49 protein-coding genes and 1 pseudogene (1 of these 50 running past the window's edge) are annotated in these 57,671 nt (G+C 62.8%); 21 read left to right on the top strand and 29 right to left on the bottom strand.

Annotated features, from left to right (window positions below; translation table 11 throughout):
- Positions 1-333: the 3' portion of a (deoxy)nucleoside triphosphate pyrophosphohydrolase gene (locus X268_RS00255; RefSeq protein WP_128923072.1), read on the top strand. The gene continues 78 nt to the left of window position 1, outside the view; 333 of the gene's 411 nt are visible here — the last part of the coding sequence; its start codon lies off the left edge, out of view; it ends in the stop codon at positions 331-333.
- 118 nt (positions 334-451) lie between these two features.
- On the opposite strand, the gene X268_RS00250 is transcribed toward X268_RS00255, so the two are convergent.
- On the bottom strand, positions 452-1,300 hold the full coding sequence (locus X268_RS00250) for a methyltransferase domain-containing protein (protein WP_128929098.1): 849 nt from the start codon (positions 1,298-1,300) through the stop codon (positions 452-454).
- Between the two features lie 101 nt (positions 1,301-1,401).
- Here X268_RS00250 and X268_RS00245 point away from each other — a divergent pair, with 101 nt between their 5' ends.
- From X268_RS00245 to X268_RS00230, 4 genes are read left to right on the top strand one after another with little or no spacing between them, the layout of a single operon-like run.
- Positions 1,402-2,199, top strand: coding sequence for a ComF family protein (locus X268_RS00245; protein WP_128923071.1), 798 nt, complete (start codon positions 1,402-1,404; stop codon positions 2,197-2,199).
- Positions 2,200-2,246: 47 nt separating this feature from the next.
- Positions 2,247-2,522: a glutaredoxin 3 gene (grxC, locus tag X268_RS00240; RefSeq protein WP_128929097.1), complete on the top strand. Its 276-nt coding sequence runs from the start codon at positions 2,247-2,249 to the stop codon at positions 2,520-2,522.
- Positions 2,519-3,397, top strand: a complete 879-nt coding sequence (locus X268_RS00235; protein WP_128923070.1) for a carbon-nitrogen hydrolase family protein — start codon at positions 2,519-2,521, stop codon at positions 3,395-3,397. Before grxC ends, X268_RS00235 begins: the two co-directional genes overlap by 4 nt.
- Positions 3,394-3,876: a DUF1178 family protein gene (locus X268_RS00230; protein ID WP_128923069.1), complete on the top strand. Its 483-nt coding sequence runs from the start codon at positions 3,394-3,396 to the stop codon at positions 3,874-3,876. Before X268_RS00235 ends, X268_RS00230 begins: the two co-directional genes overlap by 4 nt.
- 113 nt (positions 3,877-3,989) lie before the next feature.
- Here X268_RS00230 and X268_RS00225 read toward each other — a convergent pair whose 3' ends face one another.
- The 3 genes from X268_RS00225 to X268_RS00215 all read right to left on the bottom strand — a co-directional run bounded on the left by X268_RS00225 (position 3,990) and on the right by X268_RS00215 (position 6,293).
- On the bottom strand, positions 3,990-4,889 hold the full coding sequence (locus X268_RS00225) for an EamA family transporter (RefSeq protein WP_128923068.1): 900 nt from the start codon (positions 4,887-4,889) through the stop codon (positions 3,990-3,992).
- Between the two features lie 148 nt (positions 4,890-5,037).
- Positions 5,038-5,811: a bifunctional 2-polyprenyl-6-hydroxyphenol methylase/3-demethylubiquinol 3-O-methyltransferase UbiG gene (gene ubiG / locus X268_RS00220; protein WP_164937445.1), complete on the bottom strand. Its 774-nt coding sequence runs from the start codon at positions 5,809-5,811 to the stop codon at positions 5,038-5,040.
- 14 nt (positions 5,812-5,825) lie between these two features.
- The gene (locus X268_RS00215; protein ID WP_128923067.1) at positions 5,826-6,293 is read right to left on the bottom strand and encodes a PH domain-containing protein; all 468 of its coding nucleotides are present in this window, start codon (positions 6,291-6,293) and stop codon (positions 5,826-5,828) included.
- A gap of 149 nt (positions 6,294-6,442) precedes the next feature.
- Here X268_RS00215 and X268_RS00210 point away from each other — a divergent pair, with 149 nt between their 5' ends.
- The 5 genes from X268_RS00210 to X268_RS00190 all read left to right on the top strand — a co-directional run bounded on the left by X268_RS00210 (position 6,443) and on the right by X268_RS00190 (position 13,498).
- Positions 6,443-7,699: an aspartate kinase gene (locus X268_RS00210; RefSeq protein WP_128923066.1), complete on the top strand. Its 1,257-nt coding sequence runs from the start codon at positions 6,443-6,445 to the stop codon at positions 7,697-7,699.
- Between the two features lie 286 nt (positions 7,700-7,985).
- Positions 7,986-10,253: a phosphoenolpyruvate--protein phosphotransferase gene (gene ptsP / locus X268_RS00205; protein WP_128923065.1), complete on the top strand. Its 2,268-nt coding sequence runs from the start codon at positions 7,986-7,988 to the stop codon at positions 10,251-10,253.
- Positions 10,254-10,313: 60 nt separating this feature from the next.
- Positions 10,314-11,399: a peptide chain release factor 1 gene (gene prfA, locus X268_RS00200; protein ID WP_128923064.1), complete on the top strand. Its 1,086-nt coding sequence runs from the start codon at positions 10,314-10,316 to the stop codon at positions 11,397-11,399.
- Positions 11,396-12,286, top strand: coding sequence for a peptide chain release factor N(5)-glutamine methyltransferase (gene prmC / locus X268_RS00195; protein WP_128923063.1), 891 nt, complete (start codon positions 11,396-11,398; stop codon positions 12,284-12,286). The genes prfA and prmC overlap by 4 nt, the downstream gene beginning before the upstream one ends.
- 462 nt (positions 12,287-12,748) lie before the next feature.
- Complete coding sequence (locus X268_RS00190; RefSeq protein ID WP_128923062.1) at positions 12,749-13,498, top strand: DUF4167 domain-containing protein; 750 nt, start codon at positions 12,749-12,751, stop codon at positions 13,496-13,498.
- 109 nt (positions 13,499-13,607) lie between these two features.
- Here the strand turns inward: X268_RS00190 and X268_RS00185 are convergent, their stop codons facing one another.
- Positions 13,608-14,354, bottom strand: coding sequence for a class I SAM-dependent methyltransferase (locus tag X268_RS00185; RefSeq protein WP_128923061.1), 747 nt, complete (start codon positions 14,352-14,354; stop codon positions 13,608-13,610).
- 108 nt (positions 14,355-14,462) lie between these two features.
- On the opposite strand from X268_RS00185, the gene gloB reads away from it, so the two are divergent.
- Together gloB and X268_RS00175 are read left to right on the top strand one after the other, a co-directional pair.
- The gene (gene gloB / locus X268_RS00180; RefSeq protein WP_128923060.1) at positions 14,463-15,230 is read left to right on the top strand and encodes a hydroxyacylglutathione hydrolase; all 768 of its coding nucleotides are present in this window, start codon (positions 14,463-14,465) and stop codon (positions 15,228-15,230) included.
- Between the two features lie 23 nt (positions 15,231-15,253).
- Positions 15,254-15,676 (top strand): cupin domain-containing protein, encoded by a 423-nt coding sequence (locus tag X268_RS00175; RefSeq protein ID WP_128923059.1) that lies wholly within the window; start codon positions 15,254-15,256, stop codon positions 15,674-15,676.
- 19 nt (positions 15,677-15,695) lie between these two features.
- Here X268_RS00175 and yddG read toward each other — a convergent pair whose 3' ends face one another.
- The 3 genes from yddG to X268_RS00160 all read right to left on the bottom strand — a co-directional run bounded on the left by yddG (position 15,696) and on the right by X268_RS00160 (position 18,826).
- Positions 15,696-16,565 (bottom strand): aromatic amino acid exporter YddG, encoded by an 870-nt coding sequence (yddG, locus tag X268_RS00170; RefSeq protein WP_128923058.1) that lies wholly within the window; start codon positions 16,563-16,565, stop codon positions 15,696-15,698.
- Between the two features lie 115 nt (positions 16,566-16,680).
- Entirely contained in the window at positions 16,681-17,406 is a 726-nt protein-coding gene (gene phbB / locus X268_RS00165) for an acetoacetyl-CoA reductase (protein WP_128923057.1), read from the bottom strand.
- A 241-nt stretch (positions 17,407-17,647) separates the two neighbouring features.
- The gene (locus tag X268_RS00160; protein ID WP_128923056.1) at positions 17,648-18,826 is read right to left on the bottom strand and encodes an acetyl-CoA C-acetyltransferase; all 1,179 of its coding nucleotides are present in this window, start codon (positions 18,824-18,826) and stop codon (positions 17,648-17,650) included.
- 316 nt (positions 18,827-19,142) lie between these two features.
- Between X268_RS00160 and phaR the strand changes: the two genes are divergently transcribed.
- Both phaR and X268_RS00150 read left to right on the top strand, forming a co-directional pair.
- Positions 19,143-19,733 (top strand): polyhydroxyalkanoate synthesis repressor PhaR, encoded by a 591-nt coding sequence (gene phaR, locus X268_RS00155; RefSeq protein ID WP_128923055.1) that lies wholly within the window; start codon positions 19,143-19,145, stop codon positions 19,731-19,733.
- Between the two features lie 35 nt (positions 19,734-19,768).
- Positions 19,769-20,386, top strand: a complete 618-nt coding sequence (locus tag X268_RS00150; RefSeq protein ID WP_128923054.1) for a class I SAM-dependent methyltransferase — start codon at positions 19,769-19,771, stop codon at positions 20,384-20,386.
- Between the two features lie 143 nt (positions 20,387-20,529).
- Here the strand turns inward: X268_RS00150 and X268_RS00145 are convergent, their stop codons facing one another.
- Positions 20,530-21,417, bottom strand: coding sequence for a branched-chain amino acid aminotransferase (locus tag X268_RS00145; RefSeq protein ID WP_128923053.1), 888 nt, complete (start codon positions 21,415-21,417; stop codon positions 20,530-20,532).
- Between the two features lie 142 nt (positions 21,418-21,559).
- Here X268_RS00145 and X268_RS00140 point away from each other — a divergent pair, with 142 nt between their 5' ends.
- Positions 21,560-22,495 carry an alpha/beta hydrolase gene (locus tag X268_RS00140; RefSeq protein ID WP_128923052.1) on the top strand — a complete coding sequence of 312 codons (936 nt, stop codon included), beginning with the start codon at positions 21,560-21,562 and terminating at the stop codon, positions 22,493-22,495.
- 6 nt (positions 22,496-22,501) lie between these two features.
- On the opposite strand, the gene X268_RS00135 is transcribed toward X268_RS00140, so the two are convergent.
- Positions 22,502-22,747, bottom strand: coding sequence for a hypothetical protein (locus X268_RS00135; RefSeq protein ID WP_128923051.1), 246 nt, complete (start codon positions 22,745-22,747; stop codon positions 22,502-22,504).
- A 212-nt stretch (positions 22,748-22,959) separates the two neighbouring features.
- Between X268_RS00135 and X268_RS00130 the strand changes: the two genes are divergently transcribed.
- A complete protein-coding gene (locus X268_RS00130) occupies positions 22,960-23,838 on the top strand; it encodes a hypothetical protein (RefSeq protein ID WP_128929095.1) in 879 nt (292 codons plus the stop codon).
- 98 nt (positions 23,839-23,936) lie between these two features.
- On the opposite strand, the gene X268_RS00125 is transcribed toward X268_RS00130, so the two are convergent.
- The 3 genes from X268_RS00125 to X268_RS00115 form a co-directional block, all read right to left on the bottom strand.
- Positions 23,937-24,497 (bottom strand): carboxymuconolactone decarboxylase family protein, encoded by a 561-nt coding sequence (locus X268_RS00125; RefSeq protein WP_128923050.1) that lies wholly within the window; start codon positions 24,495-24,497, stop codon positions 23,937-23,939.
- A gap of 106 nt (positions 24,498-24,603) precedes the next feature.
- On the bottom strand, positions 24,604-25,767 hold the full coding sequence (locus X268_RS00120; RefSeq protein WP_164938078.1) for a PLP-dependent cysteine synthase family protein: 1,164 nt from the start codon (positions 25,765-25,767) through the stop codon (positions 24,604-24,606).
- A 66-nt stretch (positions 25,768-25,833) separates the two neighbouring features.
- A complete protein-coding gene (locus X268_RS00115; RefSeq protein ID WP_128923049.1) occupies positions 25,834-26,298 on the bottom strand; it encodes an Lrp/AsnC family transcriptional regulator in 465 nt (154 codons plus the stop codon).
- 158 nt (positions 26,299-26,456) lie between these two features.
- Here X268_RS00115 and X268_RS00110 point away from each other — a divergent pair, with 158 nt between their 5' ends.
- Complete coding sequence (locus tag X268_RS00110; RefSeq protein WP_128923048.1) at positions 26,457-27,473, top strand: 1-aminocyclopropane-1-carboxylate deaminase; 1,017 nt, start codon at positions 26,457-26,459, stop codon at positions 27,471-27,473.
- Positions 27,474-27,579: 106 nt separating this feature from the next.
- On the opposite strand, the gene recQ is transcribed toward X268_RS00110, so the two are convergent.
- From recQ to X268_RS00080, 6 genes are all read right to left on the bottom strand, one after another.
- On the bottom strand, positions 27,580-29,445 hold the full coding sequence (gene recQ, locus X268_RS00105; protein ID WP_128923047.1) for a DNA helicase RecQ: 1,866 nt from the start codon (positions 29,443-29,445) through the stop codon (positions 27,580-27,582).
- A gap of 202 nt (positions 29,446-29,647) precedes the next feature.
- Entirely contained in the window at positions 29,648-30,391 is a 744-nt protein-coding gene (locus tag X268_RS00100; protein WP_128929093.1) for a polysaccharide deacetylase family protein, read from the bottom strand.
- A 64-nt stretch (positions 30,392-30,455) separates the two neighbouring features.
- The gene (gene metA, locus X268_RS00095) at positions 30,456-31,496 is read right to left on the bottom strand and encodes a homoserine O-succinyltransferase MetA (RefSeq protein ID WP_128923046.1); all 1,041 of its coding nucleotides are present in this window, start codon (positions 31,494-31,496) and stop codon (positions 30,456-30,458) included.
- 12 nt (positions 31,497-31,508) lie between these two features.
- On the bottom strand, positions 31,509-32,810 hold the full coding sequence (locus tag X268_RS00090; RefSeq protein WP_128923045.1) for an O-acetylhomoserine aminocarboxypropyltransferase/cysteine synthase family protein: 1,302 nt from the start codon (positions 32,808-32,810) through the stop codon (positions 31,509-31,511).
- A gap of 288 nt (positions 32,811-33,098) precedes the next feature.
- Entirely contained in the window at positions 33,099-34,661 is a 1,563-nt protein-coding gene (locus X268_RS00085) for an amidase family protein (RefSeq protein WP_128923044.1), read from the bottom strand.
- Positions 34,662-34,790: 129 nt separating this feature from the next.
- Positions 34,791-35,972 carry an MFS transporter gene (locus X268_RS00080; RefSeq protein WP_164937444.1) on the bottom strand — a complete coding sequence of 394 codons (1,182 nt, stop codon included), beginning with the start codon at positions 35,970-35,972 and terminating at the stop codon, positions 34,791-34,793.
- A gap of 98 nt (positions 35,973-36,070) precedes the next feature.
- On the opposite strand from X268_RS00080, the gene X268_RS00075 reads away from it, so the two are divergent.
- The 3 genes from X268_RS00075 (at position 36,071) to X268_RS00065 (ending at position 38,548) form a co-directional block, all read left to right on the top strand.
- Positions 36,071-37,024 carry a LysR family transcriptional regulator gene (locus X268_RS00075; RefSeq protein WP_128923042.1) on the top strand — a complete coding sequence of 318 codons (954 nt, stop codon included), beginning with the start codon at positions 36,071-36,073 and terminating at the stop codon, positions 37,022-37,024.
- Between the two features lie 329 nt (positions 37,025-37,353).
- Positions 37,354-37,926 (top strand): M48 family metalloprotease, encoded by a 573-nt coding sequence (locus X268_RS00070; protein WP_128923041.1) that lies wholly within the window; start codon positions 37,354-37,356, stop codon positions 37,924-37,926.
- A 1-nt stretch (position 37,927) separates the two neighbouring features.
- Positions 37,928-38,548, top strand: coding sequence for a hypothetical protein (locus X268_RS00065; RefSeq protein ID WP_128923040.1), 621 nt, complete (start codon positions 37,928-37,930; stop codon positions 38,546-38,548).
- On the opposite strand, the gene X268_RS00060 is transcribed toward X268_RS00065, so the two are convergent.
- The 9 genes and pseudogenes from X268_RS00060 to X268_RS00015 form a co-directional block, all read right to left on the bottom strand.
- Positions 38,545-41,796: an AAA family ATPase gene (locus X268_RS00060; RefSeq protein ID WP_128923039.1), complete on the bottom strand. Its 3,252-nt coding sequence runs from the start codon at positions 41,794-41,796 to the stop codon at positions 38,545-38,547. The two genes, X268_RS00065 and X268_RS00060, sit on opposite strands and share 4 nt — an antisense overlap.
- A 911-nt stretch (positions 41,797-42,707) precedes the next feature.
- A complete protein-coding gene (locus tag X268_RS40810; RefSeq protein ID WP_245478005.1) occupies positions 42,708-42,836 on the bottom strand; it encodes an H-NS histone family protein in 129 nt (42 codons plus the stop codon).
- Between the two features lie 176 nt (positions 42,837-43,012).
- Complete coding sequence (locus X268_RS00050) at positions 43,013-46,399, bottom strand: VCBS domain-containing protein (protein ID WP_128923037.1); 3,387 nt, start codon at positions 46,397-46,399, stop codon at positions 43,013-43,015.
- A gap of 14 nt (positions 46,400-46,413) precedes the next feature.
- The gene (locus X268_RS00045) at positions 46,414-47,664 is read right to left on the bottom strand and encodes a VCBS domain-containing protein (RefSeq protein WP_208764409.1); all 1,251 of its coding nucleotides are present in this window, start codon (positions 47,662-47,664) and stop codon (positions 46,414-46,416) included.
- Positions 47,661-47,957, bottom strand: a complete 297-nt coding sequence (locus tag X268_RS00040) for a VCBS domain-containing protein (protein ID WP_164937443.1) — start codon at positions 47,955-47,957, stop codon at positions 47,661-47,663. Before X268_RS00040 ends, X268_RS00045 begins: the two co-directional genes overlap by 4 nt.
- Before the next feature lie 14 nt (positions 47,958-47,971).
- Entirely contained in the window at positions 47,972-50,725 is a 2,754-nt protein-coding gene (locus X268_RS00035; protein WP_430648247.1) for a VCBS domain-containing protein, read from the bottom strand.
- A 586-nt stretch (positions 50,726-51,311) separates the two neighbouring features.
- Complete coding sequence (locus X268_RS00030) at positions 51,312-52,139, bottom strand: ABC transporter substrate-binding protein (protein ID WP_164937442.1); 828 nt, start codon at positions 52,137-52,139, stop codon at positions 51,312-51,314.
- 1,038 nt (positions 52,140-53,177) lie between these two features.
- A pseudogene (locus tag X268_RS40805) lies at positions 53,178-53,345 on the bottom strand (helix-turn-helix domain-containing protein); the annotation flags it as partial.
- A gap of 616 nt (positions 53,346-53,961) precedes the next feature.
- Positions 53,962-54,759, bottom strand: a complete 798-nt coding sequence (locus X268_RS00015; protein ID WP_128923031.1) for a helix-turn-helix transcriptional regulator — start codon at positions 54,757-54,759, stop codon at positions 53,962-53,964.
- A 625-nt stretch (positions 54,760-55,384) separates the two neighbouring features.
- Between X268_RS00015 and X268_RS40800 the strand changes: the two genes are divergently transcribed.
- Positions 55,385-55,651 (top strand): helix-turn-helix domain-containing protein, encoded by a 267-nt coding sequence (locus tag X268_RS40800; RefSeq protein WP_128923030.1) that lies wholly within the window; start codon positions 55,385-55,387, stop codon positions 55,649-55,651.
- 300 nt (positions 55,652-55,951) lie between these two features.
- Here the strand turns inward: X268_RS40800 and X268_RS00005 are convergent, their stop codons facing one another.
- Positions 55,952-57,187 carry a hypothetical protein gene (locus X268_RS00005; protein WP_245477737.1) on the bottom strand — a complete coding sequence of 412 codons (1,236 nt, stop codon included), beginning with the start codon at positions 57,185-57,187 and terminating at the stop codon, positions 55,952-55,954.
- Positions 57,188-57,671: the final 484 nt, after the last annotated feature.

Below are 57,671 nucleotides of genomic sequence, written 5' to 3'. Positions count from 1 at the left end.
CCCGAGGGCAAGGCGCTGGCCGGTCTCTGGGAATTTCCCGGCGGCAAGCTGGAACCGGGCGAGCGGCCGGAGCAGAGCCTGATCCGCGAGCTTCATGAGGAGCTCGGCATCCCCGTTGCCGAGCCGTGTCTCGCCCCGCTGACCTTCGCAAGCTACGGCTATGAGAGCTTCCACCTGCTGATGCCGCTCTACATCTGCCGGCGCTGGGAAGGACAGGTGACGTCACGTGAAGGCCAGGCCCTGGCCTGGGTCCGCGCCAACAAGCTGCGCGACTATCCGATGCCGCCGGCGGATATTCCGCTGATCCCGCATTTGATTGATCTGCTGATGTGACGATGCCCTTGCATCGTCATTCCGGGGCGCGCGAGAGCGCGAACTATGAAGCGCAATTGCGCTCCTGAGAATCTCGAGATTCCGGGTTCGATGCTACGCATCGCCCCGGAATGACCAACTAACTCTTCCCCGCCTTCTTCACTGCCTCTGCCAGGCTCGCCTTGGCCGATCCCGGCTTGAGCGGCTGCTGCTGGCTCGCATGCGGGGCCCAGCCGGAGAGCCAGATGATGTCGAACGTCGCACGGATGCGGCCGTCGGCATCGGCGAAGCGGTCGGCATAGATCTCGGCCATGCGCAGCAGCGTCGCGCGGCGCGACGGCGTACGCCGCCGCTCGATCAGCACGTTGGCCGCACCCATGCGGCGGAGATCCTGCATCAAGGCGAACGCATTGCCATAGCGCACCACGACGCGGTCGACATCGGTCACCGGTAGCGCAAAGCCCGCCCGCTGCAACAGCGCGCCGATGTCGCGCAGGTCCGCGAACGGCGCCACGCGCGGCGACACGCCGCCCTCGCATTCGGCCTCCGCCGCGGCAAAGGCCTGCCTCAGCTCGGTCAGGCTGTCGCCGCCGATCATCGCGGCCAGCAGCAGCCCATCCGGCTTCAGCGCGCGCCGAACCTGCGCGAGCACGCCCGGCAAGTCGTTGACGAATTGCAGCGCCAGCGCCGAGACGACGAGATCGAGACTTTCCGGAGAAACAGGCAGCTTCTCCACGCCAGCCGCGTCGAGCGCAATGTGCTCGATGGAAGACAGCCGGGCGCGCAGCCCCGCCAGCCCCTCACCGGGCGTCCAAAGATCGACTGGCGCATGAAACTCCCGCATCACCGCCGCCAACCGGTCGGACATGTCCTCGGCGACCCGGTCAAGCAGGAAACTCGCGGCACCTTGCGCCTGCGCGCGACGCTGCCGCGCGTGCAGCAAGGCACGATCGAACAGGGCCGGAGGGATCTGCGGGGGCTGAGCCATGCCGCTGGTTACGCCGATCGCCACCGTTCTGGCAACGCTCTCGTGTCCGGGGCACGCGAGCGTGGCTTGAGCCAACAGAAGCGGAACGCTAGCCTCTCCGCATGGACGCCGACGCCACCCCACCCCGTTCCATCGCCGCACCACTGCGTGCTGCGTGGGCGGCCGGCCGCCACGTGCTGTCGCGCGCGGCGCGGCTCGCGCTCGACATCGCGCTGCCGACACTGTGCGTGTCCTGCCGCGAGCCGGTCGACGGCGAGGGCGTTTGCGCTTCGTGCTGGGCGCGGCTGTCGTTCATCGAGCGACCCTACTGCCCGCGGCTCGGCATTCCCTTTGTCTACGACCCCGGCCCCGACATGCTGTCGATGGAGGCGATCGCGAGCCCGCCGGCTTACATGCGGGCCCGCGCGGCGGTGCGCTATGACGACGTCGCGCGCACGCTGGTGCATGCACTGAAATACCAGGACCGCACCGATCTGGCGCCCGCCATGGGGCGCTGGATGGCACGGGCGGGCGGCGAATTGCTGGCCGGCGCCGACATGCTGGTGCCCGTTCCCCTGCACTGGCGGCGGGCCTGGCGCCGCCGCTACAACCAGTCCGGGGCGCTGGCGCGCGTGATCGAGCGGCAGAACGGCGTCGGGGTCCGGGGCGACGTTCTGCGGCGGGTGCGCGCGACCGAGCAGCAGATCGGCCTGTCGCGGGCCCAGCGCGCGAGCAATGTGCAGGGCGCGTTCCAGGTATCTCCCGACCGCCAGGCTGACGTCCAGGGGCGCCGCATTGTCCTGATCGACGACGTCCTGACCTCAGGTGCCACATTGGATGCCTGCGCGCGTGCCCTGCTTCGCGCCAAGGCAGCCCAGGTCGACGTGCTGGTGTTCGCCCGGGTTGTGGAGGTCAGGTAAAGTCCCATATAATTCAACGAATTCATGACATGAGAGCGCCAGACAAGATGACTGCTGCTGTCGAGATCTACACCAGGCCGGGCTGCGGCTATTGTTCCGCCGCCAAGTCGCTGCTGAGCCGCAAGAAGGCTGCCTTCACGGAATTCGATGTCGCCAAGAATTCGTCCTGGCGGGCCGAGATGTACGACCGCGCCGGCGAGGGCTCGACCTTCCCGCAGATCTGGATCGGCGGAACCCATGTCGGTGGCTGCGACGACCTCTACGCGCTCGACCGCGAGGGCAAGCTCGACGGCATGCTCGAAAGTGTGAAGGCGGTGTCATGAGCGAGAACCGCACGTTCACGGCCGCCATGGTGCAGATGCGCACCGGCCTGATGCCGGAGCCAAGCCTCGAACAGGCCACGACGCTGATCCGGCAGGCTGCGGCCAATGGCGCCGATTACGTGCAGACGCCCGAAGTCAGCAACATGATGCAGCTGAACCGCAAGGCGCTGTTCGAGCATCTGCAGAGGGAGGAGGACGACGCCTCGCTGAAGGCCTACCGCGCGCTGGCGGCGGAGCTGAAGATCCATCTCCATGTCGGCTCGCTGGCGCTGCGCTTCTCGCCGGAGAAGGCGGTCAACCGCTCCTTCCTGATCGGGCCCGAGGGCAACGTGCTCGCGAGCTACGATAAGATCCACATGTTCGACATCGAGCTGCCGGACGGCGAGAGCTATCGCGAATCCGCCAATTACCAGCCGGGCGAGACCGCGGTGATCTCCGATCTGCCCTGGGGCCGTGTGGGCTTGACGATCTGCTACGACGTGCGCTTTCCCGCGCTTTACCGCGCGCTGGCCGAAAGCGGCGCCTATTTCATCACCGTGCCCTCGGCCTTCACCCGCAAGACTGGTGAAGCGCATTGGCACGTGCTGCTGCGCGCCCGCGCGATCGAGACCGGCTGCTTCATTTTTGCCGCGGCGCAGGCGGGCCTGCACGAGAACAAGCGCGAGACCTATGGTCACTCGCTGATCATCGACCCCTGGGGCGAGATCCTGGCCGAGGGCGACGTCGAGCCCGGCATCGTCATGGCCAAGATCGATCCGGCCAAGGTCGAGACCGCGCGCCGCGCCATCCCCTCGCTCCAGCACGGCCGCCGCTTCGGCGTCTCCGATCCCAAGGCGGGACCGGACCATCTGCACCTCGTGCGGGGATCGGCATGATCCGCTACGCGCTTCACTGCGACCGGGACCACGATTTCGAAAGCTGGTTCCAGAGCTCGTCGGCCTATGAGTCGCAGGTCAAGCGCAAGCTCGTGACCTGCCCGATCTGCGGCTCGGCCAAGGTCGAGAAGGCGATCATGGCCCCGCGCATCGTCGGCAAGAAGGGCCGCGGGCCCGCGGCGCCGCCGCCCGAGCCCACTGCAGCGACCACGCCCGAGGCTGCACCATCAGGACCGACTTCGCTGCTGATGGCGCAGGAGCGCGAGCTGCGCGCCAAGCTGAAAGAGCTGCGCGATCACATCGTCAAGAACGCCGACAATGTCGGCGAGCGCTTCGCCAACGAAGCCCGCGCCATGCATTACGGCGACAAGGAGCATCGCCCGATCTACGGCGAGGCCTCGCCGGAAGAGGCCAAGTCGCTGATCGACGAAGGCATCGAGGTGTCGCCGCTGCCGACGCTGCCGGAAGACCGGAACTGAGGCGCTCTCCTCTTCGTCACGGCCGGGCTTGACCCGGCCATCCACGTCTCCTTTCCGACGGCACAAAGAACGTGGATGCCCGGGACAAGCCCGCATGACGGCGGTTGTAAGAATCAAACTCCCACCAGCACCGCAACGCCGATCACGATCAGCGCGATGCCAAGAATCTCGCGCGGCGCAATCGGCTGCTTGAACGAGTAGTACGCGACGCCTTGCGCGAACAGCACCTCGATCAACGCGAGGGTGCGGACATTGGCCGCCGCCGTCAGCGCGAACGCCAGGAACCAGAACTGCGAGGCGAACGCGCCGGTGAACCCCGCCAGCATCGACGGCCGCCATAGTCCGAGGATGCCGCGCAGCACGTCCGGCGCGCGCCAGAGCAGGTAGATCGTCAGCACCAGCGTCTGCACGAACAGGCCGAGCACCAGCGTGAACGACGAGGCCGTCACGAACGACACGTTCGGCACCGTGATGATCGCGCCGCGAAAACCGACCGCGGAGAGCGCGAAGGCCGCCGCGGCGACGAGGCCGGTGATGGTCGGCTTCAGCTCGGCGAAGCTCTTCTCGCCGCCGGGCCGCAGCGCGGTGATGACGACACCGACGGTCGCGATCACGATCGCCAGCACCTTGAGCCAGGTCAGGTGATCGCCGAGGAAGACGAAGCCGAAGATCGCGGTCTGGATCGCCTCGGTCTTGAGGTAGGCCGTCGTCACCACGAAGGAGCGATCGTTCATCGCGAGCAGCATCAGGCCGGTCGCGACGATCTGGCTGAGTGCCCCGAGCAGCAGCCACGGCCAGAACGCGGCCGGCGGCAGGCCGATATGATCGCCGGTCGCGACCAGCACCAGGCCGAGGAACAGCAGCGAGAACGGGAAGCCGAACAGGAAGCGGATATTGGTCGCGCCCCAGGTCCCCAGCGGCTTCGTCAACGACCGCTGCATCGCATTGCGCGCGACCTGGCCGAGCGCAGCGATGATCGTGAAGGGAATCCAGAGGCTGGTGACGGTGAGCATGGGGGGGGGGGGGCAGCTACGAGAGGAATGGCGATCAGCGTGGCGGGAACAGACTGGCTGGTCAACCGCATGGGCGTCATGGGTGCGATGCTCTCGCAACAAATGCAGCTGTCGTCCCTGCGAAACAGCTTGCCTCCAACGCCCGCCCTCACACCATCGTTTCGGCCACCACCATGTAGTTCACGTCCATGTCCGACGAGAGGCTCCATTTGTCGGCGAAGGGCGAGTAAACCACGCCGGTCTGCTCAGTGATGACGAGACGGTTGTCGAGCAGATATTTCGTCAGCTCGTCGGGCGTGACGAACTTGTTCCACTCGTGCGTGCCGCGCGGCAGCCAGCGCAGGACGTATTCAGCGCCGACGATGGCGAGCGCGAAGCTCTTCCAGTTACGGTTCAGCGTCGAGACCACCATGAGGCCGTTCGGCTTCAGCATCGCGGCGCAACGCTTCAGGAAGACGCCGACGTCGACGACATGCTCGACCACTTCCATCGCCAGCACGATGTCGAAGCGCTCGCGCGGGTCGATCTCCTCGACGGTAGTGCAGCGGTAGTCGATCGCAAGATGGCCCTTGTCGGCATGCAGCTTCGCCGCGGCGATGTTGCTCTGCGAGGGATCGACGCCGATGACCTGCGCGCCGAGGCGCGACAGCGGCTCCCACAACAGGCCGGCACCGCAGCCGATGTCGAGTACGCGCAAGGACCCAAGGCAGTTGAGGCTGCGCACATTGCGCTCGAACTTGCGGCAGGCGGCGTCACGGATATAGCCGAGCCGCAGGGGATTGATCCGGTGCAGCGGCGCCATCTTGCCGTTGGGGTCCCACCACTCTGCCGAGAGCTTTGAGAATTTGGCGATCTCGGCGGCATCGACGGTCGAACCCTGCTGCGGGTTCGCGGAGAGGGAAGTATTTTGCTGCATGCTCATGGTCAGGCGCGGTCCTACCGCGTGGTGATCGAACTACGGAAGGCGAGCGGCGAGGCGATCGTCTTGATCGTCTCGATCCCTTCGCCGACGCCGCGAATCGTTACGTCGCCGTAGTTGAGAATACGTCCAAGAATGGTCTGGTCGACGTCGACACTCTCGACCTTGTCCAGCGCCATCTCGAAAGTGCGGCGCTTGATGAACCCGGTCTTGTGCACGACCCGGAGGTTGGTGACATCTGTCTCGGTGGTGAAGCGATGGAACCAGCCCTTGATGGTCCAGTACAAGGCCGCCAGCGCCGCTAGGCCCGCCGCTCCCAGGCACAGCAAAACGAGCCAATCGACGGTCGCCTGCCGCGACAGGATCAGCAGGGCCAGCGCCACGATCCAGGCCAGAATCGCCGGAAAATAGAAGATCCAGTGCGCATTGGTCGAATACAGCACCCGCTCGCCCGGCTGCAGGATTTCGTCGATATAGCGCGCCATAACCTCGATCGACCCATTGCCCGGATTGGCCGGAGCAGGAACCCGCTTGCCCCCGGCCCCGCCCCTCTGTATACGCGCGGTCGGGTGCCGGCGGCATTGCCTCGCGCGGGTCACCATACTGATCCTTATGAAGGAATGCACGCGTCGTCATGAGCCGCCTCGTGATGAAATTCGGCGGCACATCCGTCGCCAACATCGAACGTATCCGCAACGTCGCACGCCATGTGAAGCGTGAGGTCGACGCCGGCCACGAAGTGGCCGTCGTCGTCTCGGCGATGTCCGGCAAGACCAACGAGCTGGTGGCCTGGTGCACCGAGGCCTCGCCGATGCACGACGCGCGCGAATACGACGCCGTCGTCGCCTCGGGCGAGCAGGTGACGTCCGGCCTGCTTGCCATCGTGCTTCAGGGCATGGGCATTCAGGCCCGCTCCTGGCAGGGCTGGCAGATCCCGATCAAGACCAGCGACGCTCATGCCTCGGCCCGGATCGAGGACATCGACGGCAGCGAGATCATCAAGCGCTTCAAGGAGCGCAAGGAGGTCGCGGTCATCGCCGGCTTCCAGGGCATCGAGCCCAAGACCAATCGCATCACCACACTTGGCCGCGGCGGCTCGGACACCTCGGCCGTGGCGGTTGCCGCAGCCGTCAAGGCGGACCGCTGCGACATCTACACCGACGTCGACGGCGTCTACACCACCGACCCGCGAATCGTGCCGAAGGCCAAGCGGCTCGACAAGATCGCGTTCGAGGACATGCTGGAACTGGCCTCCCAGGGCGCCAAGGTGCTCCAGGTCCGCTCGGTGGAACTCGGCATGGTCCACAACATGCCGATCTTCGTCCGCTCGAGCTTCGACAAGCCCGAGGATATCGACCCGCATGCCAACCAGCCGCCCGGCACGCTGATCTGCAGCGAGGAGGAGATCATGGAAAGCCACGTCGTCACCGGTATCGCCTTCTCCAAGGACGAGGCCCAGATCTCGGTGCGCCAGATCGAGGACAAGCCGGGCGTTGCCGCGTCGATCTTCGGCCCGCTGGCCGATGCCAACATCAACGTCGACATGATCGTTCAGAACGTTTCTGAAGACGGCAAGACCACCGACCTCACCTTCACGGTGCCGGCCGCCGACTACACCCGCGCCAAGGATACGATTACCGCCGCCAAGGCCAAGATCGGCTATGCCCGGCTCGATACCGCGACCGACGTCGCCAAGATCTCGGTGATCGGCAGCGGCATGCGCAGCCATGCCGGCGTCGCCGCCCAGGCGTTCTCGGCCCTCGCGGGACGGAATATCAACATCCGGGCCATTACAACCTCCGAGATCAAATTCTCGGTTTTGATCGACACCGCCTATACCGAGCTTGCGGTGCGCACCCTGCACACGCTCTACGGTCTCGATCAGGGCTAGACTAATTTTCTCTTAGCGGCCGCAGCAAACGCTGAGGTCTCCACACATTCGCGTTTGGCAGGCGTTTTGCTTGGCAAAACAAGCCCTAATTCGCTATACGGCGAACAGGGTGGGCTGCCGCAGACTGTGTCCCAGTTCAGGCCGCTGATTCGGTGCGAGCACTAAATTTCAAGAAGATTTGGGTTTGCGCCTGCGCCGGACAAACAATTTGGTTGTTTTTCTGGAATTTTAGGCCAGCCGCCGGCCGATACCGCCGGGCCCGGCAGACGGAGGAGATTGACGGTTCATGCGGAGCGCGTCGGGAGGTCCCCGCGTCTTGTTGAGACGGCTCCGCGAAACCATGGCGGAGCAGGTCTCGGCCCAGGAGCGGCTGGGCAAGATCGTGGTGCTGATCGCCGCCAACATGGTGGCCGAGGTGTGCTCGGTCTATGTGCTGCGCATCGACAACACGCTGGAGCTCTACGCCACCGAGGGTCTCAATCGCGAGGCGGTGCACCACACCGTCCTGAGCGCGCATGAGGGCCTGGTCGGCCTCGTCGCCAGCGAGGCGACGCCGCTCAACTTAAGCGATGCGCAGAGCCACCCGGCCTTCTCGTTCCGCCCCGAGACCGGCGAAGAAATCTACCACTCCTTCCTCGGCGTGCCGATCCTGCGGGCCGGCAACACGCTCGGCGTGCTGGTGGTGCAGAACCGCGCCAAGCGCAACTATGTCGAGGAGGAGCTCGAGGCGCTGCAGACCACCGCGATGGTGCTGGCGGAGCTGATTGCCTCCGGCGAGCTCTCGGCACTGGCGCAGCCGGGCCAGGAGCCGGCCGCGCGGCATTCCGCGCAGAAGGTCGGCGCCATCCTGTCGGAGGGCATCGCGCTCGGCCATGTCGTGCTGCACGAGCCGCGCGTCGTCATCAAGGACTACATCGCCGAGGACCTGCCGAAGGAAATCAAGCGGCTGGACACCGCGCTCGCCAAGCTGCGCGCCGATCTCGACCGCATGCTGGAACGCGGCGACGTCGCCGAAGGCGGCGAGCATCGCGAGGTGCTGGAAGCCTACCGCATGTTCGCCAACGACCAGGGCTGGTCGCACAAGCTGCACGAGGCGGTCGCCACCGGCCTCACCGCGGAAGCCGCGGTCGAGCGCGTCCAGTCCGACACCCGCGCGCGCATGCTGCGCTCGACCGATCCTTACTTGCGCGACCGGCTGCACGATCTCGAGGACCTCGGCTACCGCCTGATGCGGCAGCTGGTCGGCCAGGACCACGCGCCCTCACGCGAGCAATTGCCCGACAACGCGATCGTCATCGCGCGCGCGATGGGCCCGGCGGCGCTGCTCGACTACGACCGCAAGCGCCTGCGCGGCATCGTGCTGGAAGAAGGCACCGCCAACTCCCACGTCTCGATCGTGGCGCGCGCGCTCGGCATTCCCGCGGTCGGCGAGGTGCCGAACGCGCCCGGCATCGCCGATCCGGGCGACGCCATCATCGTCGACGGCACCTCGGGCGCGATCTATGTGCGGCCCTCGCAGGAGATCGAGGCCGCCTTCGCCGAACGCGTGCGCTTCCGCGCCCGCCGCCAGGCGCAATATCTGGCGCTGCGCGACCGGCCCTGCGTCACCAAGGACGGCCAGAAGGTCGAGCTGATGATCAACGCAGGCCTCGCCATCGACCTGCCGCACATCGAGGACACCGGCAGCGCCGGCATCGGCCTGTTCCGCACCGAGCTGCAATTCATGGTGGGCCAGAGCCTGCCCCGCACCAGCGACCAGCTCGCGCTCTATCGCACCGTGCTGGATGCCGCCGGCGCCAAGCCCGTCACCTTCCGCACCCTCGACATCGGCGGCGACAAGGCGCTGCCCTACATGGAAGCGGTAATCGAGGAAAATCCCGCGCTCGGCTGGCGCGCGATCCGGCTCGGGCTCGATCGTCCCGGCCTGTTGCGCGGCCAGATTCGCGCACTGCTGCGCGCCGGCGGCGGCCGCGCGCTGCGCATCATGTTCCCGATGATCTCCGAGGTCGCCGAATTCGATGCCGCCAAGGCGCTGGTCGAGCGCGAGCTCACCTATTTGCGCCAGCACGGCCACACGCTGCCTGAACGAATCGACATCGGCACCATGGTCGAGGTGCCCGCTTTGCTCTACCAGCTCGACGAGCTCCTGAAGAAGGTCGACTTCATCTCGGTCGGCTCCAACGACCTGTTCCAGTTCCTGTTCGCGGTCGACCGCGGCAATGCCAAGGTCTCCGAGCGCTTCGACACCATGTCGGCGCCGATCCTGCGTGCACTGCGCGAGATCTCGCGCAAGTGCCATGCGGCGAAGAAGTCGCTCTCGCTCTGCGGCGAGATGGCATCCAAGCCGATCGGTGCGCTGGCGCTGATTGCGCTGGGCTACCGCTCGCTGTCGCTTTCGGCGACCGCCCTCGGCCCGGTCAAGGCCATGGTGCTCGACCTCGACGCCAAGAAGGCCGAGGCGATGCTCGATCCGCTGCTGGACGCGCCCGCCGGCAGCGTCTCGATCCGGCAGAAGCTGACGGAATTTGCCGAGGCCGAAGGCCTGGCGTTGTAGCGGGCCTCGCGCCCCCTGCCTGTCCCCCTCGCCGTCATCCGCCCATCCGAGACTGAACCGATGTCGTCACTCCCCGAAGCCAAACTGGATGTGCTCCTTGCACATCATGCCTCTCTCGAGGCCGAATCGCTGGGGCAGCTCGCCTCCGAACGCTATGTCCAGATCACACGCGAGCTCGCCGAGATCACGCCGCTGATCGAAGCGGTGAAAGCTTATCGCTCTGCCGTGAAGGAGCTTGCCGACACCGAGGCGCTGATCGCCGATCCCGCAACCGATGCCGACATGCGCGGCATGGCGGAGGCCGAGCGCGACGAACTGACGCCGAAGATCGAGGAACTGGTCCAGAAGATCCGCGTCGCACTCCTGCCCAAGGACGCCATGGACGATCGCAACGTCGTGCTGGAAATCCGCGCCGGCACCGGCGGCGACGAGGCCTCGCTGTTCGCCGGAGACCTGTTCCGGATGTACGAGCGCTTCGCTGCCTTGCAGGGCTGGAAGGTCGAGGTGATCTCGGCGAGCGAAGGCACAGTCGGCGGCTACAAGGAAATCATCGCGGAGGTGCATGGCCGCGGCGCGTTCTCCAAGCTGAAGTTCGAATCCGGCGTGCACCGGGTGCAGCGCGTGCCCGACACCGAGACGCAAGGGCGCATCCACACCTCGGCGGCGACGGTCGCCGTACTGCCGGAGGTCGAGGACGTCGACGTCGACATCAAGAACGAGGATCTGCGCATCGAAACCATGCGCGCGCAAGGCGCCGGCGGCCAGCACGTCAACAAGACCGAATCGGCGATCCGCATCACCCACATCCCGACCGGCATCGTGGTGATGATGCAGGACAGCCGCTCGCAGCACAAGAACCGCGCGTCCGCCATGAACATCCTGCGCTCGCGCATCTACGACGCCGAGCGGCAGCGCGTCGATGCCGCGCGCTCGGCCGAGCGCAAGGAGAAGGTCGGCTCCGGCGACCGCTCCGAGCGCATCCGCACCTACAACTTCCCCCAAGGGCGCGTCACCGACCACCGCATCAACCTGACGCTCTACAAGCTGCCGCAGGTGATCGCGGGCGAAGCGCTCGGCGAATTGATCGACGCGCTGACCACCGAGCATCAGGCCGCACAGCTCGCCGCACAGGGCGGGGCGGCGTGACGCGCCGCGTGGGCAATGCCTTCACAGGACAATCGATCGAGACCGCACGCCGCGCGCTGGCGGCGCAGCTGCGATCCGCGCAGCTCAACGAAGCCGAGCTCGACGCCCGCATCCTGATCAGTGCCGTGCTCGGCCTCGATCTCACCGGTCTCATTGCACAGGCCGCCCGCCCCCTCACGAACGCCGAGGCGTCGCAGCTCGCGCAATATGCAGAGCGCCGGATCGCGGGCGAGCCGGTGGCGCGCATTCTCGGCACGCGCGAATTCTGGGGCCTGCCGTTTCGCCTTTCGGAGGCGACCCTGGTCCCGCGCCCCGACACCGAAACGGTGGTCGAGCGTGCGCTCGAGCTTTTTCGCGAGCAGAAGATCGTTCGCCCCCGCATCGCTGACATCGGCACCGGCTCGGGCGCGATCCTGCTCGCGCTGTTGCATGAAATTCCCGATGCGTTCGGCGTCGGCACGGATGTCAGCCTGACGGCACTCGGCACCGCACGCGACAATGCCGCCGCGCTCGGCCTCGCCGGCCGCGCCGCTTTCGTCGCTTGCTCCTATGCGTCGGCGCTCGGCGGCCCGTTCGACCTCGTCGTGTCGAACCCGCCCTATATCCCCTCGGCCGAAATTCCGACATTGAGCATCGAGGTGCGCGAGCACGATCCGCATCTGGCGCTGGACGGCGGCAATGACGGATATGACGCCTACCGCGCCCTGATCCCGCAGGCGAGCGAGTGCCTTGCCCCCGGCGGGGCGCTGATCGTCGAAGCCGGACAGGGCCAGGCGAGAAATATTGAAACCCTCATGGTGGCTGCGGGGTTAACGGTGGACAGGCCACCCAAGGCCGACCTGGCGGGCATTCCGCGGGCCGTTTCGGCCCGAAAAATGCCCCCATAAAAGCCGGATTGGCCTGCAAAAAGCTCTTGGAATATCGCTTGGGAACGACTACGTTCCGGTCAACACATCGGTGCCGGCCCCGTAGACCTACGGGTGAAAGCCGGGCTCTCGGGCGAGAGCTTTACTGATTATAGGTTCCAAGCCGCAGGTCCTGTTGAGCGCGATGGCCAGTGGAGCTGCGCTGCTCTCCGACCGCAACGTGAACGAAAGCCTGATATTGCGCTTGAAGACTTACGCAAGAAAGCTGGGCTTGTTTCGGCAAGCGAAATGAATGGGTTCGCTCGCAATCAATGCTGGCGAGTGGGGAACGCGTCTTTGTTGAGCGCGACGGTCGACGAACATTGGCAGGGATCAATCCGCTCTTGCGCGCGGTGCGCATGAGCAATGTGAGCTGCTGTCACCAGGTCACTCCTAGCAATCAGTAATGCGTGCAACCTTTAGGGCTGGAATTAAAGGCAGGACATGAGAAACGGTCAGAACAAGCAGCGGATGCGCAACCGCAACAACAATAACAACAACAACCGGCGCAGCCAGAACCCGATGACCCGGGTCTACGAGTCCAACGGACCCGATATCAAGATCCGCGGCACCGCCTCGCACATCGCCGAAAAGTATCTCCAGCTCGCGCGCGACGCGCGCTCCTCCGGCGACCCTGTTGCGGCCGAGAACTACTACCAGCATGCCGAGCATTATTTCCGCCTGATCGCGGCGGCCCAGGAGCAGTTCCGCCAGAACCAGCAGCCGCGCGGTGACGAGCCCATCAGCAGCCATGGCGACGACGGCGAGGACGACGGCGAAAATTTCTCGGCTTTCGGCCAGGAGCCTGGCTTCGTCCCGCAGCCGCCGCCGCAGCAACCCTTCACGCGCGACCGCGACGGCCAGCGCGATCACCACCAGCGTGACCATCAGCCGCGCGAGGGCCAGCCCTATCAGCGCGATCAGCAGCAGCCGCGCGAGCACCGTCCGCAGCCGCAATATCAGCCGCAGCCTGCGAACCAGCCGCAGCCGGTCATCGCCGATGCCGGCGGCGTCGACCGCCTGCCCTCCTTCATCACCGGCGCGCAGCCGCAAGTAAATGGCGGTCAGACCGGTTTCGAGGGTGGCGGCGGTGGCGAGCGCTATCCGCGCCGTCGGCGTCGGCCGCATGGCCCCCGCCCCGATCGTGAAGCGGCGCCCGCCGCGTCCAGCGACGAGGTCGCCTCCGGCGAGTAAGTCTCTTCTGATTTTCTGACGACAATCGTCCCGGCTCGCCGGGACGATTTTTTTTGACGATGATTGATGGCCACCGGCACGGAACCTCTCCCCGCCGGGAGAGGTGAAGCTAACTGCGCGTCACGGTGGTCGAGGACGGCACCAGCACGGGCTTCGCCAGCGAAGGAATCAGCCGCGCCCGCTCCCGCTTGGCGGGGATCGCGCGGTAGACCTGCTTGGTGGCCTCCACAATGTGCACGCCGGCGAAGGGCAGCGACAGCGCCGCGCCGGCACGCTCCCACATCTGCGCCGATTTCAGCACCCAGCCGCCGGCATAAGGCGGCATGAACAGGGCCTCGCCCCAGGCGGTCGGCGTGAACCAGGTCTGGCGTAACAGCTCGGTGATCTGCGAGCGCGAATAGGGCCGGCCGTGTCCGAACGGCGTGCTGTCGGTGCGGGTCCACACCCCGCGCCGGTTCGGGATCACCGCGATCACCCGCCCGGACGGCGACAGCACCCGCCATACCTCGCGCAGCAGCGCGGCCGGATCGTCCGACATCTCCAGCGCGTGGACCATCAGGATCCGGTCGACCGCGGCGTCCGGTAGCGGCAGCGAGAATTCGTCGACCAGCGAGGCCAGCGCCGGCCGCCCCGTCGGCCATTTCAGCACGCCCTGGGCCGCCGGCATGAAGGCGATGCAGCGCTCGGCATCTTCGCGGAACAACCCAAGATAAGGCGTGGGATAGCCGAGGCCGAGCACGCGCTGGCCTTCGGCGCTTGGCCAGCGTTCCCTGATGCCGCGATTGATCATTTGTCGCGCCACAATTCCGAGGCGGCGGGAATAGAACTCGCGGAGATCGACGACATCGATGGTCATGACCGCAATGTAACATGCGCCGGGCTGCGCCCGCGCGCGGAATATTGCATTGCCTGCGCAACGTTAACGCCATATTTGTCTGGCGGGGCTGAGCGCGATGGAGATGACATGGCCGCCGAAATTCGTACTTTCACCTGTTTAAACGACAATTTCGGTTATCTGATCCACGATGTCGAAACCAAAGCGACGGCGTCGATCGACGCGCCCGAAGCCGGCCCCATCGTCAAAGCGCTGGAGCGCGAGGGCTGGCAGCTCACCGATATCCTGATCACCCATCATCATGGCGATCATGTCGGTGGGGTCGCCGAACTCAAGCGGAAATACAATTGCCGCGTCGTCGCGCCGCACGACAAGACCACCAAGATCTCGAACGTCGATCTGCGTGTCGCCAATGCCGACGTGGTCAAGATCGGCAATCTGCTGGCACGCGTCATCGAGACGCCGGGCCACACGCTGGACCACATCTCCTACGTGTTCGACACCGAGAAGACGGTGTTCGCAGCCGACACGCTGTTCTCGATCGGCTGCGGGCGCGTGTTCGAGGGCACCTACCCGATGATGTGGGATTCGCTTCTGAAGCTGCGCGCCCTGCCCGACGACTTCAAGCTCTATTGCGGCCACGAATATACGGCCTCCAACGTCAAGTTCGCGATGACCGTCGATCCCGACAACGCAGCGCTGCAGGCGCGCGCGGCGGAGGTGGCGAAGCTGCGGGCCGAGAACAAGCCGACCATTCCCACACTGCTTGGCGAGGAGAAGCGGGCCAACGTGTTCCTGCGCGCCGACGAGCCGCAGATCGCAGCAAGGCTGCACATGAAGGGCGCGGATGCCGCGGCGGTGTTCGGCGAGCTGCGCGAACGCAAGAACAAGTCCTGACCAACAAATCCCGACGAGGATCGATGCCGACCGCAGCCGAGATCATCGCGCGCCTTGAACTGCGGCCGCATCCCGAGGGCGGCCATTATCGCGAGACGTTTCGCGATCAGACCACCGACGCCAACGGGCGCTCGCGCTCGACCCTGATCTATTTCCTGCTGGCACGCGGCGAGCGCTCGCACTGGCATCGCGTCGACGCGGTCGAGACCTGGCATTATTATGCCGGCAGCCCCTTGACGCTGCGCATCGCCCATGACGGCTGCTCGCAGCACCTCGTGCGCCTCGGCACCGATCTTGCGAACGGCGAACGGCCGCAGGCGATCGTGCCGGCGCAGGCCTGGCAATCCGCGGAGACGACGGGCGAATGGACGCTGGTCGGCTGTACGGTCGCGCCGGCATTCGAGTTCGCAGGCTTCGAGCTCGCGCCGCAGGGCTGGGAGCCGTAGCCTCCCCCCGGCACGACGGTCATCGCTTCCGCAGCACCATGTCCTTGGCCGCGATCAGGCCGCCGCCGGCAATCAGGATTGCGGCGATGGCGATGTTGGCGCTGGCCTTGGCAAAACCGGCGGCGATGAGGAAGCCGGTCGAGAGCAGCGGCGTCGCGTAGGAGGCAGCGCCGAGCACACGGATGTCGCCGCGCTTCATGCCGACGTCCCAGGCGTAGAATGCAGCGCCGACGGGACCGATGCCGAGCGCGATCACCGAGAGCCATTGCAACGTAGTCTCCGGCCAGACCGTGGTTTCGAGCAGGCCATGCATCAGTGCGGCGAGCACGGCCGTTGCAAGGCAGAAGCCTGCGACCGCGTCGGTCGGCACCGCCTTCAACCGGCGTGACAGCACCGAATAGGTTGCCCAGACGAAGGCCGCGATGAAGGCCGCGATCAATCCCGGCACCGCTCCCGGTGCGAAGCCGGAGGTGTTGCCGGCAAACAGCAACACGGTGCCGACCAGGCCGAGTACCGCGCCGACGATGTGATGCAGGGCGAGCCGCTCGCCGGGCAGGAACGACGAGAACAGCACGATCAGCAGTGGCCACATGTAATTCAGCAGGCCAGCTTCGGCCGGCGGCGCGAAGCGCAGCGCGAGGAAATACAGCGCGTGATAGCCGAACAGGCCGCCGACGCCCACCACCCAGACGACCAGCGGCTGACGCAGGCTTTTGGCCGCGTCGCCGCGGCCGATCCAGGTGAGCAGGCCAACGATGCCGCCGATCGCAAACGTCATCGCAGCAAGCTGGAACGCCGGGATCTTTCCAGTCGCCACCGTCGTTACCGACAGCAGCGACCACATCAGGATCGCGGTCAATCCGATTAGTGTGGCGGTGCGGGGAGTCATCGATCAAGGCTCTGAGGACGCTTATGCCCGGCACGAGGCCGGGCATTTTCGTCTTCACTATCGCCTTGTCCCGCCTGACGCTACAGGCTTTTGGCTCGAAGGCCTTGCGGTGAGGTCAGACCTGATATTGGCCGCCATTGATGGTCATCGTCGAGCCCGTGATGAAACCGGCCTCGTCGGCCGCGAGGAACACGACGGCGCGCGCGATCTCCTCGGGCTCGCCGAGCCGGCTGACCGGGATCTGCGGAATCACGTTCTTCTCCAGAACATCCTTCGGCACCGCCTGCACCATTTCGGTGTTGATGTAGCCGGGGCAGATCGCGTTCACGGTGATGCCGCCCTTGGCATTCTCCAGCGCCAGCGCCTTGGTGAAGCCGATGTCGCCGGCCTTCGCCGCGGAATAATTGACCTGGCCGAATTGCCCCTTCTGTCCGTTGATCGACGAGATCGAGATGATGCGGCCGAACTTGCGCGCGCGCATGCCCTCGATCACCTGGCGCGTCATGTTGAACAGCGAGCCGAGATTGGTGTTGATGACGGCATTCCACTGCTCGAGCGTCATCTTGTGGAAGGCGGTGTCGCGGGTGATGCCGGCATTGTTGACGAGCACCTCGATCGGCCCGAGATCGGCCTCGACCTTCTTCACGCCCCCGGCGCACGCATCGAAGCTGCTGACGTCCCATTTGTAGACGGCAATGCCGGTCTCGGCCTTGAACTTCTCCGCCGCCGCATCGTTGCCGGCGTAGCTCGCCGCAACCTTGTATCCGGCCGCCTTCAGCGCCTTGCTGATCGCAGCACCGATGCCCCGCGTACCACCCGTGACCAATGCAACACGTGCCATGTCGGATTCCTTCCCTTGGACTCTTCGGACGTTTCTGGAGTGATCGTTTTTAGCGTTGGATTATGCGGTTGGTTTGACGGACATCAAGAACAAAACGCCCGGCATCGAGCCGGGCGTTTGTATTTAGTCGAGGCCTGCGCGGTTGCGAAGAATATTTGATTTGCAACCGCTGCCTTTTTAGTCGCGTGCAACGCACTCACTGAGGTGTGCAGCGCACGCGCAAACTGCGCGTAAACTATCGTCAGTCACGTGCCAGACACATCGCGATACCCATGCCGCCGCCGATGCACAGCGTGGCGAGGCCCTTCTTGGAATCGCGCTTCTGCATTTCGTGCAGCAGCGTCACCAGCACGCGTGCGCCGGAGGCACCGACCGGATGGCCGATCGCGATCGCGCCGCCGTTGACGTTGACCTTGGCTGTGTCCCAGCCGAGGTCCTTGTTGACGGCACAGGCCTGGGCCGCAAAGGCCTCATTGGCCTCGATCAGGTCGAGATCGCCGACGCTCCAGCCGGCCTTCTTCAGCGCGGCGCGCGAGGCCGGGATCGGGCCCGAGCCCATGATCTTCGGATCGACGCCGGCCTGCGCCCAGGAGACGATTCGCGCCAGCGGCTTCTTGCCCTCCTTGGCCGCCTGCTTGGCGGTCATCAGCACCACGGCGGCAGCGCCGTCATTGATGCCGGAGGCCGAGCCCGCGGTGACCGTGCCGTCCTTCTCGAAGGCAGGCTTGAGCTTGGCCATCGCGTCGAGCGTTGCGCCATGCCGCGGATATTCGTCGGCGCTGACGACCACGTCGCCCTTGCGGGTCTTGATGGTGACGGGGACGATCTCGTCGTTGAACTTGCCGGCCTTCTGCGCGGCCTCGGCCTTCTGCTGCGAGGCGACCGCGAACTCGTCCTGCTGGGCGCGGGTGATCTGCCACTGCCGCGCGACGTTCTCGGCGGTGTTGCCCATGTGGTAGCCGTTGAAGGCATCCCAGAGGCCGTCCTTGATCATGGTGTCGACGAATTCGACCGGACCCATCTTGACGCCGCCACGCAGATACTGGGCGTGCGGAGCCATGCTCATGGATTCCTGGCCGCCGGCAACCACGATCTCCGAATCGCCGTTGAGCAGCGCCTGGTAGCCGAGTGCGACGGTGCGCAGGCCCGAGCCGCAAAGCTGGTTGACGCCCCAGGCCGGGCTCTCCACCGGGATACCGGCGCCAATCGAGGCCTGACGGGCCGGGTTCTGGCCCTGGGCGGCGGTCAGAATCTGCCCCATGATGACTTCCGAGACCCGGCCGGGCTCGATGCCACCACGCTCCAGCGCGGCCTTGATGGCGATGGCGCCGAGATCATGGGCGGGAAGGGTCGCGAACGCTCCGTTGAAGCTTCCGACGGGGGTGCGGGCGGCGCTGACGATGACGACATCGTCTGACATGGGCATCTCCTGAGGCTTGGGGTTTCTTAAAAGGGGCAGGCGGGGGCTTGGGAAAACGGCTCGCCAGTCTCGTGAGCCATCCTCTTAACGTCGTTGAGGCATGTCAATTGGCCGACGACCGAATTCATGCCGCGGCGCATTCAAAATAGCGTTCTTGGCGCTTTCGCAAGCAAGATTTTGCTCTGCGATTAACCGTGCCGCACAAAACGGTAGCGTAAGCCCTTTGAAAATGTTTATTTTGTTGCGTTGCGTACTCTTCCCGCCCTGCGGCATTGCCCGCCGGGTTCCCGTTCTCCGCGTTTGCAAGTGAGAGCCCATGGCGAAATCAGACCAACCCACGACCATCAAGAAATACGCGAACCGCCGGCTCTACAACACCGGAACGAGCACCTATGTGACGCTGGAAGACCTCGCCGCGATGGTCAAGGATGGCGAGGATTTCCTGGTCTATGACGCCAAGACCGGCGACGACATCACCCGCTCCGTGCTCGCCCAGATCATCTTCGAGCAGGAGAACAAGGCCGGCCAGAATCTGCTGCCGACAACCTTCCTGCGCCAGCTGATCCGCTTCTACGGCGACAGCATGCAGATGGTGGTGCCGAAATATCTGGAGCAGTCGATCGCGACCCTGACGCAGGAGCAAGAGAAGTTCCGCAAGCAGATCGCCAACACCCTGTCCGGCACTCCCTTTGCCCCCCTGGAGGAGCAAGTTCGCCGTAACATGGAGCTGTTTCAGCAGACCTTCTCAATGTTCAAGCCCTTCGCCGCGCCCCGCCCGGCCACCACGGCCGAGCCGGAGCCCGATGCCAATGCGGAGGCCCCGAAGGACAGCAACATCGACGATTTGCGCCAGCAGATGAAGGAAATGCAGGAACGCCTGGAGCGGATGTCGAAGAAGGACGAGTAGGTCCTTCATTCGCGCCGGCCGAGGCCAGAGTCGCCATGTCCGACCGCACCACGCACTGGCAGAACGTCTACGCCACCAAGGGCGAAGCCGAGGTCAGCTGGTATCAGGATAACCCGGCGATCTCCCTCGAGATGATCCGCGCAGCCCGTCCGGATCGCGGCGCGGCCATCATCGATATCGGCGGCGGCGCTTCGCACCTGGTCGATGCGCTGCTGCACGACGGATATCGCGACATCGCGGTGCTGGATCTCTCTGCCAATGCACTTGACGCTGCAAAGAAGCGCATCGGCACGGTCGCTTCGATGGTCGATTGGATCATTGCCGACGCCACGACATGGCGGCCGGGAAAGACCTACGATGTCTGGCACGATCGCGCGGCGTTTCACTTCCTGACCAACCCTTGCGACCGGGCGGCTTACGTCGAACGGCTGCGATCTGCGCTCGCCCCTGACGGCCACGTCATCATTGCCACGTTTGCTCCCGATGGTCCGGAGAAATGCAGCGGCCTGCCGGTGCAGCGCCATGATAGTGCCAGCCTCGCAAAGGAGCTCGGGGCGGACTTCAAGCTGGTCGAGACGCGCAGCGAGACGCATCAAACGCCGTGGGGTTCGACGCAGGCGTTTCAGTTCAGCCGGTTTCGGCGACAGAAGTAGCTCTCGTCATGGCCGGGCTTGTCCCGGCCATCCACGCATCACGACACGCGAGGAAGAACGTGGATGCCCGGGCCTTCGTCGCGCCGAAACGGCTTCGGCCGCGCAGGCGGGACAATTCCGGACATGACGGCGGAAAGTCCGGATCACGCCGCCAGCTTCACCGCATGCGCAAAGTCCCAATAGAGCTTTCGCGCTTTGGCGTAGAGCGGACCCGGCCTCAGCTCGCGCGCGTCGATGCGGATCACCGGGGCGACCTTGGCGAAATTGCCGGTGGAGAAGATCTCGTCGGCGACCAGAAAGTCGGCATAGCGTAGCGCCTTCTCGACCACGGTGACGCCGTCGCCGCGAAGCAGGTCAATGACGCGCCGGCGCGTGATGCCGTTGAGGAAGGTGCCGTTGGGAACCGGCGTGTAGACCACGCCGTCCTTGGCCATGAACACGTTGGAATTGCCGAATTCGGCGACGTTGCCGAGCATGTCGAGCATCAGCGCGTTCTGGAAGCCGCGCGAAGCGGCTTCCGCCAGCGCCCGCGAATTGTTCGGATAAAGGCAGGCCGCTTTCGCCTCGACCGGCGCGCATTCGGCGGTGGGCCGGCGGAACGGCGACAGGGTGATGGCGTTGCCGACGGGCTTTGGCATCGGCGCCTCGTAGATGCACAGGCACCAATTGGTGGTCTCGGGATCGAACAGCACGCCGCCGCCCGAGCCGTTCTGCGCCCAATACATCGGACGGATGTAGAGCTCGGCATTGGCCGCGAAGCGCGCGATGCCTTCGGTTGCCAGCGTGAGCCAGGTGTCAGTATCGACCACCGCCTTCAGGCCAAAATTGATCGCGGATTGATTGGCGCGCGCGACGTGACGGTCGAGGTCGGGCGCGACGCCCTCGAACGCGCGCGCACCGTCGAACCCCACCGAGCCGAGCCAGGCCGCATGCGTGCGCGGACCCATGATCGGCACATTGCCGTCGTGCCATTTGCCCTCGAAGAAGGTCCAGCTCGGCGAATATTCGATCGGCTTCCTGATCTCGGCCATATCAGGCCTCCCCTTGGAACTATCCCGGCACTATTGTCCCCAATTTCTAAACGATTTGCTGCGGGGATTGGCCGCCTCCCCTGGAGGGGAGGGTCAAGCGTGACAAACCGGCTATAATGCCGCCCACGATACGGAGTGCCCCATGCCGCTCGATCCGCTCGCAAAGCGCTTGTTGACCATGATGGCTGCGGCTGCGCCGCAGGCGCGAGGCCGGCCGAGCGTGGAGGCGCGGCGGCAATCGCTGGCAAAGCTGATGCAGCTCGCGCGCGCCGATGCGCCGGATGTGACGACACGCGACGGCGTGCTGCCCGGCCGCGCCGGCGAACTGGCTTATCGCCTCTACACGCCAGCAAATGCCGACGAGCTTGCGCCGGGCTTCGTGTTCTTTCATGGCGGCGGCCTCGTCGCCGGCGGCATTGCCACGCATGACCGCATCGCGGCGGCGCTGGCGCATGCCACCGGCTGCCGCCTCGTCTCGGTCGACTACCGGCTCGCGCCGGAGCACAGATTTCCGGCCGCCGTCGAGGACGCGATCGCCGCCACCGAATGGGTTGCGCGCGAGGCCGCATCGCTCGGCATCGATGCGGATCGCCTCGTGGTCGGCGGCGATTCCGCCGGTGCAACGCTCGCTGCGATCGTATGCCAGGAGGCGGCGCAAACCGCCGGCCTCGCCATCGCCGCGCAATGCCTGATCTGCCCGGTGCTGGACTTCGAGGAAACCTCGCCTTCACGCGAGGCCTTTGCCGAGGGCCATCTGATTGATCGCGTCACCATCGAGGCCGATCTTTCCGACTATCTGCCAGACGGCATCGATGCTGCCGACCCTCGCGTGTCTCCCTTGCGCGCCACACGGTTCACAGGCCTGCCGACCGCGATCATCCACACGGCCGAGTACGACCCGATGCGCGATGAGGGCAATGCCTATGCCCGCAAGCTGCTCGCCGCAGGTGTCACCGTCGAGCATGTCTGCCACGACGGCATGGTTCACAATTTCCACGCCATGAGTGCGATCCTGCCGCAGGCGCAGCTCGTGCTGTCGCAGATCGGCGAGCAGGTGCGGCGAGCGGTGGAGAGGTAGTGCAAGTCACGCACGCGCGTCGAGCACGGCCCTGGCTGCCATGACATAGTCGGGCCAATGCGCGTCCGCGTAGCGCTCCGCCCGGCGGGCGCAGGTGACGTCTGGCGCATGCGCGGCGGCAATCATGCGGGCAAAGCGTTCCTCGGCAACCGTGGTGTCATCGGGCATGGGCGCAGGTGCGGCCGCGACCACGGTCGGAGCGACGGCGAGCCCCGCCATTCCAGCGAGCAGGATGCGGCGTGACGTGGTCATGGCTGTCGTCCTCCATTGTCCGGCCGACTGCGGCCCGCGAGCGAGTCGGTGCAACCATGGCAAGGTAGCTGCGCCTATCGATGCCGTCCATGGCTTGCGGATAGCGCTTGACCGCGGCAACGATCACGTTCCATCTAGCGCACAATTCCACCAACACGGCCCACGCGTCGGATTGTCACGTGTTCCCTCGCCGCCCATCGCATCGTCCGGCCTTGCGCGCTGTCGCGATGGGACTGGCCTGCCTGACGATTTCGGCCAGCGCCGCCTACTCCGTCGAAGCTGACGACGAGGAGGACGCACCGGCGAAACCTGCGGTCCCGAACATCTATCTCGATCTGCGCACGACCTATGCCTCGATTCCGGCGGGGACGCTCGGGCTCGGCTTCGGCACCACGTCACTGTCGGCAGCGCTCGAAGCCCTGGCGGTGCGCAGAGGCGCGACGCTGCCGAACGGCCTGCCGGCGGCGAAATCGATTGCTGTCGACCTGCCGCTGACCGTCGACGTCAACGACCGCGTCTCGCTCTATGGCGGCGTGTCGGGCTCGACGACCGATATTGGCGGCGGCTGGGCGACCTTCGACATCACGAGCTGGAACATCGGCGTGCAGGCCGATCTCTACCAGCAGAACGGCGGGACGATCCCGACCATCCGGCTGCAATCGACACTGACGCAATCGGTGCCGAACGATCCGGGCATGACGAATTCGTTCAACAACATCCTGGAATTCGACTACGCGCTCGACGAGGACGAGACGCGGGGCTGGCTTGCCGGCATGCAATACACCTACGCCACCATCGCCAGCCCGTTCTCCAGCATCCGGCCGAACACGATCCTCTATGCTGGCGGCTATTACCAATGGCCGAGCAACTGGAAATTCACCGGACGCCTCGGCGTGCAATCGTTTGGCGGCGCGCAACTCGCGGGCCGGACGCTGGCAGAGTCTTTCACGCAACCGATCCTGCGGCTCGACCTCGATCGCATGGACGACAACGACAACCGCCTGTTCGGCGTCACCGCGCAGATCGCGTGGATGCCCAAGCCGTCCTACCAGGTGACGTTGCGAACGCCACTCTACGCCGTGCGCAATTAGAGCGTTTTCGAGCGAAGTGGACACCGGTTCGCGCGAAGAAAACGCGTCAAACAAGAATCTAGAGCTTCGGTTCTGATTCAATCAGAACCGAAAATGCTCTAATCCGGGACCGGCACGTCAAAGGTGTTGAGCGTGACCGAGACCATGCAATAGACGCCGACGAGATAGGACAGCTCGGCCGCGCCGTGCTCGCCGAACTCCTTCACTGCCGCGCGCCAGGTCAATTCCGGCAGCACGCCGCCGCTGACCAGGGCGGATGCCATATCGTAGGCGACGGCCTCCTGCCTGGTGAGATCGACCGGCCGCTGGCCGGCGACGATGGTCGCGAGCTTCTGGTCGGACAGACCACGCTGCTCGGCGACCAGCACATGGGCATAGAGCTCGTAGCCGGAGCGGAAATGCGAGCCGGTGACGAGGATGGCGACCTCGCGCACCGGAGCCGGCAGCAGCGGGTTCGACGCGATTGCCTTGACCAGATCCCACACCGGCCCTCCGAAGCGCGGCTCGCGGATCCAGGGATTCCAGGGCCCGAGCAGCGCGCCGTCGTCGCGCATGTTCACGAAGCCCTTAAAATGGTCCTTGATGCCCGCTTGCATGTCGTCATAGAGCGGCTTCTGTTCGTCGGTCAGATCCTTGGGATCGAGAATGGGAAGGCGCACGGCGGAGGTCTCCTCGTTGAGACGACGAGGCTTGCCCGCATATACGCGCAACGCAAGTGAAGTTGCCGTGACATCGCACGCCCGGCGGGCGTTCTGACAAATTCGATCATGTCGCCTCGGCGCTCCGTGGGCTCTGAGGATTTGCGACGTCATCGACGGCAAGTGTCAGCGGCTCGCCTGTCGCGAGGGACGACGACAAGACGGCCTCGAACGGCGCCGGATCGAGACCGCGTGCGGCGAGCCAAGCGGGCTCGTAGTAGGTCTGCCGATAGCGCTCGCCGGAATCGCAGATCAGCGTCACCAGCGATCCCGTGACGTTCGCCTGGCGCATCTCCGCGGCGAGCCGGCACAGCGCCAGGAAATTGGTGCCGGTAGATCCGCCCACCGGGCGGCGCAGCCGGCGCGACAAGACGTTCATCGCCGCGATCGTTGCCGCATCCGGGATCTTCATCATGCGGTCGACCACGCCCGGCACGAAGGAGGGCTCGCAGCGGGGACGACCGACGCCCTCGATCAGCGACGGGCGATCGCAGACATGGGAGCGGTCCTGCGAGCGGAAGCAATCGAAAAAAGCGGAATGCTCGACATCGGCGACGCACAGCCGGGTCGGATACTGGCGGTAGCGCAAATAGCGCCCGATGGTGGCCGAGGTGCCGCCGGTGCCGGCGCCCATCACGATCCAGTCCGGCAGCGGCCGCGGCTCGCCGGCCAATTGCGTGAAGATCGATTCGGCGATGTTGTTGTTGCCGCGCCAGTCGGTGGCGCGCTCGGCGAAGGTGAACTGATCCATGTAATGGCCGTTCAGGCGGGCGGCGAGCGCGGCGGCTTCCGCATAGAGCGCGCGGCCATCATCGATCAGATGACAATTGCCGCCGTAATGCTCGATCGCGGCGATCTTCTCCGCCGAGGTCGTGCGCGGCATCACGGCGTAGAAGGGCACGCCGATCATCTCTGCGAAATAGGCTTCCGACACCGCGGTCGATCCCGACGATGCCTCGACCACGGGCGTGCCTTCGCGGATGTGGCCGTTGCAGAGCGCGTAGAGGAACAGCGAGCGCGCGAGGCGATGCTTCAGGCTGCCGGTCGGATGCGTGGATTCATCCTTGAGATAGATGTCGATGCCCGGTAGCGCCGGCACGATCAGCCGGATCAGATGCGTGTCGGCGGTGCGGCACTGGTCGGCCTCGATCGCCGCCACGGCCTCGTCGACCCAGCCGCGCCGATAGGCCGGCCCGGCCGGATGGTGGTGGCGGAACGGAAGCGGCTCCATCGGCATGACCATGCGATTCCTTGAAAACTGATGCCCATCTAGCACGAGGGGCATCGTGTCTCCCGCTCAAAATTCCAGCGGCGCGTTGTCGACGACCTCCTTCATCACGAAGAAGGTGCGGGTCTGGCGCACGCCGGGCAGCGCGATGAGCTGCTCGCCGTGGATGCGGTTGAAATCCTCCATGTCGCCGACGCGGATCTTCAGGAAATAGTCGAAGTCGCCGGCAACGAGATGGCAGTCGAGCACGAATTTCAATTTTGCGATGGCCTGCTCGAAGATGGCAAAGCTCTCCGGCGTCGAGCGGTCGAGCACGACGCCGACCATCACCAGCGTGCCCTTGGCCACCTTCTTCGGGGCCACCATGGCGCGGACAGTGGCGATGAAGCCATTCTCGAACAGTCGCTGGGTGCGGCGGTGGCAGGTAGCGGGGCTGATCGCGACCGTTTCGGCCAGTTCGGCGTTACTGAGCCGACCGTTATTCTGCAGCAATCTCAGGATCTTAAGGTCGGTGCGGTCTAGCCGGGCGGCCATGAAAGAAGCTTCCAGAGACAGGGGTGATTGTGGAAGAATTATTATCTAATGGCGCCAATTCCGCAAGAAGAGGCGCAATATTGGCACAATATTCGAGAGCACATTTTTCTGGCGCGATGCTAGGCAGCTGGCAACACCAACGCCAATCGGGATGACCCATGAAGCTGGACAAATTTCCGCGCTATCCTTTGACCTTCGGCCCGACGCCGATCGAGAAGCTGGAGCGGCTGTCGAAACATCTCGGCGGCAATGTCGAGATCTATGCCAAACGCGAGGACTGCAACTCCGGCCTCGCCTATGGCGGCAACAAGCTGCGCAAGCTCGAATACATCGTTCCCGACGCGATCGCCTCCAACGCCGACACGCTGGTCTCGATCGGCGGTGTGCAATCGAACCACACTCGCATGATCGCCGCGGTCGCGGCCAAGATCGGCATGAAGTGCCGCCTGGTGCAGGAAGCCTGGGTGCCGCACGAGGACGCGGTCTATGACCGCGTCGGCAACATCATGCTCTCGCGCATCATGGGTGCCGATGTGCGGCTGGTCGACGACGGCTTCGACATCGGCATCCGCAAGAGCTGGGAGCAGGCGATCGAGGAAGTGAAGGCTGCCGGCGGCAAGCCTTACGCCATTCCCGCCGGCGCCTCCGTGCACAAATATGGCGGGCTCGGCTATGTCGGCTTTGCCGAGGAGGTGCGCAAGCAGGAGGCCGAGCTCGGCTTCAAGTTCGACTACATCATCGTCTGCACGGTCACCGGCTCCACCCACGCCGGCATGCTGGTCGGCTTCGCCGCCGATGGCCGCGCCCGCAAGGTGATCGGCATCGATGCTTCGTTCACGCCGGCACAGACCAAGGCGCAGGTGCTCGAGATCGCGCAGAACACGGCCAAGCTCGTCGAGCTCGGCAAGGACATCGTTGCCGATGACGTCGTGCTGATCGAGGACTACGCCTATCCCGCCTATGGCGTGCCGTCGGAAGAGACCAAGGAGGCGATCCGCCTCACCGCACGGTTAGAGGCGATGATCACCGACCCTGTCTACGAGGGCAAATCGATGCAGGGCCTGATCGACCTGACCAAGAAGGGTCATTTCGAGAAGGGCGCCAAGATCCTCTACGCCCATCTCGGGGGGGCGCCGGCGCTGAACGGCTACGGCTACGCATTCCGGAACGGATGAGGGCTCAGCTCGCGCCTCATACACAACTGTCGTCCCGGACAAGCGTCAGCGCAGATCCGGGATGACGTGGGAGGGAGTTGAATGCGACAACAAACGCTGCGTTGCGCTACCGCGTCCTGACGATCCTCAGCAGCTCCTCGCCGTAATGCTCAAGCTTCTTGTCGCCGATGCCGGGGATGTTGCGGAGCTCGTCGAGTGTCGTCGGCCAGGCCCGGACGATGCCGTCGATGGTGGCATCGTGCAGCACGACATAGGCCGGCACGCCGCGCTCGCGCGCCACGTCGGAACGCCATGAGCGCAGCCGTGCGCGCAGCTCGGGATCGACATCGCCTTGCGGCGTGCTGGCGGGGCTCGCCAGATCGCCGCGGCGGGACTTGGCACGACTGGCGCGAACGCGCGTGCCGGGCGCCTGCTCGCGCAGCCAAACCTCGGTCTCGCCGCGCAGCACGCCGCGCGCGGTCTCCGTCAGCTTCAGCGCGCCATAGGCCTCGCTGTCGCTCTGCAGATGCCCCATCGCAACCAATTGCCGGAGCACGGTGCGCCACTGCTTTTCGTTGAGCTCGCGTCCGATGCCGAACACAGACAGTTTGTCGTGGCCGAACTGCGTCACCTTCTCGGTCAGGCGTCCGACCAGCACGTCGATCAGGTGCATGGCGCCGAAACGCTGCCCGGTGCGATAGACGCAGGACAACAGCTTCTGCGCCAGCACCTTGCCGTCGCGCATCTTCGGCGGCGTCAGGCAATTGTCGCAATTGCCGCAGCTCTCGCCCATCACGATCTCGCCGAAATAGGCGAGCAGCCGGCGGCGCCGACAATGCGGCGTCTCGGCAAGCCCGACCAGCGCATCGAGCTTGCCGATCGAGACCCGCTTGAATTCGTCGGAAGCGGAGGACTCGTCGATCATCCGGCGCTGCTGCACGATGTCCGAGAGGCCGTAGGCCATCCAGGCCGCCGACGGCTTGCCGTCACGGCCGGCACGCCCCGTCTCCTGATAGTAGGCCTCGATGCTCTTGGGCAGATCGAGATGGGCGACGAAGCGCACGTCCGGCTTGTCGATGCCCATGCCGAACGCAACGGTCGCGACGATGACGATGCCGTCCCCGTTGAGAAAGCGGTCCTGGTTGCGCGAGCGCACCTGGCCATCGAGCCCGGCGTGGTAGGGCAGCGCCGGGATGCCGGCGTCCTGAAGCGCGGCAGCGACCTCCTCGACGCGGTTGCGGGACAGGCAATAGACCACGCCAGCATCGCCCGCGTGCCGCTCCCGGATGAACTCCTTCAGCTGCGACACCGCGTTGCGCTTGTCGACGATCTCGTAGCGGATGTTGGGCCGGTCGAAGCTGGACACGAATTGCGGCGCGTCCGCGAGCTGAAGCCGCGCCACGATCTCCTTGCGCGTCAGCTCGTCGGCGGTCGCGGTCAGCGCGATGCGCGGCACGTCGGGAAAGCGCTCGGCGATGATGGAGAGGCCGACATATTCGGGGCGGAAGTCATGCCCCCATTGTGAGACGCAATGCGCCTCGTCGATCGCAAACAGCGCCACCTTCGCCTGCGCCAGCAGCGACAGGCAGCGCGGCGTGACCAGGCGTTCCGGCGCGACATAGAGCAGATCGAGATCGCCCGCGAGCAGGCGCCGCTCGATGTCGGATGCCTCCTGCGGCGTCAGCGACGAGTTCAGCGCGGCGGCATTGACGCCCGCCTCGATCAACCCGGCGACCTGGTCGCGCATCAAGGCGATCAACGGCGACACCACGACGCCGCAGCCTTCGCGCAGCAGGGAGGGAAGCTGATAGCACAGCGACTTGCCGCCGCCGGTCGGCATCAGCACCAGGCAGTTGCCGCCGTCGGTGACGTGCCTGACGATCTGCCCCTGCGCGCCGCGAAAGCCGGGCAGACCGAACACCGAATGCAGCACCGACAGCGCGTCGCGGCCGTTGGCCGGCGCAGGCAGCGGGGCGGTGGAGGGAACGGACATGGGCGTTTCGGGAACAAGGCCGTGAGATTCGTCACAACGCCAGTCGCATGCTGGCGAGGGCGTGGCAAGGCCATCTTCTCCCTCTCCCTCAAGTGATAGCGGAATCGGATATGAGGGTGGGGCCGGGGTAGCGACAGTCCCCACAGCCTCTGTGGAATGTTCGAAAGCGATTTTCCCTGCCGCAAGCAGGAGAATTGAATGGCTACGCCCCGATTCGCCGGAGCGCTTCCGCAACCGTCACGATCGGCATGTTGCGCAGGCCGGCGGCCTCCAGCGCATGACGCATCAAATCCGGCCTGCAGCCGTAGGGGCTCGGCCTGTCGGTGACGTCATGGCCGTAGAAGATCAGCCATCCGCCGCTCGCGAGGGCCTCGTCGAAATAGCGGTCGACGCCCGCTCTGTCGATCTCGCAATCGATCAAGGGCGAAGCCCGCAGGAACTGGAGATCGATGACGTCGCGATTGACGCCGGGAAGGATGCCACGCGCCGAACGGAACGCCTTGGCGAGCTGCGGCTTGCGCCAGACCGAGGCGATGCCAAACGGATAGGCGAAGTTCTCCAGCGCGATCGAGGAGTCGATAGCGCGAAAATGGGAGCGATTGCGCTCGATCTCGCGCGCCATCGCGGCCTCGTCGAGATTGGCCGAGCTCCGGTGCGAGAAGGTGTGGCAGGCAATCTCGTGCCCGGCACGGTGAAGCCGGACGATCGCGTCATCCGACAAGCCGTGCCAGTAGTCCGACGGCCGATCGATCAGGCTCCCAGCAAGATAGAACGTGCCCCGGCCACCATGTTGCTCGAGAAGCGCAGCGCCGTCGCCTGCGGCGCTGTCGGGCGCATCGTCGAAGGTGAAGCTCACCATCGGCGCATGCGCGGGCAGCCGGTGCGGCGCGGCGCGGAAATGCCGGGCCAGCCGATTGCTCACGCGTCCCTGGAGTGCCGACCACACGACCACATTTCCCGTGATTTCCGTATTCCTGTACTGAAACATTCGAGCGCTCGTTGAGGCAAGCTCAACGCTTGTGTAATCCTAACGCGGAGCCAATATCCTTGCCCTGGCGCGCAGGGACCGACGCGTCGACCTCCGCGCTGAGATATTGCAACCAATTGCGAAAAAGCACCGCTGCCGCGCAGCCGGCGCCGATATCGGCACGCAAATTCAGCCCAGGCAGCTCGTTGGTGAGCGCGGGATGGCGCTCGTGCGCCGCCTTCTTCTCGAAGCGGAGCAATTTCTCTTCCGTCGCTGCGTCAAAATAGCTCACGGGCAGGTGCGGGTACGTCTCGCGCTCACGCGCAAGATAGCGGCCGATGTCGCGCAGATATTCGCGCTGGAGCGACAGCGCGTCGTATTCGGGGTGGCCCTGGAAGAACACGAAACGGCTGGCATATTGGCGAACGAAAACGTCGACGCCGGCCTTCTCCGAGCGTGTCAGCACCTGGTAACCGGCCTGCACCAGGTCGCTCTCCGCGATTTCGTTCAGGCGCGAATGCGAAACCTTCAGCGGCGCCGGCGCAGCGTGCGTCAGCGGATCGCTCGTCACGGCATCGCAATCGAAGACGCCGTGGCATTTGGCCGGCAGCCGTCGCCGTTCGATATTGTCGAGGTGCAGCACCGCCGCGTGCGCGGCAAGGCACGACCAGATTGTCGAGCGCGTGTTGGACTTGGCCCAGTCGATCAGCTCGGTGAGGTCGCGCCAATATGGTTCCTGGTCGAGCTCGGGCGCGACCGGCTCCGCGCCTGTCACGATCAGCCCGTCGAATTTCTGGCGCTTGAGGTTGGAAAGGTCGGAATATTCGCTCTCGACATGCCACCTCGCTTCCGGCGAGCGCTGCACGCTGGGAAGCGAGAAGCAGTGGAAACGGATGCGGCGCGGGCCGGTTGCGGCCTGGAGCAGCTTCATGAACTGCCGCTCGGTCGCCTTCAGCGCCGGATCCGGCATGTTGTTGACGAGCCCGATCGTGAGTTCGACGCCGTGGTCGCGCGCGAGATCGCGCTCGGTCGGCGCCAATGCCGGGCTCGAGATGGCTTGATCCCTGTCGATCAAGATCGTCATCGGCGCAGCCGCCTACTCCGCGGCTTCGAGGCGCGTCGACCGGCAGGCCTTCTCCAGCGCCTGGTCGATGTCCTCGATGATGTCGGAGACGTGCTCGATACCGATCGAGAGGCGAATGGTTTCCGGCAGCACACCGGCAACCCGCTGCTGCTCGGCCGACATCTGTCGGTGGGTGGTCGAAGCCGGATGGCAGGCCAGCGACTTGGCATCGCCGATATTGACGAGACGCGTGATCAGCTTCAGTGCGTCATAGAAGGTCTTGCCAGCCTCCATGCCGCCCTTGATTCCGAAGGTGAACAGCGAGGAGGCGTTGCCGTCGAGATATTTCTGCACCAGCGGGTGATAGGGACTGTCGGGAAAGCCCGAATAGTTGACCCAGGCGACCCGCGCATCCTCACGGAGGAATTCGGCGACCTTGCGGGCGTTCTCGACGTGGCGCTCCATGCGCAGCGCCACGGTCTCGATGCCCTGGAGCAGCAGGAAGGCGTTGAACGGCGACAGCACCGAGCCCATGGTGCGCTGGTAGACGCTGCGCGCGCGCTCGATATAGGCGGTGCGGCCGAAGCGCTCGGCATAGACGAGGCCGTGATAAGAGGCGTCCGGCTTGTTGTAGGCCGGGAAACGGTTGGCGTATTTGGCCCAGGGGAAGTTGCCGGAATCGACGATGGCACCGCCGAGCGTGGTGCCGTGGCCGCCCAGGAACTTGGTCAGCGAATGCACGGCGATGTCGGCGCCGTAATCGAACGGCTTGAGCAGGATCGGGGTTGCGACCGTATTGTCGACGATCAGCGGCACACCATGCGCATGCGCGATTCTGGCCAGCGCCTCGATATCGCAGACATTGCCGGCGGGATTGCCAATGGTTTCGGCGAACACCGCACGGGTGTTCTGGTCGATCAGCTTCTCGATCGCCTCGGGCTTGTCGCTCTCGGCGAAACGGCCGGTGATGCCCTGCCGCGGCAGGATGTGCGAGAGCAGCGTGTGCGTGGTGCCGTAGAGCTGCGGCACGGAAACGATGTTGCCGCCGTGATCGGCGACGTTGACGAAGGCGAAATGCAGCGCCGCCTGGCCGGTCGCCACCGCGAGCGCGCCGACGCCGCCTTCGAGCTGGGCGATCCGCTTCTCGAGCACCGCGCTCGTCGGATTGGCGATGCGGCTGTAGCGAAAGCCCTCTGCCTCGAGGTTGAAAAGCGCCGCGCCGTGATCGGCGCTGTCGAAGGCGTAGGCCGCCGTCTGGTAGATCGGCACAGCGACCGCGTGCGTGGTCGCTTCGGGCTCGTAGCCGGCGTGAATAGCGATCGTCTCGTTGCGCATCGTGCCACCTCCGCGTGGGGCGGGCCGCACTTATTGGCCTGGAATGAGGCATGTGCGTTATCCGCCACGCCCGTGTTAGAGGCGGGGGGTAAAGCGGACAATAATTCGCATAGAGATCGAGGAAGTAACCCTAATGCTTGTCGGGGAATTTCCCAGGATTCGGGTTAAAGCGGATTAACGAATTGCTGATTTGATGCGCCGCGCGGAGGTCTCGCCGCTGCGCGGCGAGCCACCCTCTCCCCAAAGGGAAGAGGGTGCATCTTCATTGCGTCAACAGATTGCTTAGCCTCACGTCATCCCCGCCCAGAGCTGGCGCGTGAGCACGCCGGCGCGCTTCTCGATCGCAGCTGCCGCATCGAGCGCGAGATCCTCGCGATAGCGCCCGGCAATGAGCTGCACGCCGATCGGCTTGCCGTCGTGGAGAGCCACCGGCACTACCGCGCCGGGCAGGCCCAGCACGTTGATCGCGGAGATGAAGCGGATCTCGCCCCAGAAGATCTCGCGCACGCGCTCGGCGCTGACGGTATCCTCGCGCGGGCCGGGCGTCGGCTTCACGGTGGTCGGCGCCAGCACGACCGGATACTCCTCGAAGAACAATTGCCAGGCGCGGATATGGCCGCTGCGCGCGGCGGTCGCCTGCATCCAGGCCTTGAGATCGAGCACGTTGGCCTTGGCCTTCATGCCGCCCCAGGCCTTGTGGAAATCCTCGGAGGTGACCTTCAGCATGCCGGCTTCCTGCATCACCACAGTCTCGTTGGTGATGATATCGCACCAGGTCTGCCAGACGCCGTTGATATCGGGCACCTCGACCTCGGTGACGCGATAGCCGGAACGCTCGAGATGGTCCGCGGCCTGGCGCAGCGCCGCTGCGACGGACGGATCGACGTCCATGTCCTCAGGGATCTTGGCCAGCGCGACCTTGATCGGCCCTTTCGGCTTCTCGCCGACCAGCGGCGCCGGCACCCACCAGGGATCACGCGGATCGCGCTGGCTCATCACCTCAAGCGCAAGGCGGACGTCCGCGACGTGGCGCGCAAGCGGCCCCTGCGCCGACATCAGATGCGCCAGCATCGGCCGCTCCGCCGTTGCGCTCCCGTTGAATGCGGGGATGCGTCCCTGCGTCGGCTTGATGGTGGCAACGCCGTTGCAGTGCGCGGGCCAGCGCAGCGAGCCGCCGATGTCGTTGCCGTGGGCGATGGTGCCGATGCCGGCGGCGACCGCCGAACCCGCACCGCCCGATGAGCCGCCGCAGGTGATATCGGGGTCCCAGGGATTGAGCGTCAACCCATGCAGGGGATTGTCGGTGAAGCCGCGAAAGGAGAATTCGGGCGTGTTGGTGAGCCCGATGACGATCGCGCCGGCCTTTTTCAGGTTGCGCACCACGGGCGCATCCGACGGCGCGATCAGGCCCTTGTTGGCGGGCACGCCGTTGAAATTCGGCCGGCCTTCGTAATCGACGTTTTCCTTGATCGTGATCGGCACGCCGTGCAGAAGCCCGAGCGCGCCGCCCTTGGCGCGCTGCTTGTCGGCCGCATGGGCGGCGGCAAGCGCCTCTTCCGAGAGATCGACGACGACGGCGTTCAGCTTCGGATTGACGGCGCGCATCCGTTCGAGATGGGCTTCGACCGTCTCGACTGCGGAGATCGCGCCGGAGCGGATTGCGGCTGCGGTTTCCACCGCCGACCATTGCCAGGCTGGCCCCTTCGGACGCTGTGGTGCGGCGGACGTCCCTCGTACCGCCTTCCTGGCCGGCTTCGCGACCACGCTCTTGCGGTTGGGGCTCGCCTTGCCCGGAGTCTTCACCGCTTTCTTCAAGACACTTTTCTTCTTGGTCGCCGTCTGCTTCGCCACGCCAGCATCTCCTTCAATTGCGCGGCGGAGGTTACGGACGACGCCCGGCCCTGTATAGGTGCGTTTCTGCATGGCGCGTTGGCGTGAGGACCGATGCAACCAATTGTCGGCGGTCCCCACACCTTCGCTCTACTCGGCCGGACACGCTGCGGCGACGGCCGGCGCACGGTCGAGCCGCAGGCTCCACAGCGCCAGCAAAAGACCAATGGCCGTGATCCCGGCTGCGACCAGAGGCAGCGCGGACAGACCAAGCCCGCGATCGATGGTGGCGCCCCCGGCCCAGGCGCCGAGCGCGTTGCCGAGATTGAACGCGGCGATGTTGAGGCTGGAAGCAAGCGTGCGACCGCTCGGGCCGGCGGCCTCCAGCACGCGAAGCTGGAGCGGGGCGACGGTTGCGAAGGCGGCGATGCCAAGCAGCAAGATCAGCGCGATGGAAAGAATCTTCATCGATAGCACGGCGGCCAGGCCAAGCAGCACGATCGCAAGCGCGCCAAGCGTGCCGGTCAGGGCCCGTGCGAGGCCGCGGTCCGCAAGCCTGCCACCGGCGACGTTGCCGATCGCAAGGCCGGCGCCGAACACCAGCAGGATCGGCGAGACGGCAGCCTCCGAGAATCCGGTGAAGCGCGTCAGGATCGGCTGGATATAGGTGAAGACGACGAACAGTCCGGCAAAACCGAACACGGTCATGGCAAGGCCGAGCAGCACCTGCGGACGGCCGAGCACGGCCATTTCTTCGGCGAGCGAGATCGGCTTTTCGCCATTGCCGACATGGCCAGGTACGAGCACCGCCACGACCACAAAGGCAACCATCCCGATGACCGTCACCGCCCAGAACGCCGCGCGCCAGCCGAGCATAAGGCCGAACCAGGCGCCGAAGGGCACGCCCAGCAGCGTCGCGACCGTCAGGCCGATGAACATGGTGGCGATCGCAGACGCACGCTTGTCGTCGGGGACGAGGCTGGTGGCGACCACCGAGCCGACACCGAAGAACGTGCCGTGGGCGAGCGAGGTCAGCACGCGTGCGGCCATCAGCAACTCGTAGTTCGGCGCCAGCGCACAAGCTGCATTGCCCAGCGTGAAGATCGCCATCAGTGCCAGCAGCACTGTTTTCCGCGGCATCCGCCGCGTCGCCAACGTCAGCACCGGCGCGCCGACGAACACGCCGAGCGCATAGCCTGATATCAGCAGGCCCGCGACTGGCACCGAGACATGCATGTCGGCGGCGACCTGCAGCAGCAGGCCCATGATGATGAATTCGGTGGTGCCGATGCCGAAGGCACCGGCGGTAAGCGCGAGGACGGCGGGAGGCATGCGTTGCTCCAATGGATAAGACGAGCCACGGAGATAGCGGCACCGTCGCGAAACCATTAGAATGTCCGCAATCCAATCATTTGTGACGTGAATTCAACATGGCTCGTTTCGACACCAACCGCTCGGCCGAGATGGAGGTCTTCGTCCGGGTCGTCGACCTCGGCGGCTTCACCCAGGCCGCGCGAAGGCTGCGCCTGACGCCGTCGGGCGTCAGCAAGCTGATCTCGCGTCTGGAGTCGCGCCTTGGCGCGCGGCTCCTCAACCGAACCACGCGCAAGCTAACGCTGACGGAGGAAGGCCAGGCCTTCTACGAGCGCGCGTTGCGTATCCTGGCCGAAATGGAGGAGGCCGAGCGCGAGGCGGCCTCAGGCGCGTCGCCGCGCGGCCGCCTCACCGTCAATTGCAACATTCCCTTCGGCATGCTGCATCTGATGCCGCTGATCCCACGCTTTCTGAAGCAGCATCCCGACGTCACGCTCGATCTCGTGCTGACCGACACGGTGATCGATCTGATGCAGGAGCGCGCCGACGTCGCCATTCGCGTCGGCCCGTTGCGGGCCTCACGTCTGGTCGCGCGAAAGCTCGGCACCAGCCGCATGGTCGTGGTCGGCGCGCCGGACTATCTCGCCCGCTGCGGCACGCCGAGGACACCGGCCGATCTCGCCGATCACCGGGGCATCGGCTGGACCTTTCCGCGCAGCATCCGCGGCTGGCCGTTCAAGCGTGGCGACCACACCGAGGAGGCCCTGCCCCCGCCCGTCGCGCGCGCCAGCGATGGCGAAGCCGCCCGCCGCCTCTGCCTCGGCGGCGTAGGTCTCGCCCGCCTCGCCCTCTTCCACATCGGCCCCGACATCGAGGCCCGACGCCTCGTCCCGGTGCTGCAAGGCTACAATCCCGGTGACCGCGAAGACATCCATGCCGTCTATGTCGGCCACACCGCCCCGCTCCCGGCGCGCGTGCGCGCGCTCATCGATTTCCTGGCCGAGCATGTGCGGGTGAGCGATCCAGCGCTGAAACGAGCCGGAGATGGGAGGTGGAAATTGGTGGGGTGAGGCCCATGGCGGAGGGAGAGAATCTCGAAAGAAAGTTGCTCGACTGCTGCGGCTTAGGTTCTCTCGCTTGGGGGACCGCCCCGCAAAAACTCCTCCCGCAGCTTGACATACCGGTACTGTAGCACCTCTCCCGACGCTGTCCCGGGCCCTCGCGCTGTCCAACGGCATCTGACTTCCAAGAGACTTAAGGTGACGATCGTCGCCTCTGCACTGTTCTCGCGGATCGCGTGATCATCGAGTGCGTCTTGACCGATGGCTCTTGCAGACGAATAGTTGCATAGGCAAAATTGCCCAACTTGGACCTTCTGTTGTGCGCAAGGCGACAGCGGATGATAGGTGATGAGCCTAGACTGGCGAATACTTTCCAGGATCGCTCCGTTCAGCGCCTGGATTTTGTTTGCAATATTGTGACCGCAGCCAAAGCTCTCTTCCCGCAAATCGAAATACGATTGCTCGAAAGCATCCCCGTTGTAAACGCGCAAGCTTCAGCCGTGGGCAAACGTCGGACCGTTGATTTGTTTGGAGGTTTGATATTTCACCCCGCGCTGGGGCCCGACGCGCTGACCTTTTCATTGGCGCATGAGCTCGGTCATCACATTGCAGCCGGGCCACGCCAATATTGTGGGAGCATCCTTGCCTGCGACTGTGCCGCCGATGCTTGGGCCACAGGAGTAGGCTTTGACCTGCTCTCAGCTGGCCGCACTCAACCAACCATTCGTCGTGCTGTTGAGGAACTAGGACCCGTAGTCAGCGACCCAAATCGAAAGCAAGTCTCGCCTCCACGAAGTTCCTTCAAATGCTGGGCGTTGGATTGGAAACGACGGGCCAGCGTACTGAAGACAGGCAATGTCGGCACGATCAAGACGTGCGGTATTTTCGAGATTATTCAGAGGAGAAATTGACATGGGAGCATTGATACCAAGTCCGAATGACCTTGAACTCATTGATGCCTTAAATACCAGCTTCAGCGGCAACAAACTCAAAACGCTTCGTAAGCACATCAAAGATAAGAATGACGACTTCTTCGAGCCTACAAGAAAGCTGCGCCGAATCGCATGGCGATTGAAAATCTTCCCCGTATCGGGCGGCAATCGACCGAAAGGGAGATGGCTGAAATTTCTGAAGGACATACTGACTTCGTCTGTTCACGATAAGATACTTGCCGAACTCCGTTCTGCAGTGGGAGTTCCGGGCGCGATCAATGATAAATGCGTGGGGGTGCGTTTCTGGGCAGTATACGAGTCAGCTCTTGGCACGCCTTACGACGTTGAGATCTACGACGACCCTGATCCCAACGGTCTCTTCTGGAAGACGATAATCTTGAAATGCAAGACTGAGATTGACGCAAATGAGCCCGGAGACGCCAGCGATCCGCCAAAAGACAATGGCGAACAGACTCCTCCGCAACCTTCACTGCTAACCACAAGGCGTCAGAGGAGACAGCCTGCAAGTGGCCGCAGCTCGAAGAAAGTTGTCACGCGAAGGGGTAAGGCAAAAAAAGGCAAGAAAACTAGAAAGCGCTAGTCTGTCGCCCTCCCGGCGCGCATCAAAACCGCCTGACGCGGCGAAACAGCCGACCCGGCATCAAGCGACGAAATATTCGCCACAGCGCGTTCGAATATTCGAGCGCCTGTTTCCTCTATCAACTCGCCTACTCGAGCGAGCTCCCGCTCCCCGTCCACGCGTCTGTCGGTCTCGCCCGTTATCAGCAACGCACGTGCGAGAACTATGCGCGCTAGGCACTCCGCAACACGAGTATGGCGCGAGGTCGCGACCTGTACTGCTTCTTCAGCGGTTGACAGCGCTAGGCCTACGTCTCCTTGCATCAAATAGGCGCTTGCCAGATCGGCCAGCATTCGAGCTTCGTTCTCCAGTCCAGCTTTCCGTGTTCTCGCGAACGCAAGCGCCTTTGAAAGATCACTGACAGCCAAATCGGCATGACTGGCTATCAAGTGGGACAATCCTCTGCACGCCTGCGCATAAACGCGGAGGTACGGACTTCCGCTTTTGACAGATAGCGAAAAGGCACGATCAGCATGTTCTTGAGCTAGGACGACATTGCCCTCTGCCCAAGCTAGATCTGCATACGCTAGGCTTGGTATCACAAAATGTATTGCATCCAACTTGGCACCGTCCGAGTAGAGAATCCGGTCGAGTATAGGCCGCGCTTCGTCTCCCCGTCCAAGCATGACGAGGGTTTGCCCGCGCATCGCTGCAAGCCAGACATCAATGTCAAATCCAAGCGTCTGACGATCAAACTTCTCGATCTCTTGGGAGCGCTCCATAGCTTCCGTGTTGGCTAGAAGCGCCTCAGTCATCCGACCGGAGAGGCGCAATGCGTGGCATAAGACCGCCTTCAGAGTGATCTGAACACTAACGTCTTGTCGCTGATCGGCGATCACGATCGCTTCTCTTATCCGATCAACATATTCATCAGCGGAGCCTCCATTGGCGAGAACGCGTCCGTAGGCGGCATTGATGAGTGCATTCGCCCTGATGTCTCCCAGCGAGACCGCTATCTCTTTGGCTTCTTCATAGAAAAGCTTTGCATCCTCCGCCGGAATCCCCTCGCGCCAGCCAAAATTCACGATCTGACCGCTGGCCATCATTCGGAGATAGCTAGTCGTCTGCGTTGCAGGTTGGTCAAGCAGAAGCTCGCGCACCTTTTTCCAACTGCGAAGAGCCTGCGCAGGATCGTTTGTGCCGACCCACATCGCAGCCTGCACGTTCTGCTGTGCCGCCAAGAGCTTTTCTCCGGCGTGTTCCAAATGGTACGCCACCAGCCCCGCATATTCAGCTGCACGCGCCTTGTAGAAGGATTGCATAGCCTTCGCCACTGCGCTGTGGATCTGGCGGCAACGTTCTCGAATTAGAGATTTGTACGCGACTTCTTGGATCAAGGGATGGCGAAACGAAAGCGATGCCTGATCGTACGGGGGTATGTCATACAGGAGCTCGGCCCGGCGAAGCTGATCTACAGCTGTGTTCAGTTCATCAGGGGCCTGCGACGAGACCATTCGTAGTATCGGCATTGGCACTATCCGGCCAATGACGGATGCATTCTCAAGAACGGATTTTGTCCTCTCATCAAGGTGATCGATCCGCGCCGCGACCACGGCTTGGACCGTCGTCGGAATGGGAATCACGTTCATTCCGCCTGTTAGGCGGTATGAGCCCCGCTGTCCTTCCAGGCTGCCTCGCTCCACGATCGTTTTGACAAGCTCTTCAAGAAAGAACGGATTACCCTGTGCGCGCTCCACGAGGTTTCGGCTTAGCAGCGCGAGTGAAGCGTCGCCTCCCAATTGGCTTCGGAGTAGTTGATCGGCCTCGCTCGATGTAAGCGGCTGAATGCCAATCTGGCGGTAGTGACTTCTCTGCATGAAAGCGGCCGTAAAGCCTGGCCGGAGATTTACAACCAAGAGCATTGGCGTTCCAACGACCGAGTCGCAGAGAACCTCAACAAACTCCTCGCTGGCTTCGTCGATCCAATGCAGGTCCTCGATGATCACTACATTTATGCTATCCGGCGAGCCCGAGCGAGCCAGAGCTCTGACGAGATCAAGGAGCAAGGTTTTTCGCGTCTTTGGGTCCAGCTTGGGTGCAGGGTTGCGTGGATCAGATAGTCCCAAGAATTCCAATACTAGAGAGGGGAGGCTCTCGGAAGATGAGAGAACACTGATCCGATCCAGGACTCGTGCGCGAAGGACATCGACCGGCTCTGTGGTTCGAATCCCGAATATGTCGCGCAGCAGTTCCAGGACCGGCTGAAATGGGGTTGCGCGTCCATGCGCCAGTACCCGAGCCTCGTAGACGCGGATTCCTCTATGGCGGCAGCTCTCTGCAAACTCGAAGCAGAGGCGGCTCTTTCCAACCCCCGCTTCACCGACAATGCCAACTACGCGGCCGTCTCCCCTGCGCGCATTCGACAACTCTAATTCGAGAGCAGCACTCTCATTTTCGCGCCCAATGAGAGGACTGAGCTGCCCGGCGCGAAAAATATCGCTCGATGGGGCATGGCGTGTGCCCAGCAGTCGGTACCCCTCTACGGGCGCCGCAATTCCCTTGAGATTATAGGAACCGAGAGAAGTCGCCTCGACGAACTGTTTAGCAGCTGCGAACGTCGCTTCGCTAATGAGGATGGTGCCCTCTTCGGCGGCCTGCTCCATTCTGCTTGCAAGGTGAACGTTCACGCCCGCAGCATCATAGGTCTGATAGATGCTGTTCTCGACCGTCTGAACCACCACCTCCCCAGTATGGAGGCCTACCCTGATACCTAGGCCACAGTTTGGAAGCTTGGCAACCGAATCCTGCATTGCAAGAGCTGCAAGACAACCACGAACGGCATGATCTTCGTAGGCGCGGGGAGCCCCGAAGAGGGCCATGATGCCATCGCCCTGGACCTTATTAACCGTGCCCCCAAAGCGGTGAACAGCATCTTTCATCGAGGCGACGATTGGCTCGAGACACCTCATCGCAAGCTCTGGGTCGCCTAGGCTATCGATGATGGAGGTAGAATTTCGAATGTCAGCAAATAGAACTGTAAGATGCCGACGCTCTCCGCCCTTTTGTTGCAAGGATCGAAGCACGCTTTGAGCTGACTGCAGCGGCTGCGCTACCGGATTTGTGAGCGGGGCGCGGCATTGACCACAGAACCGACTGCTGCTCAGGTTTAGATGGCCGCAGGAGTGGCACCTATTGCCCAGTTGGGCGCCGCAGGCTTCGCAATACAGGTTGTCGGTTCGATTCTGCTCTCCACAATCCAGGCATCTCATGGGCTCGCCCCGCCAGAACCTAGTTGGTTACACCTAGATTATCTGTTCCGGGTCCCGCGACAAGATTAATTCGAACGCATTGGGATCACGAGGATGCTCCCCCATGGGGCCATGCTAACGTTTCCTAAACACCTGTGTTTGCGCAATTCTGGAGAATCCCCGACAATAACTCGACAGTCCCGCTTAAGGCGTTCCGCACTTCCGAGGGCCGTCGATCGAGTAGTACGAGCCTGCGCCGACAACTGCAAACTCACTAAGGACGTCGTCCGAATTCCAGATCAGCGCAAAGCTGCTCGCCGCGCGGTCCTTTTATGTGCGCTTGCTGGTTGCGCCGCCCTCGAAAGCTGTCCGGGCCACGCCACGCGCGACCACCGGCCTGTCGGATGAGCAGCTCGCGCGGATGAAGCGGGAATCGGCCTCGCTCGCTCGTGAATTCAAGGTAGCTGAGCAGACCTACGGCGCCGATCTTCTCGACCTGGTACTGGCTGTGGCTACTCTCGAAGCTGCTGCATAACGGCGAAGTAGTTGGCTATCTCGCCAAACATTTTCAGGAGCTGTTATTCGAACTCCAGCGCATCACCGAGTCGGAGGCAAATGCAGCCTGACCAGCCCCCGTTCGTCGGCTTTTGAACGAATCGGCCGCATTCGCGGTATGCGCTGCTATGGAAGAACTCGGCCAGGGGCTGCCCCTTCATTTAACCGCATCGGCTGAGCCGTTTGCGAACGCACCGACGGCGTTCAGAAGGCGACTGCGTCAGTCCGGAGCCTAATTGATGAGATGGGAGCAGCCACGCACTTACCAGCGCAGCCTGGCTGCGCGGAATAGTCCAAGAGAGAAGCTAAAAAATGGAAGCGACGCAGGATGCACGACTAGGCACTAGGCACGTCGGCGAGCAGCCGAACACTTTCCCCTAATGGATCTTGAGATCCTCAAGAGACTTGCCCTGAGCGAGTAATTCCATCATCCAGCGCGGCTGTCGCCCGCGCCCGCTCCAGGTCTGAAAAGGACTTTCAGGATTTTGGAACCGGGGTTTGATCATTGGATAAGGCGCGCGCCGTTTCACCAGGCGAGATTCTAGGCCTGTCCTATCTAGAAGGATGCTGCATATTTCGTGGTAATGGATCAACAGTTCTTCCAATGATAGCGAGTGATAGCTGCTCATAGCTGTCCCCACACATAAGCGGCAATCTGCCGCCATTTTTTAAACTGACATCATCACATGAGGTCCGCCCGGGGTATGTAAATGATAGACGTTGCGTTCACTTGATCTGAAACAATAGCGAAGTTGTCCGCCGAGTAGTCACCCGAAAAACTAAGATGAGCAACCTGCGATCCATTTGCGATGGTGAGCAATCCGCCGGTACCCTCAGAATTTTCCAGATAGCTGATTGTCGACCCGTTTGGATTTATGTTTTCGAGTTCGATTACGTCTGAGGCCTTGAATCCCGAAATCACCCCATTGAAATGGAATACATCTCCAAGTGCCAGTGTCCCCCCCGTTTCTGACCCAAAGGACACATTCGCAGTGGACGAGGCCTCCAAATCAAGAATACCTCCGCCGTCTACGACTGCGCTGCCGTTACCCGCAATCGTTCCCTGAACCGTGAGTTTGGCCCCGTGCGCCCAGAGCAATCCTGAATTTTCAACTGAGCTGATGATGGTCAACCCACCGCTTCCCGATGCCTCCAAGACTCCCGAATTCTGTACAAGGTTGGATCCCGTATCGATAACCAACTGATGAGTTCCGGTTGCAGCTATGGTGCCGGCATTTGTTAAGCTGAGTTCGCCGTTACCTAACTGACCAGCACCTGAGATTGTGTTGTCCTTGTTATCCAGTGTAACGTTTGAACTCGTGCCAGAAATGATGTTGAGATCGCTATCGGACAAAACGATGCTACCGCCACCGTCGAGCGTCGCACCATATTCAGTCAACTGCAGATCTGTTTCCGCGCCAATCGCGCGAAGCATAATCGTACCGGAATTGTGCACGTAGCCTGTTAGAGGCAGCAATGCTCCGTCGTAGATCGTGAGGGTTCCGTTACTGTTGACCACGGGCATTTGATCAAACACAAAATTCGCGTCCGTGAGAGTGTCCGCGGGAGTGCCTTGAAGAAGGATGGATTGCCCGTCGGACAAAGTCAGCACCGCATCACCCTTGCCATCGTCTGTTAGGTGAGACTCGACGTCGGAAAAGCTGGTGAACCCGGCGTATCCGATGAGGTCGATCTGATCATGCGAGACGTCGAAGCTATAGAGGATGTCGTGCCCGATAGGCTGAGCGAAAACGATGAGGTCGTTTCCGTTTGAAGCGGTCAGATAATCATTGCCTGCCCAAGCAAATATCGGGGAGCTCGGTGTATAAGCCTCAACATTATCGCCCAGGTGTACCGTGGCCGTGGTGCCATCCGCAAATACGAGAGAAGCGGTCACATCGAGCAGGAGAGCACCTGAAAAAGAGCTAGGCGTCGTCACGCTGATGGAATCAAGAGCGGTCGTTTGCACCGTCCAGCTTCCGTCGGCATTTCGCTCTCCCTCGTTTACAACCCAATCGTTCGGAATGTTCTTGATGATGACAGTAGCTTTGTACGTCATATCTGACGACGGATCGACTAGGCCGAGGTTGATTGGATCACCCGCAATACCGGCCGGTGCATTGTTTTTTGCACCAACCACATAAGTCCCCAGGCTATAAGCCGTTGAGCCACCAAAGGCTGTGGGAGGTGGAAAGAGGATATCGCCGGCGACATGCCCATCTGTTCCGTCCCAGGCTTTAAATGTCAGCTGCTCGATTGGTGCATTTGCTGCTCCTATAAAGCGAACACTGTCGTTAGCTGATAAGAGCAAATCACCTGTGGTCGGGATTTTGAGCCAAACGGTCGTGCCTGCAAGCTTGTATTCCCAGTCTCCGTTCGCGTTATCGACAGCAGTGATCATAATGCCGACGTGATTGTTGTCAGCGTCACTTACCGGTAGATTTGTGTCTCCGAAAAAGAACTGACCGTCCGAGCAGACAACTTGGCCATTGTTGGCGGCAAGGTTCTTAACCGTGTCGAAAGTTGTTGCGCTGCTTGCGACGACGGGCGCCGAGTTGTTGTCATTGGTGCCGGTGATCGTGACGTCGATCAGCTGCGAGGCCGTACCGTCCGCCGAGGTCACCGTCAGCTTGTCATGGACGATCTGACCGCCCACCAGCGCCTGAACATTGGCCGCCGCATTGTTGAGCGTGTAAGTCCACACCCCGGTGAGCGGATCGAAGGTGAAGGTGCCGTAGCTCCCGGACAGCGAGGCCGGGGTCTGGAAGTGGTTCTCGCCGCTGTCCACGTCGGAGACCGCCAGCGTGCCGTTCGCGGTCAACGTACCGTCTTCCTTCACCGCTCCGGCCGCCGTGCCGCTGATCGAGGCCCCGTCATTGGTGCCGGTGATCGTGACGTCGATCAGCTGCGAGGCCGTACCGTCCGCCGAGGTCACCGTCAGCTTGTCATGGACGATCTGACCGCCCACCAGCGCCTGAACATTGGCCGCCGCATTGTTGAGCGTGTAAGTCCACACCCCGGTGAGCGGATCGAAGGTGAAGGTGCCGTAGCTCCCGGACAACGAGGCCGGGGTTTGGAAGTGGTTCTCGCCGCTGTCCACGTCGGAGACCGCCAGCGTGCCGTTCGCGGTCAACGTACCGTCTTCCTTCACCGCTCCGGCCGCCGTGCCGCTGATCGAGGCCCCGTCATTGGTGCCGGTGATCGTGACGTCGATCAGCTGCGAGGCCGTACCGTCCGCCGAGGTCACCGTCAGCTTGTCATGGACGATCTGACCGCCCACCAGCGCCTGAACGTTGGCCGCCGCATTGTTGAGCGTGTAAGTCCACACCCCGGTGAGCGGATCGAAGGTGAAGGTGCCGTAGCTCCCGGACAACGAGGCCGGGGTCTGGAAGTGGTTCTCGCCGCTGTCCACGTCGGAGACCGCCAGCGTGCCGCTCGCGGCTAACGTACCGTCTTCCTTCACCGCTCCGGCCGCCGTGCCGCTGATCGAGGCCCCGTCATTGGTGCCGGTGATCGTGACGTCGATCAGCTGCGAGGCCGTACCGTCCGCCGAGGTCACCGTCAGCTTGTCATGGACGATCTGACCGCCCACCAGCGCCTGAACGTTGGCCGCCGCATTGTTGAGCGTGTAAGTCCACACCCCGGTGAGCGGATCGAAGGTGAAGGTGCCGTAGCTCCCGGACAACGAGGCCGGGGTCTGGAAGTGGTTCTCGCCGCTGTCCACGTCGGAGACCGCCAGCGTGCCGCTCGCGGCCAACGTACCGTCTTCCTTCACCGCTCCGGCCGCCGTGCCGCTGATCGAGGCCCCCTCATTGGTGCCGGTGATCGTGACGTCGATCAGCTGCGAGGCCGTACCGTCCGCCGAGGTCACCGTCAGCTTGTCATGGACGATCTGACCGCCCACCAGCGCCTGAACATTGGCCGCCGCATTGTTGAGCGTGTAAGTCCACACCCCGGTGAGCGGATCGAAGGTGAAGGTGCCGTAGCTCCCGGACAACGAGGCCGGGGTCTGGAAGTGGTTCTCGCCGCTGTCCACGTCGGAGACCGCCAGCGTGCCGTTCGCGGTCAACGTACCGTCTTCCTTCACCGCTCCGGCCGCCGTGCCGCTGATCGAGGCCCCTCATTGGTGCCGGTGATCGTGACGTCGATCAGCTGCGAGGCCGTACCGTCCGCCGAGGTCACCGTCAGCTTGTCATGGACGATCTGACCGCCCACCAGCGCCTGAACGTTGGCCGCCGCATTGTTGAGCGTGTAAGTCCACACCCCGGTGAGCGGATCGAAGGTGAAGGTGCCGTAGCTCCCGGACAGCGAGGCCGGGGTCTGGAAGTGGTTCTCGCCGCTGTCCACGTCGGAGACCGCCAGCGTGCCGTTCGCGGTCAACGTACCGTCTTCCTTCACCGCTCCGGCCGCCGTGCCGCTGATCGAGGCCCCGTCATTGGTGCCGGTGATCGTGACGTCGATCAGCTGCGAGGCCGTACCGTCCGCCGAGGTCACCGTCAGCTTGTCATGGACGATCTGACCGCCCACCAGCGCCTGAACATTGGCCGCCGCATTGTTGAGCGTGTAAGTCCACACCCCGGTGAGCGGATCGAAGGTGAAGGTGCCGTAGCTCCCGGACAACGAGGCCGGGGTTTGGAAGTGGTTCTCGCCGCTGTCCACGTCGGAGACCGCCAGCGTGCCGTTCGCGGTCAACGTACCGTCTTCCTTCACCGCTCCGGCCGCCGTGCCGCTGATCGAGGCCCCGTCATTGGTGCCGGTGATCGTGACGTCGATCAGCTGCGAGGCCGTACCGTCCGCCGAGGTCACCGTCAGCTTGTCATGGACGATCTGACCGCCCACCAGCGCCTGAACGTTGGCCGCCGCATTGTTGAGCGTGTAAGTCCACACCCCGGTGAGCGGATCGAAGGTGAAGGTGCCGTAGCTCCCGGACAACGAGGCCGGGGTCTGGAAGTGGTTCTCGCCGCTGTCCACGTCGGAGACCGCCAGCGTGCCGCTCGCGGCTAACGTACCGTCTTCCTTCACCGCTCCGGCCGCCGTGCCGCTGATCGAGGCCCCGTCATTGGTGCCGGTGATCGTGACGTCGATCAGCTGCGAGGCCGTACCGTCCGCCGAGGTCACCGTCAGCTTGTCATGGACGATCTGACCGCCCACCAGCGCCTGAACGTTGGCCGCCGCATTGTTGAGCGTGTAAGTCCACACCCCGGTGAGCGGATCGAAGGTGAAGGTGCCGTAGCTCCCGGACAACGAGGCCGGGGTCTGGAAGTGGTTCTCGCCGCTGTCCACGTCGGAGACCGCCAGCGTGCCGCTCGCGGCCAACGTACCGTCTTCCTTCACCGCTCCGGCCGCCGTGCCGCTGATCGAGGCCCCTCATTGGTGCCGGTGATCGTGACGTCGATCAGCTGCGAGGCCGTACCGTCCGCCGAGGTCACCGTCAGCTTGTCATGGACGATCTGACCGCCCACCAGCGCCTGAACATTGGCCGCCGCATTGTTGAGCGTGTAAGTCCACACCCCGGTGAGCGGATCGAAGGTGAAGGTGCCGTAGCTCCCGGACAACGAGGCCGGGGTCTGGAAGTGGTTCTCGCCGCTGTCCACGTCGGAGACCGCCAGCGTGCCGTTCGCGGTCAACGTACCGTCTTCCTTCACCGCTCCGGCCGCCGTGCCGCTGATCGAGGCCCCTCATTGGTGCCGGTGATCGTGACGTCGATCAGCTGCGAGGCCGTACCGTCCGCCGAGGTCACCGTCAGCTTGTCATGGACGATCTGACCGCCCACCAGCGCCTGAACATTGGCCGCCGCATTGTTGAGCGTGTAAGTCCACACCCCGGTGAGCGGATCGAAGGTGAAGGTGCCGTAGCTCCCGGACAGCGAGGCCGGGGTCTGGAAGTGGTTCTCGCCGCTGTCCACGTCGGAGACCGCCAGCGTGCCGCTCGCGGCCAACGTACCGTCTTCCTTCACCGCTCCGGCCGCCGTGCCGCTGATCGAGGCCCCGTCATTGGTGCCGGTGATCGTGACGTCGATCAGCTGCGAGGCCGTACCGTCCGCCGAGGTCACCGTCAGCTTGTCATGGACGATCTGACCGCCCACCAGCGCCTGAACATTGGCCGCCGCATTGTTGAGCGTGTAAGTCCACACCCCGGTGAGCGGATCGAAGGTGAAGGTGCCGTAGCTCCCGGACAACGAGGCCGGGGTCTGGAAGTGGTTCTCGCCGCTGTCCACGTCGGAGACCGCCAGCGTGCCGTTCGCGGTCAACGTACCGTCTTCCTTCACCGCTCCGGCCGCCGTGCCGCTGATCGAGGCCCCCTCATTGGTGCCGGTGATCGTGACGTCGATCAGCTGCGAGGCCGTACCGTCCGCCGAGGTCACCGTCAGCTTGTCATGGACGATCTGACCGCCCACCAGCGCCTGAACATTGGCCGCCGCATTGTTGAGCGTGTAAGTCCACACCCCGGTGAGCGGATCGAAGGTGAAGGTGCCGTAGCTCCCGGACAGCGAGGCCGGGGTCTGGAAGTGGTTCTCGCCGCTGTCCACGTCGGAGACCGCCAGCGTGCCGTTCGCGGTCAACGTACCGTCTTCCTTCACCGCTCCGGCCGCCGTGCCGCTGATCGAGGCCCCGTCATTGGTGCCGGTGATCGTGACGTCGATCAGCTGCGAGGCCGTACCGTCCGCCGAGGTCACCGTCAGCTTGTCATGGACGATCTGACCGCCCACCAGCGCCTGAACATTGGCCGCCGCATTGTTGAGCGTGTAAGTCCACACCCCGGTGAGCGGATCGAAGGTGAAGGTGCCGTAGCTCCCGGACAACGAGGCCGGGGTCTGGAAGTGGTTCTCGCCGCTGTCCACGTCGGAGACCGCCAGCGTGCCGCTCGCGGCTAAAGTACCGTCTTCCTTCACCGCTCCGGCCGCCGTGCCGCTGATCGAGGCCCCGTCATTGGTGCCGGTGATCGTGACGGTGATGGTCTCATGAAAAAGATCAGCTCCGGCCCTGCTATCGAATCCGATTGTTATAACGATCTGCTTGTTCGCACCCAGAAATTTAAACTTGGCCGGATCGTAGCTGACGACCCCCGTCGTGACATCCAGGGACACCAGTTTGGCCAGATCAATACCATCTGGAAGATTCGGGCCTGTTATCGATAAGATAGCGGCGCTTCCTGAAACGTACGGAGTAAGAACATCCGACGGATTCGAGTCGGCGATTTTCACCTGCTCGGCGATTGAAAAATGGGCTTTGTCGTGAACCGCGGTTACACTTATTTTTGTCGGGCTAAATAAGAAGAAGATGTCAGCCGACTGATTTTCAACAACCGACTTGTCGGAAGCGACAGTGAAAGAAAAAGTCGGAACTGTGGCGCTCACGGTTTTCATCAGAGGCCCGATGCTTTCAGGAACAATCGAGTCCGTGAAATTCGTGGTCAGCTTGGTGTTGGTGTTGTTGTCGGTGAACTTCAGTGTGAACACGTCCTCAATGAGTTTCTGCACCTCTGGTGATAGCTGCGCATTGGAGACCGAGACGTTGCCGCCGCTGATCTGGATCATCTGGCCGGCCTGGTTGACCGTCGCGATCGGCAGCAGCGTGACCTTGTCGAACAGAATGTAGGAGCCGGTGGTGCCGTTCGGCTCGACCAGAACCTGGAAGCTCGCCTGCGGTTGCGGATCGCCGCCGCCGGCGGGGACGATGAAATTGATCTGGGTGAGCACGGCGGTGCCGCGGATGCCCATGGTGGCGACCGGCGTGTCGATCTTCATGTCGCCGTGCTTGGCGGTCTCGCCGGCGACGAAGGTGATGGTGCCGGCGACGAGGCTCAGCAGCGAGGAATTGCTCGACCCGTTGGGATCGTAGACCATCTCGTTCAGCACCATCCGCGCGTTGGAGGACAGGCCGAACACAGTGCCGTCGATGAAGGTGATGCCGAGCGTCGAATCGGCGCCGGTCGAGACCACGTCGCCCTTCTCGACGTTGTCGCCGTTGTTCAGGATGACCGAGACACCGTTACGGATGACCGTCGCGGTGCCGGTGAGCTTGGTGACGTGGCCGATGACCTGAGCCGCGGCAGCGCCGGGCGCGGCCTGCGCAACCTGCACCTGGCCCGTGAGCGCGCTGACGATGTCGCCGGTAAGATGGGCGCCGTCGGGCGACGCAATCGCAGCGCGCGTCTCGCCCTTGAAATAATCACGAAGTACGAACTCCGCGCCCTCCTTGGACAGTACGAGATCGATACCCTCGCGCTTGAAATTGCCGTGAAAGACCAGGTCGGGATTGGGAACAACGAACGCACCTGCCGGGACATGCCCGGGCCCCTTGGCGGTCAACGAATCGCCATGGCTATAGGCAGGAGAACGGGAATCCTGCCCCTCCGAGGGACGCGCTGCGTCGAGGTTGAAAAGGTGCTTCACAATGTCTAACGATTAATAAAATATTAACTTCTGGTTCCCTATCACCTGCCGAGACACGACGAAACCACCCAGTGCTTGTACAATTGGGCCAACAACGCTGTCCTATTTCCCCGTTTGCGTGCGTACGAAATGACTTGTGTGAACATCCCTTGGCAAATGCGGAACCTTCATTTTGAGCGCCCGTCGAACGTCTCGGAATCAGTTTTCAGATGTTGTGGAAGACGTCGGCAGGTGATCAACCGCGGCCTAAAACGATTGCTGGATCAAAAGCGATAAAGGCAGACCTCGGCAGAGCTCAGGGATCGGCCGCATGTAGCCACCATCTGAGCGACGTTACTCACCGTCGTCACAGGCCTTTTGATTTACTCCGCTCAGCTGTTCGCACTGTTTCACGCGTATCGTAATTACCAGCTCCGACACGAGAGGCCACAGAACGCATGCAGCAGTGCTGCAATCAGCTGGCGCCCAAGTCATCTAGGCCGTGTACTTGGCGGCGTCATATGACTGGTGACTACGTCCCCTTTGCTCCGACAGCGACCAAGCTCGCGCGGCAGCGAAACATGTCGCGATGGGCCAACAGAAGACCTCATTCAATAACTTCGGCGCTTACGAGGAGAGACGGCGGGATCGCGACGCCAAGTGCTTTAGCTGTCTTTATGTTGATGGTGAAGTCCAAGCGGGTGGGTCCTTGAAACGGTAACTCGCCCGCGGCTGCGCCATTGAATATGCGCTCTACATAACTAGCTGCCTGCTGGCCCAGTTCTCGGGGACTTGGACCATAGCCGATCATCAAGCCCCGTTGAGCGCTCTCGCGAAAGCCTCCAATGGTCGGCAGTCCGGCTTTTGCCGAAAGCGCGGCAAGAACTTCGCTGTCGCGATTTAGCTCTGGGAGAGGCACAATTACAAGCGCTTCAACGCCATGTCCGCGCAAAGCGTCAAAGGCGGCTGCATACTCGCTTGGATTCTCGACCCAGATTTCGACGAGTTCTAGTCCTGCCTCGGCAGCAGCCTTACGCAAGGGCGGAAAGCCCGCTTCCACAATTTTGCGATGAGCGGCCAGCACCCCAACGCGACGCACGGAGGGCAACGCTTCGTGAAGCAGCGCCAGACGCTTGACCTCAAGCTGCGGCGCGATCAGGCAAACGCCGGTGACGTTGCCGCCCGGATGCGCCCAACTCTCGGCGACACCGGCATCGACTGGGTCGGTGCCTATCGGTGCGGCGACAATCGGAATTGTTTTCGTTACTGAGCGCGCAGCGTGGAGCGGCCAATCGGAAGAGGCGACAATGACATCGGGTTTTTCGCTAACCAGCGCATGCGCCAGCCCCGACATTTGCTCCTCCGTACCAGCGCGAAAATCAACAGTGAGATTGCGGCCTTCGACGAAGCCGCGGCGGGCCAAGTAGGACAGCATGATAGAGCCGAAGGTGTTACTGCCAGTGGTCCCCGGAGTTGTGAGCAGACCCAAGCGCCAAACCCGTTCCGCGGCCTCTGCGGACGTCACCGAAAGCACCGCGAATACCGCGCAAATGACCGCTGCCGTCCTCATAGCGGAATTCCTCCATGCGGCTCTGGCTTCCATCCTGGCACTCTATACCACACCTTGAGACATCTCTGCCTTGGGTCAGAAGCGGCGGTCGTGGCAAGCGCAGCTGTACGCCCGGTCTCTAGCCAATAGCCACAAGCACCGATATTGCCGTTCAATGGCGTGGGCCGGCCCCCGGGCAGGAAGCCCACCCGTAAATTTCCCAAGTGTCGGCATTTTCGGTCGCTGGTTAACTGGTGCGGATCGAGCGCCGCATCATGAAAACACCGAAGCCAAAGCAATGGGCCGAGCAGGAGGTCCGACGATTAGTCGGGCTTGCCCGGCAGGGAGTTGGTACATCGAGGATAGCCGCAGAACTCGGCCGCCACGCCGGATCGGTGAGGCGCATGGCACAAAAGTTGGGACTACTGTTGAAGAAGTAATTCCGAGCCATCTTAAGCGCAGCGCGGCTGACCTACAGCCCAAAGCCGCCCGCTAGGGCCTATAATTCGTGCGGAGCTAGAACTTAGATCGTTTGCAGCAATATCATCCCGGCGACGGTCACAATGAAACCGATTGCCGTCACTGCGGCGAACCACCGCTCTACGCTATGCATGAACCCAACCCTAAAGGAATAAGTTTGCCTAGCAAAAAGTGAGAGCTGGCTGTCCCCGTCGAGGGGAACTTTGAGTAACCGAAAGCTCTCACGCGGCCATACTCTGCGCCGATCGCGTGGTGTTCGCCTAATCTGCGATTGCTGGGAGCGAAAAGCTAGATGTGCACGAGTGATCGCGCTGTGCATCATTGGCTAGCCGGGCTATTGGTCCCACACCAGCTTGCCGCAATCGCATTTGAACGTGAGGACGTGGCTGTTTTACGCCGCAAGCAGAGAGCGATGTGGGTTGAATTCGGGAGATGAGGGGGGCCTAGTTCTGCAAGTTCTTTACGTCGAAGAAGTTCGATACGTTTTTGTGTCGTCCCCTCGAACCGAAGCAAGTCTCGGTCGCGAAGTGTAGACAAAGTACGCGGAACGGTCTCGAACGTCAGGCCGAGGTAATCCGCGATGTCGCGACGGCTCATGGGCAGGACCATGAGTTCCGGGGTTATATTGCATTGCCTGCGTCAGGTGATGCGCGTTGCTTGTCTGCTTGCCCTTCAGCATCCTCATGGAGCTTTCGCACCTGACAACCGGGCCGGGACCTGGATTCCCGGGATGCACGATGTTGGCAAGGCGCTTTGAACATGGCCCAGATCACGTGATCCAATGGGTCTTGATGCCGTTGGTGACGTGCTCAATTCGGGCGAAAGAGCGATTATCGGACAGGAGCGCGAGTTACGTCTGCGCAAGGCATTTCTTCACGCGATGCGAAAAGAGCTGGATCAGCGGCGACACTGATCGCGCGGCAGACTGCGCTGCAATGCCGTTAGCGCTCCCGCGGCCGGCTATACGCGCCCCAAAACGCGATTAGAACGAGAGCTATCGCTCCAGTTCCCAGCAAACAGGAGAATCGCATCCAACATGACGAATCAAGCTCCGCCCCTGCGCAGTATACACCGGCTTTGGGCGTGCTAATGAGACGGCCGTCTCGTCCCGACTGGGGCATCGCAACCCCTCGTACCATGCCAGCACAAAATCGAGCCTCTACAGAGATCAGCAATCGGTCAAATCACCGATACAACAGGTACGTAATTGATGTACGCCCGCTCTCCTTTATCGCAACTTGCGGAGCCATAACGCACTGAGTGCCGACCGATTGCGCACACCAAACTTGGCGTAGATCGCCTTGACGTGGAAATGCGTAGTGTTCGGACTTTGGTCGAGCTTCTGCGCAATGTGCTTTTCCGTGTGCCCGTCGAGCAATGCGAGAAGCACCCTGCGTTCAGCAGGTGTCAAGGGGGCGTTTGCGATGAGCAGACCATGGCTGAGCAGTTGCTGCCGGTGAAACCACCGTAAGGCACGCATCGCGAAACCTAGACGCTGAGCGTCCTGAGGCGTGAAGCGCGGCGACTGCCCGTCGCGAAATACAAACAGGCGAATCCTGACGTCGGCATTGAGTGCGATTCGCACGGAAATGCTGTCGGCGAAGCCGGCGTCCAGATAGTGCCGGCGATAGTGCTCGCCCTCAAACCATTCCTGCGGCAGTGCTTCGAACAGCAGACGGACGCGGAAGGGCTCATCTCCCGACATCGATAGGATCTGAGACAGGTCAACGTTGTTGGACCAGAGCGTATCGTACTGCTTCTGCACCGATGCTGCCACCACCGGAATCGGGTCGAGTACGCGGACCAGGCGCGGACGCCAGCCGAGCAAGGGATCGGCCCGCTTCGGCGAGGGCAATCGCACGAGCACACCCCATAGCGAATTGCGTGCCGACAACATGGTGCAAAGTGCGGACAACAAGTGCGTCAGTGCGGCGTCACCCTCGCCGACGGAGAAGTCGGCCAGCTGGTCCCAAAGTGCGTAAACTTCTTGATCTTGAGGATCGGCAAAATTGATGGCGCGATTCATAATTTCCGAAGCGTACGTAGATCGGCTATTAGCCAGAACATGCATAAACGATAGCGATCCACCTATCTAGGTAGTTTTCATCTTTGAGTGGCGCGATATGCACAGTTGGAGCTGGGGAAGACTTGGTCTTCATTGTCACGGTATTCGGAGATTAACGATGCGCGCAGCAGCGGGCCCACGCCGGCTTGACACTTCCGACCACGACCGAACGGAAGGGCGATGGCGGCTGGGCTTTTTAATCATCCTATGTTGTGCCGGTTTGATTGCACTCGTGGCATTCGCGGAAGAGCCCCCCAATAATGTGGCGATCCGGCCGTCTGGCCCGCTACCCCCTGTTAACATTCCCTGAGTCGCTTACAGCCCAAGATTTCATGCGCATTGGAAATTGTGTGATGCAGCCCCTAAGCCATCGGGCATACTTGCTGATACCGATTACACTTAGCCTGGCCGCCCGTTTCGCTTTGGCATTCTGGGAAATCGAAGAAGCCCGCTGCCGATGGCGGCAGCGCCGTCAGCTCGTGAAAGAGGCACGACGCTCAATACGAGCCAAATGATCGCTAGGACAGCATTTCGGAGTTAGGCGGTAAATTGAGATTAGCATGCCACAGACTCCAGGGACCCATCAATGAAGAGGACCGCCTCAACCTTCGCCTTTCAAATGGGAGCAAGAATACGAAAGTGTCGGCTCGGCGTCCGGATGACTCAGGCTGATCTCGGAAGGATGCTAGGTGTTTCCCAGCAACAGATTGGACACTATGAGGCCGGCATCAATGAAGTCCCCGCCGCGCGCACGTTCGATCTTTGCAGGATTCTAAACGTTCCTTTGTCGTCCATTATCCCAGGCGAAAGGCCGCCGCCCGAACCAGGTCATCTCGGTTCTGAGTTACTTTGATTAATTAGACCGGATCCTGGCTAAGCGGCTCGCCGCTTTATGTCCGCTCAGGCCCCAACAGTGGCGGAAAAGCAGCACAAACCTGAGGTCGCCGAAGGGCCAAAGCCACTCGACGGATCCAACACGATGCCAGGACGAGCCGCAATCCGAACGACGGTACGTCTACTGCAACGCGGAATCCGCCTTTTCCGCCGGACTTGATGTCATTCGGATATCCATTGTTATGGAAGAAGTCGGCCGACGGCCTAGCTCCTCTCCGCATGATTAGGAGCGCAAGAACGGCAGCGTGCCAAAGTAGCGTTAGTCGACGCGTCCGGCTTCATCCGCGACCACGTCGCGGATTCTGGGGCGCAGGACGTTTACAAAGGTGTTTACGCGCTCCGCCAACCAGTCAAAGGCAGCCTTTCGAATGGCAGCGTCGTTCAAGTTCCCTACCGTCTTAGAATCGATAATCCGCGTGCGATTATATTTGTCGTTCGTCAGCCGGGCTGTACCGTTCAAAGCGGGTTTGATTTCGTCCCAGTTGGCGACGATTTCATTCATGGCGATCTCGCCGGGGCTGTTCTGACTGGCAGAGAGGAAAACGCCCACCTCTCCTTTGTGCAAGTCTCGGTAGACGGTGAGCCAGCTGCTGCCTTGGGGGGCCGGCAACATGAATGCTAAGTAGCCCTGACGCGCAGGCTTGGGGACGCTCTGGGTCCGATCGTCCAGTTGCAAATGAGAGTCCAAAAACTCCTTCCAGAATGCCTGCTGTGTAGCGGCCAAAGCAGCGCGGTCTGGATCGATCTCTGTGTCCTCCTCAGCCGCGCCTTCGTTCAGATCCTGCACAACAAAGCCTTCGGGTGCAGCAACGACATTGCGCACAATGGATGTTGTGCGGGCCACGACACGGGGAGCGACCAAATGCTCTCCGTTAGGCAACCGGTAAACCGGAAATTCCACCAGACCAAAGGTGAAGTGCAATCCGGCATGGATCCGCAGATAACTTGCTATGGCCTCGACATCTTCGCGTACTCCATCACCGAGAATTAGTAGTAGAAAGCGACCGCGGCGAAGGTTCGCCGTGACAGCGTCGGTGAATTGGATCTCGTCAACATTCGGAGCTACGTTACGGACAAGTTGAAGAAGTGCGTCCGGTCCTGTTCCTGTGCGGCTTCCGACTTCTCGCTGGAGATCAGAAAAAGACCATCGACTGAGCACCTTGGCATAGTCCAGGATTTGGCCGATCACCTCGCGCCGCGCTTCTGGATTGCGCCACAGCTTGCACTCGACCAGAACCGGCAGGCCCGAAGGAGTGATTAGAAAATTGTCGACGCGTCCAGCCTTGCCAAGCTGCATTTCTCGGCAAACGCTCAGCGCACCCACGAACAACGGGTCGATTTCGGCGATTGGCAGAGCCGCCGGGTGAGCGTGAACTATTTCCTGTATTTGTGCCTCAAGTATCGAGGCCGCCGAACCGTGCTGCGGGACAAGCTCAAGAGCAATAGAGGATCCTTCTGCAGAGAGAAGAATAGGCGCGCTATGTTGTCGATCCAAAGTGTGCTCCGTGGATGTCGTTAAAGCTGACCGAGCCCAGATATTCGCCGTACCCTAGGCGTTGGCTGCCAACCTGATTCATCGATCCTTCGTTGTGAAACATTCGCCCCACGCTAAAGAGCGATCTCCGCGGCCATATCCGGACACGCTTCCGTCAAGACCTGACTATAGATCGAGATCTTCTGCTCGCTCGTCATACCCGAGCGTCTCGTCATAGCGGATGGAGAAGGCACAGCATGCAATCTAATGGACCTACCTTCCAGTCCCAGTGTTCGTGACCTGGGCATCCGACCCAAGACATTCGAAACCTTGATTACCCGCTCACGAACCATGTATCGGCATGTCTCGCGCTCCGCTAGGCCTCCTGTAAAGATGACGTGCTCGATTGTTCGATGCTCCCTAAGCACGGATTTGAAATCCGAGGGCTTGAGAAGCCTCAGGTCGCGATCCAACGCCGAACCTAGCCGGGTGCGAACATATTGCT

The organism is Bradyrhizobium guangxiense (assembly GCF_004114915.1).
GTDB lineage: Bacteria > Pseudomonadota > Alphaproteobacteria > Rhizobiales > Xanthobacteraceae > Bradyrhizobium > Bradyrhizobium guangxiense.
The sequence above is the reverse complement of the archived record's forward strand: the minus strand, read 5'-3'. Positions and strand labels throughout refer to the sequence as shown.

Coding starts and splice junctions, on each gene's coding strand:
- X268_RS00250 (WP_128929098.1), bottom strand. CDS start 1,300: ATGGCTCAGCCCCCGCAGATCCCTCCGGCCCTGTTCGATCGTGCCTTG.
- X268_RS00245 (WP_128923071.1), top strand. CDS start 1,402: ATGGACGCCGACGCCACCCCACCCCGTTCCATCGCCGCACCACTGCGT.
- grxC (WP_128929097.1), top strand. CDS start 2,247: ATGACTGCTGCTGTCGAGATCTACACCAGGCCGGGCTGCGGCTATTGT.
- X268_RS00235 (WP_128923070.1), top strand. CDS start 2,519: ATGAGCGAGAACCGCACGTTCACGGCCGCCATGGTGCAGATGCGCACC.
- X268_RS00230 (WP_128923069.1), top strand. CDS start 3,394: ATGATCCGCTACGCGCTTCACTGCGACCGGGACCACGATTTCGAAAGC.
- X268_RS00225 (WP_128923068.1), bottom strand. CDS start 4,889: ATGCTCACCGTCACCAGCCTCTGGATTCCCTTCACGATCATCGCTGCG.
- ubiG (WP_164937445.1), bottom strand. CDS start 5,811: ATGAGCATGCAGCAAAATACTTCCCTCTCCGCGAACCCGCAGCAGGGT.
- X268_RS00215 (WP_128923067.1), bottom strand. CDS start 6,293: ATGGCGCGCTATATCGACGAAATCCTGCAGCCGGGCGAGCGGGTGCTG.
- X268_RS00210 (WP_128923066.1), top strand. CDS start 6,443: ATGAGCCGCCTCGTGATGAAATTCGGCGGCACATCCGTCGCCAACATC.
- ptsP (WP_128923065.1), top strand. CDS start 7,986: ATGCGGAGCGCGTCGGGAGGTCCCCGCGTCTTGTTGAGACGGCTCCGC.
- prfA (WP_128923064.1), top strand. CDS start 10,314: ATGTCGTCACTCCCCGAAGCCAAACTGGATGTGCTCCTTGCACATCAT.
- X268_RS00190 (WP_128923062.1), top strand. CDS start 12,749: ATGAGAAACGGTCAGAACAAGCAGCGGATGCGCAACCGCAACAACAAT.
- X268_RS00185 (WP_128923061.1), bottom strand. CDS start 14,354: ATGACCATCGATGTCGTCGATCTCCGCGAGTTCTATTCCCGCCGCCTC.
- gloB (WP_128923060.1), top strand. CDS start 14,463: ATGGCCGCCGAAATTCGTACTTTCACCTGTTTAAACGACAATTTCGGT.
- X268_RS00175 (WP_128923059.1), top strand. CDS start 15,254: ATGCCGACCGCAGCCGAGATCATCGCGCGCCTTGAACTGCGGCCGCAT.
- yddG (WP_128923058.1), bottom strand. CDS start 16,565: ATGACTCCCCGCACCGCCACACTAATCGGATTGACCGCGATCCTGATG.
- phbB (WP_128923057.1), bottom strand. CDS start 17,406: ATGGCACGTGTTGCATTGGTCACGGGTGGTACGCGGGGCATCGGTGCT.
- X268_RS00160 (WP_128923056.1), bottom strand. CDS start 18,826: ATGTCAGACGATGTCGTCATCGTCAGCGCCGCCCGCACCCCCGTCGGA.
- phaR (WP_128923055.1), top strand. CDS start 19,143: ATGGCGAAATCAGACCAACCCACGACCATCAAGAAATACGCGAACCGC.
- X268_RS00150 (WP_128923054.1), top strand. CDS start 19,769: ATGTCCGACCGCACCACGCACTGGCAGAACGTCTACGCCACCAAGGGC.
- X268_RS00145 (WP_128923053.1), bottom strand. CDS start 21,417: ATGGCCGAGATCAGGAAGCCGATCGAATATTCGCCGAGCTGGACCTTC.
- X268_RS00140 (WP_128923052.1), top strand. CDS start 21,560: ATGCCGCTCGATCCGCTCGCAAAGCGCTTGTTGACCATGATGGCTGCG.
- X268_RS00135 (WP_128923051.1), bottom strand. CDS start 22,747: ATGACCACGTCACGCCGCATCCTGCTCGCTGGAATGGCGGGGCTCGCC.
- X268_RS00120 (WP_164938078.1), bottom strand. CDS start 25,767: ATGGAGCCGCTTCCGTTCCGCCACCACCATCCGGCCGGGCCGGCCTAT.
- X268_RS00115 (WP_128923049.1), bottom strand. CDS start 26,298: ATGGCCGCCCGGCTAGACCGCACCGACCTTAAGATCCTGAGATTGCTG.
- X268_RS00110 (WP_128923048.1), top strand. CDS start 26,457: ATGAAGCTGGACAAATTTCCGCGCTATCCTTTGACCTTCGGCCCGACG.
- recQ (WP_128923047.1), bottom strand. CDS start 29,445: ATGTCCGTTCCCTCCACCGCCCCGCTGCCTGCGCCGGCCAACGGCCGC.
- metA (WP_128923046.1), bottom strand. CDS start 31,496: ATGACGATCTTGATCGACAGGGATCAAGCCATCTCGAGCCCGGCATTG.
- X268_RS00090 (WP_128923045.1), bottom strand. CDS start 32,810: ATGCGCAACGAGACGATCGCTATTCACGCCGGCTACGAGCCCGAAGCG.
- X268_RS00080 (WP_164937444.1), bottom strand. CDS start 35,972: ATGCCTCCCGCCGTCCTCGCGCTTACCGCCGGTGCCTTCGGCATCGGC.
- X268_RS00075 (WP_128923042.1), top strand. CDS start 36,071: ATGGCTCGTTTCGACACCAACCGCTCGGCCGAGATGGAGGTCTTCGTC.
- X268_RS00070 (WP_128923041.1), top strand. CDS start 37,354: ATGATAGGTGATGAGCCTAGACTGGCGAATACTTTCCAGGATCGCTCC.
- X268_RS00065 (WP_128923040.1), top strand. CDS start 37,928: ATGGGAGCATTGATACCAAGTCCGAATGACCTTGAACTCATTGATGCC.
- X268_RS00060 (WP_128923039.1), bottom strand. CDS start 41,796: ATGAGATGCCTGGATTGTGGAGAGCAGAATCGAACCGACAACCTGTAT.
- X268_RS40810 (WP_245478005.1), bottom strand. CDS start 42,836: ATGATCAAACCCCGGTTCCAAAATCCTGAAAGTCCTTTTCAGACCTGG.
- X268_RS00030 (WP_164937442.1), bottom strand. CDS start 52,139: ATGCTGTCCTACTTGGCCCGCCGCGGCTTCGTCGAAGGCCGCAATCTC.
- X268_RS00015 (WP_128923031.1), bottom strand. CDS start 54,759: ATGAATCGCGCCATCAATTTTGCCGATCCTCAAGATCAAGAAGTTTAC.
- X268_RS40800 (WP_128923030.1), top strand. CDS start 55,385: ATGAAGAGGACCGCCTCAACCTTCGCCTTTCAAATGGGAGCAAGAATA.